Raw genomic sequence first — 57,266 nt, 5'->3', positions numbered from 1 at the left:
CCTCGACACGGTCGAGCTTGATGAGAAATTCGGCGCTGGCAAATTCCCGCAGCGAAAAGACGATGGCGGCAATGCCGAGGCCGATGACACCCATGCCCGTTTCGGCGGGGCCGAGGAAACGCGAGACAACCACGACCGTCAGGAAATTGAAGATCAGCCCGGCATATTGCTCCAATGCCGCCATGAGAATGCCCCTGCGACCGCCGCTCATGGCCTGCCCCCTGAACTGAGCCCGGATGTGGCCTGCAAATGTGATTTCACGATGCTTTACCCCCGGATCGTTCGGCCTGATCCAAGGATAGTCTTTTGCCGCGCGCGCGAAATGCCGCCCTTGGTGTTAGCACCTGACCTGAAAGGCGTATGCGGCACGCTCTAAAGCCAAGTCGTGGACGGCAGCGGCCATGGGTAAAAATTTCCGGAATTCGATCCTTTGCACGCGCCTTGGAGGAGACATGACCAGTCTTTCCTGGATTCCGCTTCTGGCCTTCGCCCTTGCCGTTGCCTTCTGCCTCGCTTTTCGCGGGCTGGCGCGCGAATGGTATCTCATCGATATTCCCGATGCGCGCAAGAGACATGACGGAAACGTTCCGCTCTGCGGCGGCATCGCCATTTTCCTCGCCTTTTCCGTGGCGGCACTTCCGGCATCCGGCCTTTCAGGCCATGCCAATGCGATTGCCCTGCTGCCGGGGCTGGTGCTGATCCTCGTCACCGGCGTTCTCGACGACCGTTTCAGCCTGGCCGTCGCGCCGCGTCTGGCGGCCCAGCTTGTTGCGGCTTTCCTCATCATCGCCATTGCCGGGCTGAACCGGCTTCATCTGGGACTTGCAGCCGACGGCATGGCGCCGGATATCCTGATCCCCGCCCTGACCGGGCCGCTTTTCCTGATGATCGCGCTTGCCTTCATTGTCGGCCTCGTCAACGCGGTCAATATGAGTGACGGCGTCGACGGGCTGGCGGGATCGGCAAGTGCCGCGGCCTTTTTCTGGCTTGCCGTGATCGGCTTCGGCCTTGGCGAACATCGCCTCGGGGTGCAGGCGCTTGCGCTCACCGCCGCCTGTCTCGGCTTTCTCGTCTTCAACATGCGCCATCGCTGGCGCGTAAAGGCCAGCCTTTTCCTGGGCGACGGCGGCAGCACCCTTCTGGGCGCGGCCCTTGCCGGATTTATCCTCATCCTCGCGGGCAATCATGCCGCCGCGGCCTTTCCCGTCCTGATCTGGATCGTCATCGTGCCCGTCATCGATACGCTGAGCCTGATCGTGCGCCGCATCTTTGCGCGCAGAAGCCCGTTCTCGCCGGACCGCCAGCATCTGCATCACCTGTTGATGGATGCGGGGCTTTCCTGCGGACAGACAGCCGTGGCGGTCATGGCGCTCAACTTCATGGCCGGAGCCATCGCCTGCCTTGCCGTCCGGCTCGGCATGGAAGCCTCAACCATGCTTCTCGCACTGGCGATCCCTGCCGCCGCACACACGCTTTTCGTGCTGCGCATGAGCCGGGGCGCTCGCCCGATCGTTGCCGCTTCCATGGGCGAGGCAAATCCCGCCACCAAACCCAACATCACCTATCCGGGGGCAACTTCATGAACGTTTCCGTACTCATCATGACCCTGAACGAAGAGGTCAACCTGCCTGCCTGTCTTGCCTCGCTGGACTGGTGCGACGACATCGTCATCCTCGATTCCTACAGCCACGACCGCACGGTCGAGATCGCGAAGGCGGCGGGCGCCCGTGTTTTCCAGCGCGCCTACGACACCGAAGACCGCCAGCGCATGTATGGCCTGACGGAAATCAAATTCCGGCATGACTGGGTCTACACGCCCGATGCGGACGAAATCACGCCGCCGGATCTGCGCGATGAAATGCTGGCGATCGCCGCCGATCCCACGCGGCCGGAAGTCTTCTTCAAGGCGCGCTACAAGAACATGTTCATGGGCCGCTGGATACGCCATGCGAGCCTTTATCCGACCTGGATCACGCGGCTCGTGCGGCCCGACCGGGTCCGGTTCGAACGCGCGGTGCATTCCCGCGCCAGCGGCGGGCCGGAGGGCGCCTTGCAGGCGCATTTCATCCATTACAGTTTCAACAAGGGCCTTGAAGCCTGGTACGACAAGCACAACCGCTACTCTTCCGCCGAGGCCGACCTGTCCGCCTTGCGCCTGCCGGAGCGCAGGATCGACTGGGGCGGCATTGTTTCAACCGTTCCGGAACGGCGGCGGCGGGCGTTGAAATCGCTCTCCTGTCACATGCCGTTCCGGCCCGCCCTGCGCTTCCTCTACATGTATCTCCTGCGCGGCGGTTTTCTCGACGGCAAGCCCGGCTATCTCTATTGCCGCCTGCTTGCCGCCTACGAGTTCATGATCGTCGTCAAGATGGAAGAGCAGCGCCAGCGCCAATCGGCGATGACGCCGCCGGTCAGACATGCACTTGAAACCGAAGCACCGGAACGGCGTATGGTATGATGCTGCTCATCATTGTGCCCTGCGCCGTCCTTTTCGGGCTTGCGGCGATGTTTTTCTCCGAGCCGGTCCTGACCCTGCCGGACGATGGCGGCAGGGCGGATGTGATTATCGTCCCCGGCGGCGACGGCCCGCCGCGCGCGGTACAGGCAGCCCGCCTCTGGAAGGAAGGCCGCTCGCCCGTGATCCTCGTCACCGGCGACGGCGACTGCCTCCATAACAAGCGGATCATGGTGCGCAATGGTGTGAAGCCCTCGGCGATCTTGGTGGAATGCCGGTCGGGCAGCACATGGCAGAATGCGCGCTTTTCCGCCCCCGTGATGCGTGAGATTCATGCCAGAAGCGCGCTGATCGTGACCAACTGGTATCATTCGCGCCGCGCCATTGCGAGCTTTCGCGCCGCCTGCCCGCAGATGCGTTTCATCTCGTCGCCCATCGGGGGCGATGGCGGACACCCCGGTTTTCCGGCCACCCCGGCCGACATGGAACTTGTCGCCAGGGAATATGTGAAACTCGGCTGGTATCTGCTTTCAGGCCGCATCGTCCCGCATGACCTTTCCGCGCGCGAACCGGCGCCTGATCCATCGGATATATGCGCCGCGGCGGGAGGCAACCGATGAACCTGCCGCTCACCTGGATTTTCGCCGGTTTCGTGCTCTGCCTTCTGGCAGGCGGTCTCCTCGCGCGGCCTGAGCGCATGTATCAGTTTCCGTTCCTTGCGGGCGTGATGACCTTCGGCTTTTTGCTGCCGCAGCTTCCTGCCCTCGTGCATGACCGGTTTCTGCCGTCGGGCGCCTATGCCAAGACGATGATCATGGGCATCCTGTCCCTTGCCATGCTGGTTCTCGGCTGGCGCATGGCCAGACGCCCGATCAAATTGCTCCGCATGAGCTTCAGCGAAACAAGGCTGTTATGGGCCGCAGCCGGCCTTTCGGTTTTCGGCGCAATATTCTACTTCCTCCTGAGCCGCCTTCCGGGCGATGTCTCCATCGGCATGCAGATGACCGGCATGCCGGTGGTCTATCTCTTCTTTGCCCAGCTCATGCCCTATGGCCTTGCCATTGCGCTTCTGTGTCTTGCACGACGGCCCTCATGGTTTGCGCTGGCGATCGTCCTGTTCGATCTGGTCTTCTATCTGGACCGTATTCTGGTGACGGGAAAACGCGCCGAGGCAATCCAGCTCCTCCTGATGATCCTGCTTGCCTTCTGGTTCTACCGCCGCATGGTCGTGCCGCGCATCATCATGTTCGCCGGCATTTTCGCAGGCACATTCCTGATGACGAGCATGGGCGATTACCGCCAGATCACGCGCGCGGCTTCCGGCTTCGTGCTCGACGACATCATCGAGATCGACTACGCCGCCAATTTCAATGAAACGCTGGAACGCGGCGGGCTGGAAATGCGCAATGCCGTGCTGCGCATCGACGAAATCGACCGGCGGCTGGAATTCGACTATGGCAAATTCCACTGGAACCGCATCGTGTTCACCTTCGTGCCTGCCCAGCTGGTCGGCGCCAGGATCAAGGACGCGCTGCGTCTTGCCACGCCGCAGCCGGGCCGCGACTACAATCCCCTCACCGGCACCACCGAGACGGGGCTTGTCGATGCCTTTGCGTCGTTCTGGTATTTCGGCGCGCTGAAATTCCTGCTGCTTGCCTGGGTCATGCGGCGGCTGTGGGAGACGGCCATGGCGGGCGAGATGCCGGGGCAGCTTGTCTATATGCTGTCGATCGTGCCCGCGATGCACGCCATCTCCCACCAGACCGACTGGGTCGTGACGGTGTGGCTGCACATGGCGATCTTCCTGATCCCGGTCCTCTCGGTCTGCCGTATCCGCAACCGCTCCGTCAACCTGCCCATGCCGCCGCAGCAAAGCGCCGTCATGCCCCGGTTTTCGTAAAGGAGAGCGCCATGCCCGTCGCCTCGCAGCACAATTCCCCGATCCCGATCAGCGGTCGCAAGGCCTCGTCATGCCCCATGGAAGGCGGCGCGACCTTCACATTCCGGCACCGCCTCCAGCGCCTGTGCTGGCAGGCAAGCTGGATGGTGCTGGCGGCATGGACGCCATCCTTCCTGTGGCGCTGGCGGGGCGCGGTGCTGCGCGCCTTCGGCGCGAAGCTGCACAGGACCGCCATCGTGCGCGGCAGCGCCCGCATCTGGTGGCCGGGCAACCTGACCATGGGGGAACATGCATCGCTGGGACCGGGCGCGCTTTGCTATAATGTAGCGCATGTGACGCTTGCGCCCTTCGCCATCGTTTCGCAGCGCGCGCATCTGTGCACGGCGGGGCACAATATCGATCAGGCGGAGTTTCCGCTCACGGCGGCGCCCATCCATATCGGGCCTTATGGCTGGGTTGCGGCAGAAGCCTTCGTGGGGCCGGGCGTCACCCTTGGCGAGGGCGCGGTTCTGGGCGCCCGCGGGGTTTCCTTCCGCGACATGGAGCCGTGGATGGTCTATGCGGGCAATCCGGCAAAGCCGGTGCGGCCACGACGAAAACCCTGATAGGCCGCAATCGTCTGGACCGCGATGCGCGGCCAGGTGTAATTGTCGCGCACCAGTCTGGCACCGGCTGCGCCCATGCGCGCCGCACGGTCCCGGTCTTCGAGAATCCGTTCAAGCGCCGAAGCCACGGCAATCGGATCGAGCGGACAGACCACACCCGCGCCCGCTTCCGCCACTTCCGGAAAATGGCAGGCATCGGTGATCGCCACCGGCACGCCGCAGGCAAGCGCCTCGGTTATGGCGACGCTGAACCCTTCCTGACGGCTTGGCAGGCAAAAGCAGGCGGAACGCTTCAGGGCGGCGATCTTGGCCGGACCGTAAAGCCCGCCTGTCATGTGAACACGCGCCTCCAGCCCATGGTTGCGAATGCGTTGAAGGAACGCTTGTTCCGCCCCGCCATCCGGGCCCGCGACCACCAGGTCCACATCGGGGAACAGGTGAGCGACGCGACGAAAGGCATCGGCCAGAATATCGAGCCCCTTCTTGTAATGAAGCCGCGACAGGAAAAGCACATAAGGCCGCCCCGGCAATCCGGGCACGGCAACCTCCCCCTCAAGCTCGGCCTCCCCCTCAACCTCATTAAGAAAAATGCCGTTCGGGATGATCATCGATGGCGGCTTCAGACCGAGAGGCCGCATGAGTTCGATTTCATCCGCATTGAGCGCCTGAATGAAGGCGGCGCCATCGAGCATCCGGCGAAAGCCCAGCATCATGGCGAACCTCTTCTTCCATGCGCTCTGCCGCATGCTCCAGACGTCGAGCATACCGCAACAGCAGATGCAGTAAGGCACGCAAAAGCGGCGGCAGAGCATGGAAGCCCGCAACAGGTTTGTCTCCCAGACGCCATGCAGATGCACAAAATCGGCGCAGCGCAACAGCGCCGCCATCGCTTTTGCGGCTTGCCCCCCGGACAGGGTTTCGCGCAGGCCGGGCATCGGCAGAAGCAAGGTGCGCACCTTGTCGAAACCGGGGATCGCCGCCGTCGCCCTGACGGCACGGCTCCTCACCTCATCGTCGCTGTAGCTCACAATCGTGACCTCATGGCCAAGCGAGGCCTGCGCCGCCGCAAGGCGCACAACGACGGCCTGCGGGCCGCCCTTGGCGGGGTCGTAGGAACCGATGACATGAACGATCTTCATCATGCGCCTGCCCTCGAATGCTGTGCCAGTGCCGCAACCAGCCGCTCGCCATAGCGTGAAACGGTGAAGTCGCTCGCCCGCTCGCGCGCGCTGTCGCTCATCCGGGCAAGTATTGCGGGATTTCCGGCGAACTGCCGCAAAATTTCGGCGGTTTCGCGCATATCGCGGATCGGGACGATGTAACCGTCAATGCCGTGCCGCACCACGCTGCCGGTGTTTTCCGTGCAGATAACCGGCAGGCCCGCAGCCAGTGCCTCATAAACCGCCGTGGCCGACCCTTCGCAAAGCGAAGGCAGCAGAAACACATCCGCCCATTCGAACTGCGCCCGCATTTCGCTGCGCGGTATCGGGCCGGTCAGCTCGACTGCGGCGGCGAGTTTCGCCTGCGCTTCCGGCTGCACATCGATCGGCCCCACCATGCGGAAATGCGCCTTGTCGCCCAGTTCCCGCGCCACCGCGCCGACATAGGGCGACCCCTTGCGCAGGCCGACCGCACCCACCGTCAAAACCCGCAGCCGGCCGGGCAGGCGCGGACAGGGATCGAGCGGAAAACGGGCATCCACGCCATAAGGCACCACGACGACTTTTTCAGGCGCGCAGCCCGCCTCGATCACATGGCGCGCCACGAAACCGGAGGGGCAGACCACGGCATCGGCGATCTGCCATTCCGCCTGCTCGCGCGCGGCAAAAACATCGGCGTGGACATCATTTGCAACCGGAAGCTGCCAGCCCGGATTAAGCACCTCTTCCTCGCAGGCCAGCTGATCGACAACGGTGCGCGGCGCGATCATCTGCTCCACCGCCGTCCACAATCCCTGTCGCTTTGCCGCCGTCAGCAATTCCAGCGCCTCACCGCTGAAGGCATAGACCCCGCTTGCGCCGTGAAAGCCGCTTGTCGCCACCAGCCTGCCGAATGTTTCACCCGCCCATAGGGCATTGGCGGTGGATTTCGGCCCGGTCTGGCTGGCAAGCCGGCGCACCGCCGAATGCAGGCCGAAGCCCGGAAAAGTGGTCATCCGCTCTTGCGGGATGCCCTGCGGCGCACGCCCCGCCAGCCGCCGCACCGAGGCGGGCAGCATCGACGGCGGCAGTCCGTTCAACAGGCGCGGCCACCCCTGAAGCGCGCATATGTCGGTATAAAAATGCGCAAGCCTTTCGCAGGCTTGGAAAATGCGCGGAACCGCATAATGCATCCGCGCGCCAAGCTGGCTGACGACAACCGGCCCATCCATCATAGTTCCCTCGGCTGGAACTGCCGGTCGAGAACCGGCATGGCAGAGGGCGCCACCTTTTCCTCAAGCCGCGCGACGGCGGATTGCCAGACGGCCGCGCCATATTCCCGGCAATAGGCCGTTTCCATCAGGTATCGCGCATTGTTGCCCATCGACATGCGGCCGACGGGCGAATGGCGCAGATGAAGGATCGCATCGACCAGCGCATCGACATCGCCTGGCCGGAGCGCCACGCCGCACTGGAAATCACGGACGATGGTGCCGATTTCACCATCCGGATCGCCGATGAAAATGGTCGGGCGGGCGGCGGCAAGCACGCCGTAGAACTTGCTGGGCACGATACAATGTTCAAGCTCCGGCTTCAGCGAGACCAGATGCACATTGGCGGCGCCAAGGCTTTCGGACAGCGCCTCCACCGGCTGGAATGGTTTCATCAGCACATTGGTCAGGCCGCGCCGTTTGACCTCGCTTTCGACAAAGCCGCGCTGCTGCCCCTCGCCTATCATCAAAAAGACGATGCTCTTCCTGTTCTTGAGCCGTTCGGCAGCGTCGAGAACCGTCCCGAACTCATGCGCGCGCCCGAAATTGCCCGAATAGCCGATGACGAATTTGCGCCCCAGCCCCCATGCCCGGCGCAAGGGATTTCGCGCCGGCTCCAGCGGAACGATCTCATTGCGGTCGGCCCAGTGGTGAACCACGCTCAGGCTTTCCGCCGGAATGTCCCTTGTCGAGAGATAATGCGCCATGCGCTCTATCGGGCAAATGGTCAGCGCCGACTGGCGCATCGACCAGTTGCGCAGGATCAGGGCGAGCTTGCCGGAAATGGTGTCGGACCGGATGAGACCGAGTTCCATCGCCGTTTCAGGAAAAAGGTCCATCACCCAGTTGACCAGCCTTGCCCGGCGCAGCCGCACCGGAAGTGCAGCCGAAACCGACAGAAGCGGCGGATCGGTGCAGACGACGCACACATCGTCCTTCTTGGCATGGGCCGCGAACCAGGCCGCAGCGGACAGATGGAAGGTCGCATAATCGACCGCGCGCCCGACAAGCCTGCCGCGACCGAAGCCCGAGGTCCACAGGCGATGCACATCGATACCGTCGATCGTTTCGCGCGCGGGGAGCGCGTCCTTTCGCCTGTCGTGGTAGCTGCGGCTTGCCAGCACCGTTGTTTCAATGCCTTCGCGCGCAAGCGTCTGGGCGAGGCTCGTCACCATGCGGCTCGTCGCCGACTGGTCCGGGTAGAAGTAACGATTGGCCAGCACCACACGCATGATCTTGCTTCCCATTGTTCGATCCCGTTCAAACCGAGCATCGCAACAGCACGGCAGATGCCGCAAGGAACACAAAGGCATGGCCTGCACCGACAGCGGGCGGACTGCCTACCTCTTTGGGTGCAGCCGGCCATGCCGGACGCGGTTTCCGGCTCATCCGAAGAGGGAGGCTGCGGCCCGCAATTGCCGTTTTGGAGCAGTTCTGCCCGCTGGGGAAATCGCTAACATGGTTCCATCGCATTTCGGATCGGAGGCAGGGTCTTGCAGGACAAAACAGCTCTCATCGTCGGCGTTACCGGACAGGACGGCGCTTATCTGAGCGAACTCCTGCTCAGGAAAGGCTATCGCGTCCATGGCCTGAAACGGCGCTCGTCGTCGTTCAACACGGCCCGCATCGATCATCTCTATCAGGACCCGCATGAGGAGGATATTCGCTTCCGCCTGCATTTCGGCGACCTGACGGATGCCACCAATCTGTGCCGCGTCATTCAGGAAGTGCGGCCCGACGAGATCTACAATCTCGGCGCGCAGAGCCACGTGCAGGTGAGTTTCGAAACGCCGGAATATACCGCCAATGCCGATGCGCTCGGCACGCTGCGGCTGCTTGAATCCATGCGCATTCTGGGGCTGGGCCAGACATGCCGCTTCTACCAGGCTTCCACATCGGAACTCTTCGGCAACAGCTCGCCCCATGCGCAGAACGAACAGACGCCGTTCGCCCCGCGCAGTCCCTATGCGACGGCGAAGCTCTATGCCTATTGGACGACGGTGAATTACCGCGACGCCTATGGCTTCCACGCCTCCAACGGCATCCTGTTCAACCACGAAAGCCCGCTTCGCGGCGAAACCTTCGTCACCCGCAAGATCACGCGCGCCGTCGCGGCCATCGAACGCGGTCTTCAGGACAGGCTCCGGCTCGGCAATCTCGATGCCCGCCGCGACTGGGGCCATGCCCGCGACTATGTCGAGGGCATGTGGCGCATCCTCCAGGAAGACGCCCCCGACGATTACGTTCTGGCGACCGGCGAAACGCACACCGTGCGCGAATTTGTCGAACGCGCCTTCAAGGCGGTCGACAGGGAGATCGAATGGCAGGGCGACGGCGTGGAAGAGATCGGCCGCGACCGCAAATCCGGCCATTGCCTGATCGAGATCGACCCGCGCTATTTCCGCCCGAACGAGGTGGACTTCCTGCTGGGCGACGCCTCCAAGGCGAAAGACCGCCTCGGCTGGCAGCACACGACCGGCTTCGACACTCTCGTCGCTGAAATGGTCGACTGGGATCTGCGCAACATCATGCGGGAGGTTGGACGCAATGACTTCTACGGCTGAAATCACACCCACCCCTCTCTATTCGCTTGAAGGCAAGAAGGTGTTCATTGCCGGGCATACAGGCATGGTCGGTTCGGCCATCCTGCGCCGCCTGCAAGGCACGGATTGCGACATCATCACCGCAGCGCACAGCGCCCTCGACCTGACCCGGCAGGGCCCGACGGAAAATTTCATCAGCGGACGCAGGCCCGATGTCATTATCGTCGCCGCCGCCCGCGTCGGCGGCATTCTGGCCAATTCGGAGTATCCGGCGGATTTTCTCTATGACAATCTCGCCATCGGCATGAACCTCATCCACGCCGCACGCCAAACCGGCGTCGAGCGCCTGCTATGGCTCGGCTCAAGCTGCATCTATCCGCGTGAGGCAGCACAGCCGCTCACCGAGGATGCGCTTCTGACCGGCCCGCTGGAGCCGACCAACGAAGCCTATGCCATCGCCAAGATCGCCGCGCTGAAATATGCGCAGGCCTGCGCGCGGCAATATGGCAACCATTTCATGACCGCGATGCCGACCAATCTTTACGGCCCGAACGACAATTTCGATCCCGCAAGCTCGCATGTGCTCCCCGCCATGATCCGGAAGATACACGATGCAAAGATGCGCGGGATCGACCATGTGACGCTCTGGGGCAGCGGCAAGCCGTTGCGGGAATTCCTGCATGTGGACGACCTTGCCGATGCCTGCCTGCACATGCTGCGCTTCCATGACGGCATCGAGCCGGTGAATATCGGGACGGGCGACGAGATTTCGATCCGGGATCTGGCGCAGATGGTTGCCCGCGTCGTGGGCTATGAAGGCCGCTTCGAACACGATCTCGGCAAACCGGACGGCACGCCGCGCAAGCTTCTCGACACGTCGAAGATGCGGGCGCTTGGCTGGAAGCCGCGCATCCGTCTGGAGGACGGCCTGCGTCAAGTCTATCGCGATTGGTTGCAGGAAGCCGCCGATCCCGTCGCCGCCAATCCCGTAGCCGCTTGAAAAGCTCGCTTTAAGAGCGGTTCCGGTTAAAACGGAGCCACTCTAACACTACAGTTGCAAATTCGTCAGGCCGTGGCGAAAAGAGTGATTTGCGAGTACCGGAGCGGAGCGTACTTCCAAGCATAGTCCCGAAAAGTTGCAGACTTTTCGGATAAGACTATGCGTCTGAGAAAGGTACGCGAGCACCGGAACGTGAGACAAATCGCTCTTTGCAGCCCGGCCTCGCGAAGAATGCAACTGTAGTGCTAAGAAGGCGAGCCGCCAATCCTGCTCATATCCAGCTCGACGCGCAGAATGTCGCCCGGTTTGATTTCCGTGCGCTCATTGGCAACGATATCCTGAAAATTGCCGTTGACGTTGCGGCTGATCGAGAAGACCAGCTTCTGGCGCAGGGTGGATGACGCGATATTGCCGGACGATCTGGCGATTTCGGCCATGGTCTGGAGCTGTGCATTGCTGCGGCGCTCCATGCGGGCGATGTTGAGGTCGATATCCTGCAGATTGGTCGCCGCCTCGCTTTTGCGGATTTCGTCCAGATTGGCGATGCGCTGCTGCACGGCAAGCTGGTTCTGCCGCGCCCGCGCCAGGAAGGACGCAAGCTCCAGCGCATCGCGCCGGGTGGCCGACAGGTCGCGCTCCATGTCGCGCAGGCTGGACTTCGCCGCAAGGCCGCGATCCACCAGTGACTTGCTGGAATCCACATTCTCCTGCAGGAGCTGGATTTCCGCGTCGTGCAGCTTGATGCTCTGCCGCAGGGTCTCGATTTCATCGCCATAACTCGCCATTTGCGCCTCAAGCGCCTGGCGCTCGGCGGCAAGATTGTTGCGGCGCACATTGAACACCGTCTTTTCGCCGTCCAGCATCTGCCGTGTCAGGGCGGCCGCGTCCTTGTTTGCGGGCGTCTGTTCCGGCAGGTCATAGGTGAATTCCGTGCCATTCAATTCCGCCTCGAACCGCACCCGCCGAATGGCCATGGCGGTGATCTGCATTTGCAGATCGGCATATTCCTGCTGTGCGGAAATAAGCTGCATCCCGGCGGTGAGCGCCGGGGATTCGGCTTTTCCGGCGCCGCCGCCGAGCGCCATCAGTTCCAGCACCACCATGCCGGGCCGAAACTGGTATTTTCCCGGTGCCTTCACATCGCCGACGACGAAGACCGGCGCATATTGATTGACCGTCGCCGTGACCGTCAGGCCGGGAATATGCTGGGACAAAGATCCCGCAATCTTCTCGCTGATTTCATGGGTGGTGAGGCCGTTCACCGGAATGTTGCCCACCACCGGATAGCCGATATTGCCGTCCACATCGACCGCGTAGAGCCCGGTGAGGGACGGCTGCCCGTAAACCGTGACCTGAAGCACATCATTGGCGCCGACACGATAGGCCTGGCCGTCTGCCAGCGCGCCGAAACTTCCGCCAAAAAGCAGAAGCCCCGTCAACATCGTGGCCCGAAGATGGGAACCGATGCGGTTCCGGATGATCCTGTGTGACATGGCTTTCCCCTCACGCCTGTTCCTGAACATTGTCCGCAACCGGCTTTCGCCGCGACAACACGGCCCCCACGCCGCGCCTTGCCCTTTGCCAAGCCAGGCCGCAGAGCATGGCGGCAAGCACGATCCAGCGGCGACAGGACGAAGCCTCCTGATGCACCACCGCAAGCGCGGGCTTGCGCCCGAAAGACGCCATCGTCTGGATCAGCGCATGGGTTGCGTGCTGGTCGTGGCGGTCGGACGGCACCACGAGCAGCGCCGTATCCGTTGCGCGTGAAAGCAGAACCGAGCGCTTGTCTTCCATCACCGCCGGGAGATCCACGAGGATGATCTTGTGGTCGGACCGCAGCTCTGCGATCAGTTCGGCCAGCCAGTCGCCCTCGCGCACGGGCCTGTCGGGTGTGACGATATCGATCCCCGAGCCGTGGTCGTGCACAAGCCGCGCGCCGGTGAGCGGACGCCCGGTGGACACGACAGCGTAATCGCTATGCGGAACACCGAAAGCTTCAGACAGGCCCGAGCGCTTGCCGGTCGCATCGATAGCGGCGACCGTAACGCCGGTCGCGGCGATCTGTTGTGCAAGCGCGGTGATCAGCAGGGTCTTGCCCGCGCCGTCGGACAGGGAAACGACGGAAAGCGCCAGCGAATCCCGCCCGCGCGTCAGCGCGCGCAGGCGCTCATGCACGGCCCTGATCGCCCGGCCAAAGGCGCTCGCCGGATCAAGACCGCGATTGACGAGCAGCGGCACGGTGAGCTGTGGCGAAACCGGCAGCAGCGTCGCCGCCGGAAGGCCGGGCAGCAGCAGGGAGGCCGTCTGCGCGGGCCTGATCTTGTCAAATGTTTCCTTCAGCATCGTGCCGGCAAGTGCAACCAGCCCGCCAAGCCCCAGCCCCAGCAGCAGCCAGTTGGCGAGATTGGGGCTTGCCTTGGCCATGGCCGGTTCGGCACTGGAAATCATCTGCGCTTCGGGGGCGGCGATGCCGTCCTGCTCGATCAGCTGCTTGTAGCGCGTCAGATAGCTTTCATAGACCGTGCGGCTGGCATTGGCCTCGCGGTCAAGCTGCACGGCCTTCACCTGCGCCTGATTGGCCTCGGCAAGATCGGCCTCGGCGTCTTTCAATGCGCTTTCCAGCCCGCTGCGCCGCTGGCGCGCGATCCGGATTTCATTGCCGAGGCTCTTGATGATCTCGTCGACCTGATTTGAAATCTGCTGCTTCAGCGCTTCCTGTTCGGCCTTCAGAACCGGAATTTCAGCGCTTTTCAGCGCGCCGTTCGAGCGCAATTCGTCAAGCTGGCGTTCAACGCGCGCGGCCTCATTGCGCAGCGTCTGGATCGCGGGCGACGCCAGAACTTCCGCCAGCGCAGGCGCTTCATTGTTGGTCTTCAGTTCTTCCGCCGTGCGCAGCCGCGCTTGCGCAAGCGAAACCGCTCCCGTCGCGGCGACAATCTCGTTGTTGAGCGCGGCCACGCGCTGGGCCTGAAAGCTGATCTGCCCCTGATCGCCCGCAAGCCGCGATTTCTGGCGGAAATCCTCCGCCGCGCGTTCCGCACTTTCAAGATCGCTGCGCAAGGTGACAAGCTTTTCGCCCAGCCATTCGCTGATGCGCCGCGTGGCCGATTGCTGCACATCGATCTGGTGGTCGAGATAGGCCGTAGCGAAGGCATTGGCGACCTCCGCCGCATAAACCCGGTCGGAAGCGCGATAGGAAATGAAGATCGTATAGGACCGGCCATCATTGCTGACCCTGAGCCGGGACAGAAGAAGATCTATCTGCTGGCGTTCCCGCATGGCGGGATCGACACCGCGTGCCTCCCTGGCCTGCGCGTTCGGATCGGCGGCGGACGACAGGACGGTGCGCGAGCGGAACGCCGTCGGCACGGCAATGTTCTTCGCTTGCAGGATGTCGATGACTTTTCGCGCCATCATGCGGGAATTGATGATGTCGAGTTCGGACCGCAGAACCGGGCTGTCCTGCGGCAGCGGGGTGATGGCGCTTTCGCTGGGAAGCGCCTGCAACCGCCGCATGTCCAGCACCAGCACGGACTCCGAAACATAGCTGACCGGTGCCGTGAGATAGCCCGCAAAGCCGACGCCGATGCCCGCGATCACCGGCACGATCAGCATCATTCTTCTGCGTTTTATGGTGTCGAGCAGGTCAGCCACCGGCTGCCGCCCGTTTCCTGATGAAACGTCGGAGATAATCACAAACATTCTCCTTCACGGGAAGAGTTCGGCCCATCCGTCGCGCAGGCTCCGGTTGAACGGAACGATCGGAACTGCGCCAACTATCTGTTTTTTCGCATTTGCCTCACGCAAAACCGCTTCGCACTTTTGCTGGAAATGCTCTAATGCAGATCGGAAAACGATGTTTCCGACGGGAACAGCTCGTTGATGATGCAGGCCACTTCCGTACGATTGGAGGCTTTCAGCTTCTTCATGATGTTGCGGATATGAACCTTCACCGTGCTTTCGCGCAGCTTCAGCTCATAGGCGATGATCTTGTTCGCCTTGCCCCGGCGCAGCGCATTGACCACCTCGGCCTGGCGCTGGGTAAACATGCCGCCAAGAGGTTGCAGCCGCTGCGTGTTCGGATCGGTGGCGTGGCGCAGGGCAAGCACGCTGCTGGCCGGAACGAAGGTTCCCCCCGCCATGGCAAGGCGCAAGGCTTCAACACAGACATTCACATTGACCGAGGTTGGGATATAGCCCTTCACGCCATGGTCGAGCGCCTTGAGAACCTGCGATATTTCTTCCTTGTCCGCCAGAAGAATGACGGGCGCCGGGGCGCAATCGGTGACGATGCGGTTGAGATAATTGCCGACAGCCGGGTCTGACACCTTCTGGCCGCCGATGTTGAAAAGCACGGCGCCTGCCGTGCGGCCGCGGCGCTGGTGCAGCCACTGTTCGAACGAGCTGAACGTGGCGATCGACATTTCGATGCTGTGGTTTGTCAATCCATGCGCCAGGCATTCGCGATCCAGCGCCCGGTTGTCGATGATGACCAGCAGAGGGAGTGTGCCGTCATCCGGCTGCTCAGGTCTGGAGCCTGCTCCAAAGTCGTTATTCTTTAATTCACCCGCCTTGCTGCTGAATTGTGGAGAAATGTTCATCTGTTCGCCCTCTCATCCGACTTATGCGCACGACCCAATTGCTTGCACGTCACAATCACGGAAGCGCATCGGTTGCTTTTTTATTTATCTTCATGAGATTTAGTAAAACCCCTGAAGGCAATTCTTGTTTTTGTTCTTGCCTTGACGAAAAGACTGCCCCAAAATTCTTTGAGTGTCATTAACCTGGATTAGGGGTTTTAGCAGAATATGGTTTAGGTAAAACGCATATATATACCCAATTAGTGGTATAAATTACTACCTTGCCAAAACAAATGCGCTCGCTGAAACTCTCCTGAGAGCCGCCCGCCTGGGGAAGAATGGGGAAATACGAATGCGGGGGGCGCCGGACTTGCAACTTATCCTTTCCCGTGCCGGGCGAAACGGCAGGTAGGCTCCATGGTGGTAAATGCCGACGAAGCAAAAACGCTGCGCCAGTTTCTGGAAAGCGCCCCTATTGGCGCGGTTTTCAACGAAAGCGACCTGAATGTGCTGGGCGCCCTGCCCATATCGTCGAAAACCTATCCTCCGCATACGGTGGTCAGCAGCCAGGGCGACTGGGCCAATTCGGTTCATATCATCAAGAGCGGCTGGGGCTGCATCTATCGCGATCTGCCCGATGGCGACCGCCAGATTCTCGACTTCCCCATGAAAGGCGATTTCCTCGGCTTCCGGACCGGGCTGGGCTTCAACTATTACACGCTGATTTCCGTCACCGAGCTTTCCGTCCTGGAAATCTCGCTGGATCATCTCACGGAAAGCCTGCTCAAATCGCCTCGCCTCGCCATGACCTTCATGGAATTGATGGCCCGGCAGCGGGCCATTCTGATCGAGCATCTCATCAGCATCGGCCGCCGCAGCGCGCTTGTGCGCATCGCGCATCTCCTGCTTGAACTGGGCCACAGGGCGCGGATCAACGGAACGGGAGATGAAAACAGTTTCTTCTGCCCCCTGACACAGAGCGAACTGGCGGATGCGCTCGGACTGACGCCCATTCACATCAATCGCATGCTGCGCGAATTGCGCGAGGACGATCTTCTGGTTTTCCGCAACAATGCGGTCGAATTTCTGAACCGGTCGGCGCTGGTTCATATTTCAAGCTTCGACGAACACTATCTGACCATGGAGATTTTCCCACGGGTCCGTATCAGCCGCTGATCCACAGTTCGTCATTTGCCGCGGACTGGAATAGTTGCGCCCATCGTCCTAGATTCAAGGCATATAGCAAGGGAGCGCATCTCATGACCTACAGAAAAGACCCGGAAGCGATTGCCAGGCTCACGCCCGAGCAATATCGCGTCACGCAGGAAAGCGGCACCGAGCGCCCCGGAACCGGCGAATATCTCCATAACAAGGAGCCCGGAATCTATGTGGATATCGTCTCCGGCGAACCGCTCTTCGCCTCCGCCGACAAGTATGAATCCCATTGCGGATGGCCAAGCTTCACCAAGCCGATCGAACCCGCCAATGTTGCCGAATTGAGCGATTTTTCGCATGGCATGGTGCGCACGGAAGTACGTTCCGCCCATGGCGACAGCCATCTGGGCCATGTCTTTCCCGACGGCCCGGCAGATCGCGGCGGCCTTCGCTATTGCATCAACTCGGCCTCGCTTCGCTTCGTCCCGAAGGACCAGATGGAAGCGGAAGGATATGGCCAATATCTCGATCAGGTCGAGGATATCGGCTGACTATACTCCGGCTGGATATTGCAAGTATTTGAAGTAAAATACTTGCAATATCAAAACAATCCGCGATCAAATTCATTGATCCACAGCCATTCTCACGGACAATGAAGTAAGACTTCTTTCTGTCGCAATGATCCGTAATCTGATGCCGCGCACCGCTTCGGCGGAATCAGGCAAATGCGCAGCCTCGGTATGATTATGCTATAACCACACATACCGGGGCTTTCAGGGGCCGGGACTTTCCGGGCCGGGGCTTTCAGGGGCTTTCTAGAGCTTGCCCGCCTTGATTTTGCCTTGTTTTTGTCCGGCGCTCGCCACAATATCCGATGCGAAAGGCGCAAGGTTCCGCGCCGAAAACAGCGTTTGCGCAGCAGAAAGGCGCAAATCCCGGTTTTGCCTTGATTTGAAACCGGCGCTCACGACAGGTCGAGATGAGCCTTGAGCGGCATGTCGTCATGCACCGGAACCGTCTGCCTTTCGATCATGCGATGCACGAGCGGCGGCTTGTCTCCCTTGTGCAGGGAAAGCAATCTTTCCGACACTTCAGCATCGGCCTGGGTCCGGCGCTGGTTATGGCGGACATATTCAACCCAGGTCGGCACGTGATAACTTTCCGTCCAGGTTTCCGGGTTTTCCAGATCGCGCAGCAGCACCCATTGCCTTGCACCATCGCGGATACGCATGCGCCGCCGCAAGGCCATGGCGGAAAGAAACGCCGGAACATCTTCCTGTGCGATTCTGTAATCGACCATGATCATGATCGGGCCGCTGCGCGAACGCAGATCGAGACGAAGCTGCGGTTCGCTGAAACGGTTGAGCGGATCGAGATTGAGGGCTTCAAAATCAGGCTGCGGCAGAAAAAGGCCGATCAGCGCGCCAAACATCAGCACCACGGCAGCAGCCAGAAGTGCACCCGGCACCCCATATTCGTCCGCGACCGCACCCCAGAGCCAGCTTCCCGCCGCCATGCCGCCGAAAGTCGCCGTCTGGTAAAGCGCAAGCGCCCGCCCCACCACCCAGCGCGGCGTGGACAGCTGCACCGTGACATTGAACAGCGACAGCGCCAGAACCCACGAAACCCCGGCAGGCAGCAGGAAAAGACAGCTTAGCCACATGTTCCGGCTGATCGACAGCAAAGCGCAGCTGATGGCAAAGGCGACAAAAGCCCCCCGCACCAGCCATTCATTGCCGAGAAGCTCGCGCAGCCGGGCGCTGAGCAGAGCCCCGCCAATCGCGCCAAGCCCGAAAAAGCCCAGCATGATGCCATAGGTGAGCGCCGTTCCCTGGACGAGATCGCGGGCGACGAGCGGCAGAAGCGCCAGCACGACAATGGCCGACAGGCCGAACAGAAAGCCCCGGAACATCACTTTCAGCAAGTTCGGCGACATGGCGACATAACGCAGCCCCGCCACCATGGCCGGTCCCAGCGTTTCGCGCGGCAGGGTGGACTTGACGGTTTCCGGCTTCCACCGCCACAGCGCCAGAATGAGCGCACAATAGCTGAACGCATTGAAAATGAACGCAAAAGCAGCGCCCGCCGCCGCCACGATGATACCGCCGATGGCCGGACCAATGCTGCGCATGAGATTGAAGCTCATGCTGTTGAGCGCCACGGCCGCAGGCAGATCGGTGCGGGGCACGATGTCGCCCATCGATGCCTGCCATGAAGGATTGTGCAAGGCCCCGCCACAGCCGATCAGGAAGGTGAAGCTGAGCAGCATCCAGGGCGTGAGGATACCGAGATAGGCAAAAGCCGCCAGCGCAACCGAAATGAACAGCAGCAGAACCTGCGCTGTCAGCATGATGCGGCGGCGGTCGAAATTATCGGCCAGGGCACCGGCTGCGACGGAAAAGATCATCACGGGCAAGGTTGTCGAAGCCTGCACAAGTGCAACCATATCGTCCGAATGGGCGATGGTTGCCATCATCCAGCCCGCGCCGACCGTCTGCACCAGACCGCCGAGGTTGGAAACCAATGTCGCTGACCAGAGCGCCCGAAATGTCTTGTATTGGAAAGGCGCCAGGGGGGAAACTTTCTGCGGCACCGGACGACCTCCCGTTCCATCTGCCTAAGAATGCGGATACGTGAATCTCTCTCCTGCGACAAGGGGTTAAAACCGTGGGCGCACGAGAATGATGATTGACACCTTTTTTTGCGATAGGTAGACTGGTCTACCTAATCGATGGACCAAATGCGATGAACGATCCCGCCACGACAAGTTTAAGACCGGCACGCGAGCGGCTTTTAGCGGCGGCGGCGGAACTGTTTTACGACGAAGGCATTGCGGCGACCGGGATCGACGCGATCATCCAGCGCGCAGGCGTGGCGAAGCAGAGCCTCTACAACAATTTCGCATCCAAGGCGGAACTGGTGGCGACCTATCTGGAGCATCGCCATGCCGAATGGCTGGGCCTCTATGAAAAGCGCCTGGAAAAGGCGGCAACGCCGATGGACGGGATTCTGGCGGTGTTCGACGCCTATCGCGACCACGCGGAATTTGCCTATGAACACGGGTTTCGCGGCTGCGGCCTCCTGAATGCGGCAGCGGAGCTGCCCGCTGGCGATCCGGGGCGCGAAGCGGTGAGAAAACACAAGGAAGAGGTCGAGGGCCTGCTCGTGACCCATCTCACCGGCCTGATCCCCGATGATCCGCCTCGGGTGAGCCAACTGGCCGTGCAGCTCTCCTTCATTCTCGAGGGAGCGATCATGCGGGCTGGCCTTGAAGGCAAGAGTGCGCGTCTTGGCGAAGCCAGGGCAATGGCCGCGACGATTTTGAAGCAAATTTAAAATGCAATCATCGAGAGACTATTTTCTGGGCGTGGCCGCCATCATCGTCGCCTCCACCATCTGGGGCACGACAGGCACAGCGGCCACCTTTGCGCCCGACGTCGGCGCGGCGGCCATCGGCGCTGCGGCCATGGGGCTTGGCGGGCTGGCGCAAGCCGCAATCGCCTGGCGCGGGCTGATCGCCGCGCGACGGGCGCTTGCCGGTCAATGGCGCATCCTCATGCTGGGCGCGGTCTCGGTCGCGATCTATCCCCTCGCCTTTTACGGCTCCATGCGGATGGCCGGCGTGACCATCGGAACGGTCATCTCGCTCGGCTCCGCTCCGCTTCTCTCAGCAGGCATCGAATATCGGCAAAGCGGCTTTCGCCCGTCGCCGCGCTGGCTGGCAGGCGCTGCGATCGGCATTGTCGGCATGGCCCTGCTCAGCCTGTCGGAACAGGGCCGCGTTCATGCGGTCGCAGCCGAGGGTTCAACGCTGACCGGCTCACTGCTGGGCCTCGCGGCAGGCTTCACCTATGCGCTTTATTCTTCCTGCGCGCGCCAGCTTATGCAGGGCGGCATATCATCGACAACCGCCATGGGCGCAACCTTCGGCATAGGCGGCCTTTTGCTGATGCCGGTTCTGCTCGCAACCGGCGGGCCGTTTCTGGGTTCGTGGAACAATGCGGCCGTCGGGCTTTACATGGCTTTCGTGCCGATGTTCCTCGGCTATGTCTGTTTCGGCTACGGCCTGAACCGCGTTGAAACGAGCGTGGCGACCACAATCACCCTGTTCGAGCCGGTTGTCGCCGCGTTTTTCGCGGTGGTGATCGTCGGCGAGCGCCTTTCCGCCCTTGGCTGGTTTGGCGTGGTTCTTGTTACCATTTGCCTTGTCAGCATCACCGTGCCTGCCCGTTCCGCAAAGCCCCGGCCTGCGCCTTCAACCCCGCTTTCGCCGTAGAGCGCCGTGCGTCCATTCGGACGCACAAAGGTCGCTCTGACTTATTGTATAGAGGCATCGTGCATTCCCAAAATCGATTCCGATTTTTGGGCCGATGCCGTAGACGAATCCGTGTAGGTTCGGCCCACAGGGCAATTCCAACGATTCCATAAAAATAGAGCCTGCTCGATCAGGCAGCAAAGGAACGGACCATGGCAGCAGGAAAAGTAGCGATTGTAACGGCTGGCGGAAGCGGCATGGGGGCAGCTGCCGCGCGCAGGCTGGCGCAGGACGGTTTCAAGGTGGCGATCCTCTCATCCTCCGGCAAGGGCGAAGCACTGGCTGAGGAACTGGGCGGCATCGGCGTCACCGGCTCGAACCAGTCGAATGACGATCTGAAGCGGCTGGTGGACGAAGTTCTGGAAAACTGGGGCCGCATCGATGTGCTGGTGAACAGCGCAGGCCATGGCCCCCGCGCGCCGATCCTCGAAATCACCGATGAAGACTGGCACAAGGGAATGGACACCTATTTTCTCAATGCGGTTCGCCCCTCGCGCCTGGTGGTGCCGACGATGCAGCAGCAGAAGTCCGGCGTCATCATCAATATCTCGACCGCATGGGCGTTCGAGCCGAGCGCCATGTTCCCGACCTCGGCGGTGTTCCGCGCCGGGCTTGCCTCTTTTACCAAGATTTTCGCCGACACTTATGCAGCCGACAATATCCGCATGAACAATGTTCTTCCCGGTTGGATCGACAGCCTGCCGAAGGTGGAAGAACGCCGGGCAAGCGTTCCGTTGCAGCGCTATGGCACGAGCGAGGAAATCGCCGCGACGATCTCCTTCCTCGCATCCGACGGCGCCGCCTATATCACCGGCCAGAACCTGCGCGTGGATGGCGGGCTGACCCGGGCGGTATAGAGCGCATCCCGAAAAGCGTGAAAAGCCTGCACGGGGAAAATGCGCGTCAAAACAGACAGCTCCGGGCTGAGAGCCCCACGGCAGAGAACGCGGCGGCAGGGCAAAGCCTGCCGCCGCGCCGCCTTCATTCATCTCGCGGGTAACAGTGCCCTCGACATAACGAAGCGGATCGATCGGCGATACATTCCAGTCGGAATGGAGAGAAATCTTGAGGCCCGCATCCCCACAACTCGTCGCTGCACCACCGCAGGAAACCGTTCTGCATAGTCGGGACGACCGGTCAGCCCTGGCACTACAGTTGCATTCTTCGTGATGCCGGGCTGCAAAGAGCAATTTGTCTGCGTTCCGGTGCTCACGTACCTTTAAGTACGCTGCGCTCCGGTGCTCGAAAATTACTCTTTTCACCACGGCCTGACGAATTTGCAACTGTAGTGCTAGCTGGGCTTTTTCCGCGTCTTCCTGGCTATATTATGTGCGATGGCGGTCTGGACGAGCGCACAAAAAGCAGCCGCATCGATCTCCTCGCCTTCGCCTATGTCGATCGCGCGGCGGGTATTGCCTTCAAGGCTGGAGTTGAAGAGATGAGCCGGATCGTCCAGTGCGGCGCCATGCGCAAAAGTCAGCTTCACCACCTTCTTGTAGGTCTCGCCGGTGCAGATGATGCCGTCATGCGACCATACCGGAACGCCGCGCCATTTCCATTCCTCGATCACCCCCGGATCGGCCTTCCTGATGAGCGCGCGCATTCTGGCAAGCGTCTCACCGCGCCAGTCGCCAAGCTCGGCGATACGCCCGTCTATGAGAGTTGAAGCATCGTTGCCATCTGTCATGAAATCCCTCCCCTGATCTACATTTTCTCGCCCGGCAAGCAGGCTCGCCTGCCTGAAGCAACAGACCATAACACCCCGTCCGGCTTGCGACCAAATTGGGGGCGACGGTTCGTGTAGATTTGAGGCAAGCCTATGATCGCGCCGCGCGGTCGGCCCCGGCATATGTCCTGGCAAGCGCATCCAGAGCCATGTTCATCGGCAGGGCGGGCGAAAACAGAAAACCCTGCCCGCTGCCGCAACCAAGACGACAAAGCGTGTCGCGGTCTTCTTCCGTCTCGATCCCCTCGGACGTCACCTTGATGCCGAGCGCTTCCCCCAGCGCGACCATGGCGCGCACGATATGCTGGTCGCCGTCGGATTCGGCAATGCCGCGCACGAACACCTTGTCGATCTTGATCTTGGTGATGAGCCCCTTCTTCAGGGAAGCAAAAGTCGCAAAGCCGGTGCCGAAATCATCGAGCGCGATGGAAACGCCGGCATTCGACAAGGCACCGAGACTGTCGTTCATCCAGCGCTGGTCGAAGGGCGCCTCCTCCGTGATCTCTATCTCGAGCATCGAAGCCGGCAGGGCGCGCTTTTCCATCTGGGACAGGATTTCATGCGGGATACGCCCGCCCGCCAGCTCGCGGGGGGAAAGGTTCATGGCGACCGTCAGATCGCCGCGCCCCATCCCGGAAAGCTTGTCGATCATCTCGCAGCAATTGAAAAACACATTGTGGGTCAGCTGCCGCACCACCCCCACCTCGCAGGCGACGTCGATGATTTCGGGCGGGGGGATCGTGCCATGCTGCGGATGATCCCAGCGCAACAGCGCCTCGAAGCCCACCATGCGCCCGCTGGAAAGCTCGACCACCGGCTGGAAGTAAGTTTGTACCTGCCCGGTTTCGATGGCGATCCGCAGATCGCGCTCGATGCTCTGCTTGCGCTCCCACTCATGGTGAAGGCGCTTCTCGAAGAAATAATATTCGTTGCGGCCGCGCTTTTTGGCGGCATAAAGGGCAAAATCGGCCCGCAACAGCATTTCCACCGGGTCCAGGCGCTCCAACCGGCAGATGCCGACACAGGCGCCGATCTCCACCGACAGGATGCCCTGATGATGCGCCGCCAGACTGCCGATGATGCGCGCGGCCACCAGTCCGGCCTCGATGTTCGCCGCCGGCTCGGGATAGACAAGCACAAACTCGTCGCCGCCGATGCGCGCCAGAACGGATCGCTCCGGCGATATCTGCCGGATGCGCTCGGCAATCGCGACCAGAAGATCGTCGCCCGCCTTGTGGCCGTAGGTATCGTTGACGGATTTGAACCCGTCGAGATCGATCAGCATGACGATGAACGGGCCGTCCTTGACCGGAAACAGGCGGATGGAGGTTTCAAGGCCGCGCCGGTTGAAGAGGCCCGTCAGCGGATCCTGCCGGGATTTGAGCGCCATTTCATCGGCGGTCTGCTTGGCTTCATGCTTGAGCCTGCTTGTCTGGATGAAACGGTTCTGGCCCAACAGCGCACCGCGCGCCATCCCGCACCAGAACAGCACGACGGCAAAAGCAAGCATGCCATGTTGCAGATCGGCCTGCCATGCGAGGCAAACCATGGTCACGGCCAGCGGCGGCGTGATGAAATTGATCGCAACCGCCGCATAGGACGAACCATAGGTCACGGCACCGGCGCAGACACCGGCCAGAATGACCAGATAGAACGACGATTGGGCGAGCGTGAATCCCTCGGAAAGAATGGCGACCCCTGACCATACTAGGCCGGACACCGCCGCCAGCAACCGGAACCGGGTGAGCTGGCGTTGCAGCACCTTGACATTTTCAGTGGGTACGGCAGGGCTTCGATAATAGGCAATCGCGTCGATGAAGCGCGCCATATTGATGATGTTGACCAGCGCGAACCAGACCAGCGGAACCCACACATGCCCTTCCGCCATCTGGGCCAGCAGGACAAGCACCGACAGGATCGTGCCGATCGGCATCGAAAAGCGCAGCCCCTCGCAAATCTCCCTCAGCTGGTCTGCGAGAATCTTGTCGGTTATCGGGCCGTTCTGGCTGCCATATGCCGCCCGTGCCAGTTGCAGCCAGTATGCAATTCTTGACCCCATTGAAACGCCACCACCGGCCAGAGCACGTTGAGCTTCTTTCGATCAGGAGCGCCCCTCCTGCCCCTCACCGAAAAGGAATGACAGCAGAACTGTCCCCTGATTTGCAAGTATAACATGTATGCAATCTAAAATGCCAATGGCACGATGGCTCAATCAAGACGATTACCTTGGCGGATGACAGCCTGTCACCGGCAATATGCCGCCCGCCCGCAAACTATTCGGTCGGCTGTTCTTCCGCCGTCAGCAGCAATTTGTCGATGCGGCGTCCATCGAGGTCGACGATTTCGAAGATCCATCCGTTCTTGACGAAGGTTTCGCCCACATCGGGCAGATGTTTCAGCTCCTCAAGCGCCAGCCCGGCAACGGTGTTGTATTCCGCATCGTCATCGATCTGAAACCGCAGAAACTCCGAAAATTCGTCGATCGGCATCCAGCCCGAGACGAGATAGGACCCATCCGCCCGGCGCACGATGGCTTTCTCCTCGACATGGTCTTCCTGCATGGCGCCGATGATGGCTTCCATCACGTCGCCCGCGGTAATCACCCCTTCGAAATGGCCGTATTCGTCATAGACAAGCACCATATGGGTGGGCGTGCCGCGAATGGCTTCCACCACGTCCAGCGCATCGGAAAAATCCGACACGACGGGGACGTCCCGCACGATCTCGCGCAGATTGACGCTCCCTTTGGACGAAAGCTGGTTGAAGAAGTCGCGCACCTGCAAGACGCCGATCACCTCGTCGGAATCCTCGCCGCGCACCGGAAGCCGCGAGCGGCCGGTGTTCTGCAACTGCTCGCGGATTTCGTCGAAACTGTCGTCGACATCGACCATTTCGACATCCATGCGCGGCGTCATCAGCCCGCGCGCCGTGCGGTCGGCAAGGCGCATCACGCCCGCAATCATGCGGGATTCCTCCGTTTCGATCACACCCGCGCTATGCGCTTCGGCCAGAACGGACTTGATCTCTTCATCCGTCACGCCGTCGCTCGTCCTGCCCGACTGGCCGAGCAGTTTCAGCACCAGACGGCCCGAAGTGTCCAGAAGCCAGACCAGAGGCGCGGCCATCTTCGACAACAGCGTCATCGTCGGGGCGACGCGGCTTGCAACCGTTTCCGGTTCGCGCAGCGCGATCTGCTTGGGCACGAGTTCGCCGACGATCAGCGACAGATAGGTGATGACCACGACGACCGAACCGACGCCCAGCGCATCGGCAAGGGCTGGCGACAAACCCTGCGCCAGAAGCCAGCCCGACAGGCGCGCGCCGAGCGTCGCGCCGGAAAACGCACCCGACAGAATGCCGACAAGGGTAATGCCGATCTGGACGGTGGAGAGGAAACGGCCGGGATCATCGGCAAGCTCGATGGCCATGCGGGCGCCGCGGCTGCCCTTGTCGGCCATTACCCTCAGTCGTGCCGGGCGGGAGGAAACCACTGCGAGTTCCGACATGGCAAGAACGCCATTGAGGATCGTCAACAGCACGACCGTAATTATTTCAAAGTACAAAACTGCCCCTCGGGATCAGATAATCGGAATATAGAGCGGTTCCAGTTAAAACGGATTCGTAGCACCGCTCTATCTCTTTTTTTACGCATTATCCCACGCAAAACCGCTTCGCACTTTTGCTGGAAATGCTCTAATGATAGAAAGGAACCGCCCCGCTTTCCAGAGGCGGGCGGCATAAAATACTGCGATACTGTCAGAATTGCAGTCGCGCCCTGCTTTCGTCCGGCCCGCGACGACGCGGCCTTTCTCTTCGTCCCAATCCATGCAGTCACAATGCAGGCAATATCGCAAAAGCGCCCGTTGGTCAGGCCAATTGCGTAGAATGTGGGGGTTTGAACCGCAACCCTTCACGCAAGCGCGGCGTTTTGGTTGCGCACGCAAAATTGGCTTGACCAGAAACCGGCAGGCTTCTACTTCTTTCATTCACAGGTGATGAAACTTTGCGCGAGGGAGGAAGCGCGATGGGAGGATTGCCGTCAGCGACAGCGCGCGCGCAGACCGCGCCTGTATTGCTGAAGCTGGATTCCGTTTCCAAGGAGTTTCCGGGCGTCAAGGCCCTGTCGAATGTCAGCTTTGAATTGCGGGCGGGCGAGGTTCATGCCGTCTGCGGCGAAAATGGCGCTGGCAAATCGACCCTGATGAAGATCGTCAGCGGCGTCTATCAGCCCGATGGCGGCACAATCCATTATCGCAACCAGCCCGTGCGCTTTGCCTCGACGCTTGAATCGGAAGCGGCGGGCATCGCCATCATCCATCAGGAGCTGAACCTCGTTCCGCATTTGAGCGTTGCGGAAAACATCTATCTTGCGCGTGAGCCGAAACGCGGTTTCTTCGTCGACCGTCGCAAGCTGAAGGACGATGCACAGCGCTGCCTCGACCGGCTGGGCGTCAGGATCGACCCGTCCACGCAGGTCCTGAACCTTTCGGTCGCCCAATGCCAGATGGTCGAGATCGCCAAGGCGCTGTCGCTCAATGCCTCCGTGCTCATCATGGACGAGCCCACCTCCTCGCTGACCGAGCAGGAGGCGCAGCTTCTGTTCAGGGTCATCCGCGAGTTGAAGGCGCAGGGCACCGGCATCGTCTATATTTCGCATCGCCTCGATGAAATGGCGGAGATTGTCGACCGTGTCACCATCCTGCGCGACGGGCGCTATGTCTGGACCAGGGATTTCAACGATGTCACCGTCGATGAGATCGTGGCCGGCATGGTCGGGCGCGCGCTCGATGAAAAATTTCCCGAGCCGACGCGCAAGCCGACGGATGAAGTCATCTTTTCCGTTGCCGGGCTGACGCGAAGCGGCGTCTTCGACAATATCGGCTTTGAACTGAAGCGCGGCGAAATCCTGGGCTTTGCCGGGCTGATGGGCGCGGGGCGGACCGAAGTGGCGCGCGCGATCTTCGGCGCCGATCCGCATGACGCCGGAACCATCGTGCTTGAGGGCGACACACTTTCGATCGCCAGCCCGCGCGATGCCATCGAGGCGGGCATCGCCTATCTGTCGGAAGACCGCAAGGCGCAGGGGCTCGCCGTCAAGATGCCGGTCGACGCCAATCTGACGCTTGCCAATATGGAAGCCGTCAGCAGCGCCCATGGCGTGATCGATTTCGAGCGCCACCGGCAGGCAAGCCAGCGCTATGTCGATCTGCTCAACATCAAGACGCCGGGGCTGGGCCAGCCGGTTCGCCTGCTGTCGGGCGGCAACCAGCAGAAGATCATCATCGGCAAATGGCTGTTCCGCGAGCCGCGCATCATGTTCTTCGACGAGCCGACGCGCGGCATCGATGTGGGCGCGAAATTCGCCATCTACCAGATCATGGACGATCTGGCGGCAAGGGGCATCGGCATTGTGCTCATCAGCTCCGAACTGCCGGAAATACTGGGGCTTTCGGACCGCGTGGCGGTCTTTCACGAGGGGCGCATCACCGCCGTCCTGAACACGGCTGCGACAACGCAGGAAGAAATCATGACCTATGCCTCCGGGCGGGGGCGGCAGGACAAATGAGGACGCAGTAAAAATGGCCGAAATCACCACGGACAAGCCCCGGAAGACGGCAAAATCCAGGGGGCTCAGCGACCGCCAGAAGGATATCATCCAGAAATTCGCCGCCGTCGGCAGCCTGATCCTTCTGGCGGCGATCTTTTCCGTCACCAGCAGCGCCTTCATGACCGTCAACAATGCCATGACCATCGCCTTGCAGGTGACGTCGATCGCCTTTCTCGGCATCGGTGCAACCTATGTCATCATTACCGGCGGCATCGATCTTTCGGTCGGCTCGGTTCTGGCGCTTGCCGGCGTGGTGGCGGCCCTTGCCGTCAAGGACCTTTCGCTGCCCATCCCGCTTGCCATGCTGCTCGGCATATTGACGGGATCGCTCTGCGGCCTCATCAACGGCTTCGTCATCACAAAGCTCAAGCTGCCGCCCTTCATCGCCACGCTCGGCATGATGCTGATCGCGCGCGGCGTCGCGCTCCAGATCACCGGCGCGCGCGCCGTCTCCGGCCTTGGCGAAGCCTTCGGCGTGCTGGGCAACGGCTCGCTGTTGCGCATCGAGAGCATCGACGAACAGGGCTTTCCGGTTGTCACCTTTCCCGGCATCCCCTATCCGGTGGTGCTGATGATCGTGATCGCGATTGCGGCCGCACTCGTGTTGAACCGCACCGTGCTTGGCCGCCATATCTATGCCATCGGATCGAATGCGGAAGCCGCGCGGCTTTCCGGCGTCAATGTCGCCCGCGTGACGGCCTTCACCTATATCGTTTCGGGCACGCTTGCCGGGCTTACGGGCTGCGTGCTCATGTCCCGCCTTGTCACCGCACAGCCCAATGAAGGCGTCGCCTATGAGCTTGACGCCATTGCAAGTGCTGTCATCGGCGGCACGTCGCTCATCGGCGGCGTCGGCACGATTTCGGGCACGTTCATCGGCTCGTTCGTCATCGGCATCCTGCGCAACGGCCTCAACATGAACGGCATTTCCGCCTTTACGCAGCAGATCATCATCGGCCTCGTCATTCTGGTCACGGTTTGGATCGACCAGATGCGCAACCGCCGGTGAGAGGGGAGACGGAATGCCTGCGGCATTCCGAAAAAAGGGTAGAGCCAGAGGCTCGATAACAGGAGGAAAACATGCGTAAACTGGTGTCTGCATTGATGGCTTCGGCCTTTGTGCTCGCAGGAGCGGCAGGCGCTTCGGCGGGCGAAATCGCCGTGATCGTGAAGACCGTGAACTCGACCTTCTGGCAGAATGTCCAGAAAGGCGCGGAAGCTGCGATCAAGGATTCCAAGGATCACACCATGACCTTCCAGGGCCCGGCGGCTGAATCGGCCATCGCCGACCAGGTGAACATGGTGGAAAATGCCGTCAACCGCAAAGTGGATGCGATCCTGCTTGCGCCATCCGACCCGGACGCGCTGACGCCTGCCGTGAAGAAGGCGTGGGAAGCGCGCATTCCGGTGGTCATCATCGACTCGCAGCTGGCCGACGGCGCCGACAAATATTACCAATCCTTCCTCGCCACCGATAACCGCAAGGCCGGTGAAGCCGCGGCCAAGGCCCTGATCGACAAGGCAGGCACCACCGGCAAGATCGCCGTCATGTCCTATGTCGCGGGCGCAGGTTCCGAAATCGGGCGCGTCGGCGGCTTCGTGGATTACATCAAGGCCAATTCCAAGCTGGAAGTCGTCGGCCCCTATTATTCGCAGTCGCAAATGGCAACCGCGCTCAACCAGACCACCGACGTTCTGGCGGCCAATGGTGATCTCGTCGGCATTTTCGGCGCCAACGAACCGACCGCCATCGGCATGGGCCGCGCGATCAAGCAGGCGGGCAAATCCGGCAAGCTGGCCGCCATCGGCTTCGACGGCAATCAGGATTTGCAGGAATTCGTCAAGGACGGCACGCTCAACGCCATCGTCGTTCAGGGTTCCTACCAGATGGGCGAAAAGGGCATCGAAACCCTGTTGAAGGTGCTGAACAAGGAAAAGGTCGAGAAGTTCGTCGATACGGGCGCCGTTGTCGTGACCAAGGACAATATCGACAAGCCGGAAGCCAAGAACGTGCTGTACTGAACATGGCGGCAAAGGGAGGCATTACGCCTCCCTTTGCTATCGTGATACGCTACGAAGACCTCACCATGAGGCGGTCGTGGAAAATCATTCCCAGAACCATCATCGCCACGAAAAGCCAGACCTGCGGCAGGCCCATCGACAGCGCGGAGATGACCGGGCCGGGGCAGAAGCCCGCAAGCCCCCAGCCCGCACCGAAGATGGCGGAGCCGATAATCAGCCGCCGGTCGATTTCCGTCTTTTCCGGCAGATGGAAGGACTGGTCCAGCACGGGCCGCGCCATGCGCCGCTTTATCATCACGCCGGGGATGGCCACCAGCAGGGCGCCGCCCAGAACGAAGGCAAGGCTCGGGTCCCAACGGCCGCTGGTGACATTCAGGAAGCCCGTCACGCGCGACGGATCGATCATGCCCGACAGCGACAGGCCGAAACCGAAGATCGCGCCTGCAAGCAATGTCATGGCGAGACGTGCATTGGCCGACTGTTTCATAGCAATGCTCCCGAAATGCTGGCGACCACGATGCCGCTTATGAGGAAGGTGAGCGTCGCGGCTATCGAACGCCTGGAAAACCGCGCCATGCCGAGAATGCCGTGGCCGGACGTGCAGCCCGATCCCATGCGGGTGCCGATGCCGACCAGAAGCCCCGCCACGACAATGACGGGCCAGGACATGGCCAGCGTCACCGGCGGAAAGGCACCATAGATCGCCGCATAGATAATGGGTCCGAGAACGAGGCCGACGACAAAGACCGCATTGGCCGGTATCTGTTTGCCACCAAGAAGCCGCCCGACAATGCCGCTGATGCCGGCAATGCGTCCGTTGAAGATGAGAAGCAGGACCGCGGAAAGGCCGAGCAGCATGCCGCCCGCCAGCGATTGCAGATAGGTTGCGATCATGACCGGGCCTCCGGTGTGCAGAAAATGCCGTAAAGCGCCTCGATCAACTGCCCGGCCTTCACTTCCGCCAGGCGATAGAAAATCTGCTTGGCGTCGCGGCGGGTTTCGACGATGCCCGCTTCACGCAGCACGCCCAGCTGCTGCGACAGCGTCGGCTGGTGAATGCCAAGCGCCTCTTCCAGTTCTCCGACCGAATATTCGCGTTCTGCAAGCGTGCAGGCCAGCATCAGCCGCGCCGGATGCGACAGCGTTTTCAGGAGTTCGGCAACCTCGGCTGCCCGCCCCTCCATTTGCGTGCGCGTCATTGTGTTTTCATGGGCGCGCGCACCGCCCGACATCGCTACCATCATGGCACCTCATTATCAATATACAATTAAGTATAATATATAATGAAAATTGCAAGAGGGTTTCGCAACAAAAATGCCGCCGCTCAAAACGGAGCGGCGGCTTTGTTTTATCGAACGCATTTCCAGACGCAAAACCGCTTCGCACTTTTGCTGGAAATGGTTTGTTTTCACGCATTATCCTACGCAAAACCGCTTCGCACTTTTGCTGGAAATGCTTTTTCTCCAACGCATTTCCGGACGCAAAACCGCTTCGCACTTTTGCTGGAAATGCTTTAACTTCCAAGAAACGATTGAACGGCAGTCAGTTCCGTCTGGCGCAGATCGTGCCCGCCCGGATGCCAGACAAGCGAAAGATCGGCTTTCTGGCGCTCGAAATAATCCGCGAGCGCTTCCGTCTGATCCGGCGGGCAGATCGGGTCCATACGGCCAGCGGTCATCAGAATTTTCGCGCCCTCAAGCGCCGGATTGTCCTTCGGCCTGAACGGCACCAGCGGATGCAGAAGCATCGCCCTGTCGAACACCCTGCCTTTCTCGATCAACAGGTTCGCCATGATGTTGGCGCCGTTGGAATAGCCAAGCCCGATCACTTCGGACGGCTTGTGTTCCGCCACGAGCCCGGCGATGAAACCGGCCATCTTATCGGTGGCGCGGGCAAGGTCTTCCATGTCGTAGACGCCCTCGCCCGTGCGGCGGAAGAAGCGTGCCGCCCCATATTCCGACACGTCACCGCGCGGCGACACGATGGTCGCTTCCGGCAGAAGCTGTTCCGCAAGGCCGAAAAACTGGTTCTCGTCGCCGCCCGTGCCGTGAAACACGATGAAAAGCGGCGCGCCGTTCGCACCGGCTTTGAGCCGGTGCACATAGGTTTGCATGGTCATGTCTTATCTCCTCTCCCGGCAAGGTCAGATCTTGTCGAGATGGTCTTCGAGATAGCCGCGCAGATGCTGGTGCTGCGTCGGCAGTTTCAGCGCTTCGCCCAGATGGGCCGTATCCTCGTCGCGATCGAAGCCCGGTTCGTTGGTTGCCACCTCGAACAGGACGCCGCCCGGCGTGCGGAAATAGATCGCCCAGAAGTAATCGCGGTCGATGACGGGCGTGACGTGATAGCCCGTATCCATCAGCGCCTTGCGCACTTCCAGCTGCTTTTCGCGGTTTTCGACGGCGAATGCCACGTGATGCACGGAACCGGCGCCCTGCCGGTTGCGGCCGACCGCAGGCAGGGTTTCCAGGTCGATGACGCCCGCACCATTGCCCTCCGGCATGACGAGGCGGGTGATGCCGTCTTTCGCGTCGAGCTTCTGATATCCCATATAGTTCAAAAGTTCGGCTGTAGCGCCTTCGTCGCGAAGCCGCATGGAGACGGAATGAAAACCACGAATGGCGTGGTCGGCATCGATGCCGTCATGCGCCCACGGCGCGCGCGGATCGTCCTTCACTTCCACCAGCGCAAAGCTGTCGCCATCCGGGCCGAGGAAATGGATGCGCTTTTCGCCGAAAGCCTCGTCTTCGGACTGAACCTTGACCGCGGATTGGGCAAAACGATCCTTCCAGAAACCGAGCGAGCCCTGCGGCACGGCAAAAACGGTCGTGCCCACTTCGCCGGTGCCGCCCTGGCCGCGCGCAATGCCGGGAAATGGAAAATAGGTCATGACGGTGCCGGGCGTGCCCACTTCATCGCCGTAATAGAGGTGATAGACGCTCGGATCATCGAAATTGACGGTCTTCTTGACCCGGCGCAGCCCCAGAACATCGGTGAAGAACCGGTTGTTGGAACGGGCATCGGCGGCAAGCGAGGTAACGTGATGGAGGCCCTTGATCTGATTAAGCATGGCGATCTCTCCTGTTGTGTTGCCGCCAATATAGCCATCCCCACCTGCATTGAAACATTGACGATCATGCACAGATTGTATCTGTTTTCGAAACAATAGCCGCCGCCTGATTTTCATCTGGACGCAGCCCCCCGACAAAGTTTAGCTACCGGCAACACCAATGCAGAAAGGTTTCCCATGGCGTCCGGCTTGTTCGCACTTCTCGATGATGTCGCAGCCATTGCGAAAATGGCGGCAGCCTCGCTCGATGATGTTGCAGGCCAGACGGCAAAGGCCAGTGCCAAGGCCGCTGGCATCGTGATCGACGACACCGCCGTCACGCCCAAATATGTCGTGGGGCTGACGCCGGAACGCGAATTGCCGGTCATCTGGAAAATCACCAAGGGGTCGCTGCGCAACAAGCTTGTCTTTCTGCTGCCGCTGGCGCTCATTCTAGGCTATTTCGCGCCGTCCCTCATCATGCCGCTTCTGATGATCGGCGGCATCTACCTGGCCTTCGAAGGCACGGAAAAGCTGGTGGAATTCTTCATTCCCCACACGGAGGAACATGCGGAAGCCAAGGGCGCGACCGCAAGGGAAATCGAGGAAACGACCGTCAACGGCGCCATCCGCACGGACTTCATCCTGTCGGCGGAAATCATGGCGCTGACGCTGGCGGGGCTTGCGCCCTCAAGCATCTATACGCAGGCGGCCATCCTCGCCGCCGTCGGCATATTGATCACCTTTGCCGTCTATGGCGTGGTCGGCATCATCGTGAAGCTCGACGATATGGGCGTCTCTCTCCTGCGCAACAGCCACACGGGCTTTGGCAGGCAGCTCGGCAAGGGGCTGGTTGCGGGCATGCCCGTCATATTGAAGGTTCTGAGCACTGTCGGCACCGCCGCCATGCTGTGGGTTGGCGGCAGCATCATCGTGCACGGGCTGGATTCGATCGGCATCCACGGTGTGGAAGCCTTCATCCATTCCATCGTCTCGCACCTGCCGACCGAAGGCACCCGGTTTTCAGCCGCCTTCGAATGGATCGCAACCTCGCTCCTGCAAGCGCTCCTTGCGATCCTGATCGGCATCGTCATCGTGATCGCCGTCACGATCTTCAACGCCCTAAAGGCGAAGAGGTGACGTCACGCCGATCATGCCTCCGAGCGTCAGATATTCGGCTCGACCTTACCCTTTGCCTTCGCCCCGCTCTTGCCCTTGGCGGTCAGCCTGTCGATATAGGCGAGGAACAGCGCCGAGAACACGAAGGCCAGATGGATGATGGTGAACCACATCAACTGGTTGGACGTATAGGTGGTGGCGTTGAGGAATATCTGGAGCAGATGGATCGACGAGATTGCCACGATGGTGGAGGCGACCTTGATCTTGAGCGAGCCCGCATCGATGGTGCCAAGCCAGTGCACCTCGTCGCCCGCCTGATCGAAGCGGCTGACGAAATTCTCATAGCCGGAAATGATGACCATCACCACGAGGCTTGCGATCAGCGCCGCATCGATGAGACCGAGGACCTTCAGGATCGTGTCGGTATCGTTCAGCGCGGTCACTTTCGTTGCGAAATCGAAGAGTTTGCCCATGAAGGAGACGGCATAGATCGCCAGCGCAATGGCAAGGCCGAGATAGAAGACCACCAGCAGCCAGCGCGACGCCAGAATGATGTTTTCGATCAGAAGTTCAATTCGTTTCATCGATCCGTTTCCGGGTAATCATGCGGACACCTGTTGAAGATCAGCGCTTATGGCAAGCGCGTGCACAGGAATGATGTGCAAAAATAGGAACGCGACCGCTTTCTTGCAATATCAGTTTTCACCCGCCGCCCCGAGCAGTTCGAGCGCGAGCCTGCGCGCGGCTGTGGAAATATCCGGGTTGAAAACCAGCCAGTATCCCTTGTCGCTTGCAAGCGCCACGTCGCAGGCATGGACAAGCTGCCCGCGCTGCACGGCCCCGTCGATCAGCCCCGCCCAGCCGAGCGCCACGCCCTGATCGGCAATGGCGGCCTCGATCACCAGATTATAGGTGTTGAAGACCAGCCCGTAATTGCCGTCTTCTATGTCTTCGCCGATCCTGTCGAGCCATGACTGCCAGGTGAACCAGCGGTCGCCCTGCAATGTATCGAGATGCAGGAGCGAGGCCGCGCCAAGCCGTTTGCCGCCCGCAAAAGGGCCATGCGCGGCGAGATAGGCCGGGGAACAGACGGGCACGACCTTTTCGCCGATGAAGGCGATGGCATCCTTGGGAAAATCCTCGCGCCCGCCGAACAGGACCGAAATATCCGCCTCGCGCCGGTCGAGCGGCTGGAGCATGGACGATGCCGTGATGCGCACATCGACCTCGGGATGGTTGGGGCGAAACTGCGCGACACGCGGCATCAGCCAGAATGTCGCGAAGCCATAGTCGGTCGCGATCCGCAATCCCGGCGCGCGCTGGCGGCGCTCGATCTGCTGCACCGCCTCGTCGATTCCATCCAGGCCGGAACGCACGGCCTCATAAAGAATGCGCCCTTCAGGCAATATTTCGACGCCGCGTGCGCGCCGGGCAAACAATGCAACGCCCAGACGCTCCTCGATGCGCTTTATCTGATAGCTGACGGCGGGTTGCGTCATGCCGAGTTCACGCGCGGCGAGGGTCAGATTTTCCAATCGTCCCACCGCTTCGAAAACGCCAAGGCTGCCAAGATCCCAGGATGGAGAAACCATAAAGACCTTCTATAGCTTCGATAAAAAATGAATGGGTTTTTCCCTAGCCTAAATGATGTTCTCCTGAAAGCAGCAATATGAGACATAACCGGCTTTAATCAATCAGAGGGGTCATCAATGCGCTGTTTGAAGATTGCGGCACTGGCGTTCACGGCACTGGCGGGGCTTTCGGGGACGGCTTTTGCCGCCGATCCCGCGGCTTGCGAAACCATCCGCCTGTCCGATCCGGGCTGGACCGACATCACCTCCACCAACGCCGTCGCAAGCGTGCTGCTGGAGGGCCTCGGCTACAAGCCAGACGTGAAGACCATGTCCGTGCCGATCGGCTATGAGGCGCTGAAAACCGGCAATCTCGATGTCTTCCTCGGCAACTGGATGCCCGCACAGCAGACATTCCGCGACGATCTCGACAAGGCGAAGGCCGCCGAAGTCCTCGTGAAAAACCTCGAAGGCGCGAAGTTCACGCTGGCCGTGCCGGATTATGTGGCAAGCCAAGGCGTGAAGGACTTTGCCGACCTTGCCGCCCATGCCGACAAGTTCGGCAAGGCGATCTATGGCATCGAGCCCGGCGCGCCCGCCAACCAGAACATCCAGAAGATCATCGCGCACCCGAAATTCAGGCTCGACGGCTGGGAACTGGTGGAATCGAGCGAGCAGGCCATGCTCGCGCAGGTGGACCGCAAGAACAAGGACAAGGCATGGGTCGTTTTCCTGGCCTGGGCGCCGCACCCGATGAACACAAAGCTGAACATTGAATATCTGGCGGGCGGTGACGACTATTTCGGCCCGGATTTCGGCGGCGCGGAAGTCTATACGCTTGCCCGCACCGGCTGGGCCGCCCAGTGCCCGAATGCCGCGACCTTCTTCAGGAACCTCATCTTCACCGTCGATATCGAGAATGAGTTGATGGGCAAGATCCTGGATGAAGGCGCGGAAGGCCCCGCCGCCGCCAAGGAATGGCTGAAGGCGCATCCGGACCAGATCGACCAATGGCTTGCGGGCGTCACCACCTTCAAGGGCGAACCGGGCGCAGAAGCCGTCAAGGCAAGCCTCGGCCTTTGACCGGGTACCAGATGCACGTTTCAGGCGGGCGTTTCGGCGCCCGCCGTTTCACGTTTCCACATTTGCCGACGGTCCCGCACAATGAAAAAGCCGAATATCCTCATTCTCATGGTCGACCAGCTGAACGGCACCTTCTTTCCGGACGGCCCGGCCAAATTCCTTCACGTCCCGAATTTGAGAAGACTTGCCGACCGCTCCACCCGTTTTGCCACGTGCTACACGGCAAGCCCGCTTTGCGCGCCCGCACGCGCGTCGTTCATGTCGGGCCAGCTGCCGTTTCGGACCGGCGTTTACGACAATGCGGCGGAGTTTTCGTCTGAAATCCCCACCTATGCGCATCACCTTCGCAATGCGGGCTATCAGACCGCACTTTCCGGCAAGATGCATTTCGTCGGGCCGGACCAGCTGCATGGTTTCGAACAGCGGCTCACCACCGATATCTACCCGGCGGATTTCGGCTGGACGCCGGACTATCGCAAGCCCGGCGAACGCATCGACTGGTGGTATCACAATCTCGGTTCCATCACCGGCGCGGGTTCCGCCGAAATCACCAACCAGCTCGAATATGACGATGAGGTCGCCCATCAGGCCGAAGCAAAGCTCTATGATCTGGCGCGCGGCCACGATGGGCGGCCATGGTGCCTGACGGTCAGCTTCACCCATCCGCACGATCCCTACGTGGCGCGCAAGCGCTTCTTCGATCTTTATGCGGACATTCCCGAACTCGATCCGAAAATCGGGCCGCTGGCTGAAAGCGCGATCGATCCGCACTCCGAACGCCTGCTGCGGGCCTGCAAGGCCGAGGATTACGACCTGACCCGCGAGCAGGTTCGCACCGCGCGGCAGGCCTATTTCGCCAATATCTCCTATGTGGATGAAAAGATCGGCGCCCTGCTCGATGTGATCGAGCGCTGCGGCATGGCGGAGGACACGATTGTCGTCTTCACATCCGATCACGGCGATATGCTGGGCGAACGCGGCCTGTGGTTCAAGATGAGTTTCTTCGATGGCTCCGCCCGCGTGCCGCTGATGATCGCGGCCCCGCAACTGAAACCGGGCCGTGTGGATGCCCCCGTCTCGACGCTCGACGTCCTGCCGACACTGGCCGACCTGGCGGGCATCGACCTCAAGGACATCATGCCGTGGACCGACGGTGTTTCACTCACCGCTATCGCCTCAGGCACGGCCGAACGCGGCGCCGTGCCGGTCGAATATGCCGCCGAAGGCACCGTCGCGCCGATGGTCTCGCTGCGCGACGGCGACTGGAAGCTCAACCTTTGCCGCGCCGACCCGCCGCAACTGTTCAACCTTGCCGCCGACCCGGACGAATTGCGCAATCTGGCCGGACAGCCGGAGTTCAGGGCCGTTCTGGACGGCCTGCTGGCCAAGGCGGAAACGCGCTGGAACCTGGACCGCTACGATACCGATGTCCGCGCCAGCCAGGCGCGCCGTCACGTCGTTTATCCGGCGCTGCGCAACGGGGCCTATTATCCGTGGGATTACCAGCCGCTGCAAAAGGCATCCGAGCGCTACATGCGCAACCATATGGACCTGAACGTGCTGGAGGAAAACCAGCGCTTCCCGCGCTGAACATGCGGCTTTGACTTCTGCCCTGAAACCAACCGGGCGAGGCTTGAGTCTTCGCCGGCGCAATCCTCATGACGGCCTTGTTTGCCCGGATTCGCGTCCTGTTCGGGAGAAAACCGGCTCGTCGACCAACGCCGACGTGGAAAATCGACATTTATTAACGCAGGCTGGTCGAGAAATTTTACCAATTTTGCCCGGCATATTGGTTTGCCTTGACATTATCGCCATGGATTCTAGCATATCGATGCTTGCATGCGATAAAGGCGCCCGGAAACAGCATTTCTCTGCAATTTCAGGGGCTTGAACAATATTGGGACCTGCGGGAAAAGAGGCTTGAAAGCCCTCCCTCAACGTCCTTCAGGGGAACAGAGAATGCATATCAGAAAAACTGGCCTTGGCCTGTTTGTCGCCGCGTTTTCGCTTGCGGCGGCGTCTTCGCACGCCGAAGAGGTGAAGCGCGGCGGCACGGTCATCGTCCATATGAACACCGAGCAGGGTGTACTCAACCCTGCGCTGCGCGCCTCCACCGGCGTCTACCAGATCACCGGCCGCATCATGGAGCCGCTGATCGACCGCACCTATGAGGGCTATGTGCCGGTTCTGGCCACAAGCTGGTCATCCTCGGAAGACGGCAAGGCCATCACCTTCAAGCTGCGCGAGAATGTGCGCTGGCATGACGGCGAGCCTTTCACCTGCGATGACGTTTCCTACAGCGCGATGAACCTGTGGAAGAAGCTGCTCAACTATTCGACGACGCTTCAGGCCAATCTCGAAGCCGTCGACTGCACCGATCCGCATACGGCCGTGTTCCGCTATTCCAGGCCGATGCCGCTCGACCTTCTGGTCGCCGCCATGCCCGATCTCGGCCATCCGGTGCCGAAGCATCTTTATGAAGGCACGGATATTCTGAAGAACAAATACAACGCCGCGCCGGTTGGCACGGGGCCGTTCAAGTTCGTCGAATATGAGCGCGGCCAGCACATCATTGCCGAGCGCAACGATGATTACTGGCGCGGCAAGGAATATCCCTATCTCGACCGCGTGATCTGGCGTTTCATGCCGGACAAGGCCGCCGCAGCCGCGGCGCTTGAAGCCGGCGAAATGCTGGAAACCGCCTTCAACGGCATTTCCATGTCGGATACCGAGCGTCTTCAGAAGGATGGCCGCTTCGACACCGGCACCAAGGGTTTTGAGAACAATGTCGCCCACTCGACCATCGAGTTCAACCTGCGCAATCCGATCCTTGCCAATCTGAAGGTCCGCCAGGCGATCTATCACGCGCTCGATATCGACTTCGCCATCAAGACGATCATGCGCGGCTATGCCAAGCCGGGCCGCGGCCCGATCCCGAGCGCTGGCGGCGCCAACTATACGGATCAGGTCCAGACCTATCCCTATGATGTTGAAAAGGCGAAGAAACTGCTCGACGAAGCCGGTTATCCCGCTGGCCCAGACGGTATCCGCTTCAAGCTGCGTCATCGCCCGGCCCCATGGGGTGAATATACGCAGCTTTGGGCTGAATATTACGCTCAGGCCATGAAAGAAGTCGGCATCGACGTCGAAATCCTGACCAATGACGCACCGGGCTTCCTGAACGGCGTCTATCGCGACCATGATTTCGACACGGCAAGCGGCTGGCACCAGTTCCGCTCCGATCCGGCGGTCTCCACCACTGTCTGGCTGCGCTCCGGCGCTCCGGTCGGCACGGCATGGTCCAACCAGTTCGGCTACAAGTCCGACGAAATGGACAGCCTGATCGACAAGGCCGCATCCGAGCTTGATCCGGCCAAGCGCGCCGATCTCTACCACCAGATCCAGCAGCTTGAGATGAAGGACCTGCCGGTTATCTTCGCCATCGAGCATCCGTTCGTCGGCGTGACCAACAAGGTGTTGAAGAACCATCACAACACGCCGCGCTGGGATTCCTCCAGCTGGTACGATCTGTGGATCGACCGATAAGCCAGACCAAGCCGCTGCCAACCGATCGGCAGCGGCTGCCTTCTCCATGAATGCTGAAATGCATATCTTGCAGGATAATCCGCAATGCCCCTGCCCCCGATCCTGACTTTTGCGCTGCGGCGCATCTTGCAGGCAATCCCCGTCATTCTTCTCATCATGATCGGGTCATTCCTGCTGATCAAGCTTGCCCCCGGCGATACGGTGGACGCGCTTGTCGGCGACATGGGCGGCGCAGACCCGCAATTCGTCGCCAATCTGCGCGCCGAATATGGTCTCGACCAGCCGGTCTGGGTGCAGTTGTGGATTTACATGACCAAGCTGGCGCAGTTCGATTTCGGCTGGTCCTATGTCTACGAACAGCCGGTGCTGGACGTGCTGAAGGCCCGCCTCGTGCCGACGCTCCTGCTGATGGTTTGCTCGCTTTCGGTAGCCTTCATTTTCGGCATCGCGCTCGGCGCCTTCGCCGCGCGGCGCGCCTATTCGCTAACCGACAATGCGATTTCCACGCTTGGCCTCGTCTTCTATGCCATGCCGAGCTTCTTCCTCAGCCTCATCCTGATGTTCGTCTTTTCGGTCAAGCTCGGCTGGCTGCCGGTCGGCGGCTACAAGACGCTTGGCGGTTTTTACACCGGCTGGAAGAATGTGTGGGATATTGCCGTGCACCTCGTCATGCCGACGACGGCGCTGTCGCTCATCTATCTCGCCTTCTATATGCGCCTGATGCGCACCAGCGTGCTGGAAGTGGCCGACCTCGATTATGTGCGCACGGCCCGCGCCAAGGGCGCCAGCGGCGCAAGGCTGATGTTCCACCACATCATGCGCAACGCCTTCCTGCCGGTCGTCACGCTGCTCGGCCTGCAATTTTCCACCGTGCTTGGCGGCTCGGTTGTCATCGAGACGATCTTTTCGCTGCCCGGCCTCGGCCAGCTTGCCTATACCTCCGTCATCAAGCGTGATCTCAACACGCTGATGGGCATCATCTTCCTGTGCTCGGTGCTGGTGGTGATCGTGAATTTCATCACCGATCTCATCTATGCGCGGCTTGATTCCAGGATCGAACTGTCATGACGTCCCAGGACCTTTCCCTCACCCGCCCGCAAGTCTCGCGTACAAGAATTCTGTGGCAGCGTTTCAGCCGCAACCGCGCCGCCGTGCTGGGCCTCATCCTCTTCATCGCCGTGGTGCTGATCGCGCTTTTGGCCGATGTCATCGCGCCCGGCGACCCGCTGCGCCGCGCGGGCGATCCGCTCGTCTGGCCATTCGTCAATGCCGCAACGCCGCTCGGCACCGACCAGCTTGGGCGCGATATCATGGCTGGCATTTTCCACGGCGCGCGCATCTCGCTTCTGATCGGCGTGGTGGCCACCCTGATTTCGATCGTGATCGGCATCATTATCGGCGCGCTTGCCGGCTATTATGGCGGCTGGGTGGATGATGTGCTGATGCGCATCACCGAAGCCTTCCAGACCGTGCCAAGCTTTGTGCTGCTTCTGACATTGGTGGCGATCTTCGGCTCTTCCATCGAAAACATCATCATCTGCATCGGCATTGTGTCCTGGACCGCGCCTGCCCGCATGGTGCGGGCCGAGTTTCTGGCGCTGCGCAAGCGCGAATTCATCGATGCCGCGCGCAATCTGGGCGTCGGCAATGCCGCGATAATCTTCCGCGAAATCCTGCCGAATGCCCTGCCGCCGGTGATCGTCTTCGCATCTGTCGTTATGGCCACGTCCATCCTGATGGAAAGCGCGCTCGCCTTTCTCGGTCTTGGCGACCCGAACTATGCAAGCTGGGGCAACATGATCGGCCAGGGCCGCGCCGTGCTGCGCAGCGACTGGTTTTGCTCCGTCATTCCCGGCATCGCCATTCTGCTCACCGTTTTGTCCTTCAGCCTGCTTGGCGAGGGCCTGAACGACGCGCTCAATCCGAGGCAGAAGAAATAATGACCGCCGCACCCGTTCTTGAAATCAAAAACCTGCAAATCGCGCTGCCGAAGGGCGCCGACCGGCCTAATGCCCTGCAAGACCTTTCGCTTACCATCAATCCCGGCGAGATCGTCTGCCTCGTCGGCGAAAGCGGCTCCGGCAAGTCGCTTTCGGCAGGGGCGATCATGCGCCTTCTGCCGGAACCGCATGTGCGCGTGACCCATGGCACGATCAGGCTCGAAGGCATCGATCTTTATTCGCTCAGCGAAGCCGACATGCAGAAGCTGCGCGGCGACCGCATCGGCATGATCTTTCAGGAGCCGATGACCGCGCTCAACCCGCAAAAGACGGTCGGCTGGCAGATCGATGAGGTGCTGCGCCTGCACACCAGGCTCGGACGCAAGGCGCGCCGGGCCGCCGTGCTGGACATCCTGGCGGAGGTGAAGATTCCGGACCCGGAATCCGCCTATAACGCCTATCCGCACCAGATTTCCGGCGGGCAGCGCCAGCGCGTCATGATCGCCATGGCGCTGATCCTGAAACCGCGTCTCATCATCGCCGACGAACCGACCACCGCGCTCGACGTGACCACGCAGGCGCAAATCCTGAAACTGATCCGCGACCTGCAACGCGAACACGATACCGGCATCCTGTTCATCACCCATGATTTTGGCGTGGTGGCGGAAATCGCCGACCGCGTGGCCGTGCTGCGGCTTGGAGAACTGGTGGAGGAAGGTCCGGCCAACGAAGTGCTGAACCACCCGCAGCACGCCTATACCAAGGCGCTGATCGCATCGGTTCCAGCCCTCACCCCGCCGCCGGCCAAACCGTCGCTTGAACAGCCGGTCATTCTCAAGGCGAGCGCCTTGCGCAAGACCTTCAAGGCACGCGGCGGCTTGCTGACCGGCAAACGCAGCGCCGTGCCTGCCGTGAAAGACCTTTCGTTCGAACTGCGCGAGGGCGAGACGCTGGGCGTCGTCGGCGAAAGCGGCTCCGGCAAGACCACTGTTTCGCGCATCGTCACGCGCCTGCTGGAAGCCGATGGCGGCAGCGTCGATGTGCATGGCAGGGATTTCCTGAGCGCCAGCCCGCGGGACGTGCGCGCCATGCGCAAGGACATCCAGATGGTGTTTCAGGACCCGATGGCCTCGCTCAACCCGCGCCGCCGCGTCGTGGACCTGATTGCGCAAGGACCAATCGTCCATGGCGTGCCGAAGGATGAGGCGCACGCAAAAGCCCGCGCATTGCTGGAGCTGGTGGAGCTTTCGCCCGCTGCCGCCGACCGTTTTCCGCATGAATTTTCGGGCGGGCAGCGCCAGCGCATCGGCATTGCCCGCGCGCTTGCTCTGGAGCCGCGCATCATCGTCGCCGACGAGCCTGTCTCCGCGCTCGACGTCTCGGTACAGGCGCAGGTTCTGCGGCTTCTGGCCGATTTGCGCGAGCGGCTCAACCTGTCGCTGCTTTTCGTCACCCACGATCTGCGCGTCGCGGCCCAGCTATGCGACCGCATCATCGTCATGTCGAAGGGCGAGATCGCCGAAGCCGGGCCGACCGCGCAAGTCTTCGCCAATCCGCAACATGACTATACACAGCGCCTGCTTGCCTCCATTCCCGGCAGGGGCTGGACACCGCCTCGTTTTGAAACCACGTGAAGCCATGCAGAAGATAGAATTCCCACCCTCCATCTGGGCCGCAACCGCCCCCGAACGCATACCGGCGAAGCCGCTGACCAGTGACGCGGAAGCCGATATCGTCATTGTCGGCGGCGGCTTTACCGGGCTTTCGGCTGCCCTTCATCTGGCAAAACGCGGCAAGCGTGTCATCCTGCTGGAAGCCAATGCCGTCGGCTGGGGCGCATCCGGGCGCAACAATGGCCAAGTCATCCCCACCATGACCGCCGCCGAGCCCGATGCAATCGCCAAACGCTATGGCGCCGCGGGCGAACGTTTTGCCAGACTGATCGGCAACAGCGCCGACATTCTTTTCTCCATCCTGCGCGATGAGAATATTGATGCAGAAGCCGAGCAGAACGGCTGGTTCCAGCCTGCCCATTCGCCGGGCCGGGTAAAGCTGTCGCAAAACCGCGTGGATGCGTGGAAGCGGTTCGGATTTCCGGCAGAGTTTCTCGACCGGTCCGCGACATCGCGCCTTTTGGGCAGCGATTTCTGGCATGGCGGCATGTTCAACCCGACCGGCGGCCACATCAATCCGCTGGCTTTCGCGCGCGGTCTTGCCGCGGCTGCCGAACGCCACGGCGCAATCATTCACGAGCAAAGCCCGGTCGTCACCTATGCTCAAATGAGCGACCATTGGGAGGCCAAGACCGCAAGCGGCACGGTGCGCGCCAAGGGCTTTCTGCTTGCCACCAACGCCTATACGGGCGAGCTGCGCGAGGGGCTTGCCCCGCGCCTTGCCCGGACCATCGTGCCGGTGCTCTCATGGCAGATGGCGACCGCGCCCGTCAGCGACAATCTGCGCGCAACCATCTTGCCCGGCAGGCAGGCCGTTTCCGACACGCGCGGCGATCTGCGTTTCTTCCGCTACGATGCCCGCAACCGGCTGATTACCGGCGGCGTGGTGATGGGCGATTTCAACGTGGCTGAGCGCGTCAGGCGCAAGACGGCGCGCAACATGGCAGAAGCCTTTCCAGCGCTGGGCGAGCCGGAAATCACCCATGTATGGAGCGGCTATATCGGCATGACATGGGATCGCTTTCCGCGTGTCCATCAACTCGGCCCCAATGGCTGGGCCTGGATCGGCTGCAACGGGCGCGGCGTTGCGCTTGGCACGTCGCTTGGCCGCGAATTCGCATGCGCGCTTGCCGGTGAGCCGGTTCAGGAACTAGCGCTCCCCATCTCGGAACCCGCGCCATTGCCTTTTCATAAGGTCGCGCGGAAGATTGCCCCCTTCTATCTCGCATGGCTTCGGCGCAAGGATCTCACCGAGCCAAATCTCTAACCCATTTCATTCAACGTTCATGTGAAAGGTCAGGTCCATGAATCAAATGTCAATTCTCGAACGTCGCCGCATCGAGGCGCTGGTTCTCAAGAATGTTTACGAGGTTATTCGCGAACGTTCCGGTGAGGAAGAAGCACAGGCCGCAATCGGCGAAGCCGTCAGCCGTTCGGCCATCGAACAGGGCAAGAGCTTTGCCGAAGAACTCGGCCGCACACCCACCATACAGGATTTTGCCGATATCCAGCCGCTCTGGACGAAGGAAAACGCGCTGGAAATCGACGTTATTTCGCAGGGCGAGGATCATTTCGATTTCAACGTGACGCGCTGCCGCTATTCGGAAATGTATCGCGAGATGGGTCTTGGCCATATCGGCCATCTGCTGTCCTGCAACCGCGATGGCGATTTCTGCATCGGCTACAATCCCGACATGAAGCTGGAACGCACCCAGACCATCATGAAGGGCGCAAGCCATTGCGATTTCCGCTACCGCCTCGAACCAAAAGACAAGGAAGCCTGACATGCCGGTTGAAAACTGGACGTCGAACCAGCTGGACGAACTCGTCGCATTCCGTCGCGACCTGCACGAAAATCCGGAACTGCTTTACGATGTGAACCGGACGGCGGACAAGGTTGCCGAAGCGCTGCGCGCCGCAGGCGTCGATGAGGTCGTGACCGGCATCGGGCGCACCGGCGTCGTCGGCGTCATTCGCGGCCAGTCGAACCGTTCGGGCCGGGCCATCGGCCTGCGTGCCGACATGGATGCCCTGCCTATTCTGGAAGAAACCGGCGCGGCGTGGGCTTCAAAAGCGCCGGGCAAGATGCATGCCTGCGGCCATGACGGCCACACGACCATGCTTATGGGCGCGGCCCGCGAACTGGCGCAAAGCCGCGCCTTCGACGGCACGGTGATCGTGATCTTCCAGCCTGCCGAAGAAGGCGGCGCAGGCGCCAAGGCGATGATCGATGACGGTCTGTTCAAGCGCTGGCCGGTCGATGAGGTCTACGGTATGCATAACCGCCCCAACCTCGCGGTGGGGCATTTCACCATCAATTCCGGCCCGATCATGGGATCGGTCGACGTGCTCGACATCACCATTGACGGTGTTGGCGGACATGCCGCCTCCCCGCACCAGACCATTGATCCCATTCCGGTGACGGCCGCACTCATCCAGGCAATCCAGACGCTGACGGCGCGCACCATCGATCCGCTCGATTCCGCCGTGATCTCGATCACCACCATACAGGGCGGCGATGCCTTCAACGTGATCCCGCAGAAAATCCGGCTGACCGGCACGGTGCGCACGCTGCGCGAGGACGTGCGCGATCATATCGAGGAAAAACTGACCCGCGCCGTGCAGGGCATTGCCGATGCCTTCGGGGCCAAGGCCACGCTCGATTATCAGCGCAGCTATCCCGTCACCGTCAATCACGCGCGCGAAACGGAACTGGCGGCCATCGCCGCGGAAGCCGTTGCCGGTGCCGACCGCGTGACGCGCGACATGCCCGCGACGCTTGGCGGCGAGGATTTCGCCTTCATGCTAAACGAGGTGCCGGGCGCCATGATCAATATCGGCAATGGCCCGAGCGCCAATCTCCATCACCCGAAATATGACTTCAACGATGATGTCATCACCTGGGGATGCTCCTACTGGACCACGCTTGTCCGCCACCGGCTGCCGATCGGGAACTGACCACCGCAGACCATTGGACAGGGCAGCTCCCCCCAAGAAGAGCTGCCCTTCGTAGAGCCTGAATCCAAAAGCGGCAGACCGAGGCGAAAATGGTGATTTTCGAGTACCGGAGCGCAGTGTACTGAACCTACATGAGCGCCCGAGCGCAGAAAAGCGCCATTTGCAGACCGGTATGGCGACTTTTGGAACAAGCTCTTTTTCTACATAAAAGCGTAGTTGCGAGACAATAAAAGCTCTAGTTTATCTAAGGCGCCCGTAATATAAACCGCTCCCAATAATCCATCGTGACTTTCTCCGATGGGAAAAGAGAAGCCGGCCCGGAAGCCTGTTTTGAACGGTTTTGCGTTTGGAAATGCGGAAAAGCCAACGATAATGCGGGGGAATCCATGAATATCGAGTCTGCCCTGAGCGACAGCGCCAATATTTTCGACCTTGCGCCCATCTCGCTGTGGCTTGAGGATTATAGCGGCCTGCGCCGGCAGTTCGATGAATGGCGGGCGCTGGGCGTCACCGATCTTGGGGCTTTCCTGCGGGAGGATACGACCCGGCTGCGCCAGTGCACCAGCCATATCCGGGTGCTCAAGGTCAACCGCAAGACGCTTTCGCTTTTCGAGGCGGACAATGTCGGCCATCTGGTCGCCAATCTCGAACGCGTTTTCCGCGACGACATGCAGGAACCGCATATCGAGGAGATGGTGCAACTGTGGAATGGCGGCAATGCCTTTTCAAGCGATACGGTCAATTATACGCTCGGCGGCAAGCGTCTCGATATCCAGCTCAAGGGCGTGGTGCTGCCGGGATACGAACATTCCTGGGAGCGGGTTCTCCTGTCCATCGAGGATGTGACGGCGCGCGAGGACGCCCGCCGCGAACAGGACCGGCACAAGCAGCACGCGCAAGGGCTTTTCGAACATTCACCGGTTTCGCTCTGGGTGGAGGATTTCAGCCGCATCAAGCAATTGATGGACGATGTGCGCCAGCGCGGCATTGTCGATTTTCGCGTGTTCACCGACGTGCATCCCGAATTCGTGCGCCAGTGCATGAGCGAAATCCGCGTTCTGGACATAAACAATGAAACGCTGGCGCTGTTTCTCGCGCCCGACAAGAAGACGCTTCTGCAAAGCCTGCCGCTTGTGTTCAAGGACGAGATGGAAACCCATTTCCGCGAACAGCTCATCGATCTGTGGAACGGTGTGCTGTTCCAGCGCCGCGAAGTGGTGAACTATGCGCTCGACGGCACAGAGCGGCATCTTCTGCTGCAATTGTCCGTTCTTCCGGGGCATGAAGCGGACTGGTCGCTGGTGCAGGTGGCGCTGACCGACATCACGGCGCGCAAGAAGGCGGAAGCCTATCTCGAATATCTGGGCAAGCATGACGTGCTGACCAAGCTTCACAACCGCGCTTTCTATGTCGACGAACTGAACCGTCTGGAACGCAAGAACCATGCGCCGGTTTCCATCATCATCATCGATCTCAATGGCCTCAAGGTGGCGAACGACCATTGGGGCCATGCGGCCGGAGACGGGCTTCTGCGCCGCATCGGCGAGGTGCTGAACGAGGCGGTCAGGCAGCCCGGCCATGCCGCCCGCATCGGCGGCGACGAATTCGCGGTCGTGCTGCCCTATGTGGATGAACGCGGCGCGGAAGCGATGGTGGAAGACATCACGCGGCTGGTCGATCTCAACAACCAGTATTATTCGCAGTTGAAGCTCAATCTCTCCATCGGCATGGCCACGAGCATGCCGGGCGAAAAGCTGGAAACGGTCGCCAAGCGCGCCGACCTGCTGATGTATGAGAACAAGCGCCAGCAATATACGACGGCTATAAACTAATCGTCGAACTTGATGATCGTCTTGCCGCGCGTGATGTCGGTGACGAGGCGCGACAGATCATCCTGCGCGGCGATGGGCATGGCGCCTGTCATTTCCACGCCGGTGCCGGTGAAGTTTTCCTGTGCGATTGTCACATTCTCCACTGCCGTCAGGCGGGCTTTCAGGAGCGCGTGATCGGAAAAATCGCAGGCAAGCGAAAAGCCCGCCAGCGGAATAACCTCCGTCTTTTCCGCCTGTCGCAAACAGCTTGCCGCCGTGCCGCCATAGGCGCGCATCAGGCCGCCGCTTCCCAGCAGAATGCCCCCGAACCAGCGCGTGACCACGACCACGATATTATCCAGCTGCTGGCCGTCGATTGCCTGCAGGATCGGCTTGCCCGCCGTTCCGCTCGGCTCGCCATCGTCGCTGAAACGATAGTTCTGCCCCATCCGCCAGGCCCAGCAATTGTGCGTCGCGGAAAGATCGGAATATTCGCCCAGAAAATCCTTTGCCGCCTGTTCGCTCGCAGCCGGCGCGGCAATCGCCAGAAAGCGGCTTTTCCTGATCTCCTGACTGAAGGTTTCAACGCGGCTGATCGTGAACATGGCAATCCCGAAATAATGTCCTTTGCGCCCTAACACTTTCCATCGACGATGACGACCCCTTCCCGCCTCTTCCCCGCATCGCACCCAGCGGATATAGAGATTAAGCCAATGCACGAATGCGCTTTTACGGCTCGGTTCTCGCCAACCAGAACGAAAGGTCCGCCATGTTCGATTTGATCGTGAGAAATGCCAATCTTCCTGACGGTCGCCAGATGCAGGACATTCTGGTCAGGGACGGCAGGATTGCCGATATCGTGCCCTCCAGGGCCGAGCATCAGGCGGCGGAGGAAATCGACGCCACCGACCGGCTCGTAACCCCGCCTTTCGTCGATCCGCATTTCCACATGGACGCGACCCTGTCGCTCGGCCTGCCGCGGCTCAACCGCTCCGGCACGCTGCTGGAAGGCATCGCGCTCTGGGGCGAACTGAAGCCGATGCTCACCGTCGAAGCCATGGTGGAGCGCGCGCTGCGCTATTGCGATCTGGCGGTCGCCCAAGGTTTGCTCGCCATCCGCAGCCATGTCGATGTCAGCGATCCGCGCCTTCTCACCGCCGAAGCGATGATCGAAGTGCGCGAGAAGGTGAAACCCTATATCGACCTGCAACTCGTGGCCTTCCCGCAGGATGGCTATTACCGTTCACCGGGCGCGGTCGATCTCGTCAACCGTTCGCTCGACATGGGCCTCGACGTGGTTGGCGGCATTCCGCATTTCGAGCGCACCATGGCCGATGGCGGAGCTTCGCTGGAAGCGCTCTGCCGCATTGCCGCCGAACGCGGCCTGCCGGTCGACATCCATTGCGACGAAAGCGACGATCCGATGTCGCGCCATGTGGAAACGCTAGCCGCCGAAACCATGCGCTTCGGCCTTCAGGGCCGTGTCTCCGGCTCGCACCTCACCTCCATGCATTCCATGGACAATTATTACGTCTCGAAGCTCATTCCGCTGATTGCGGAAGCGAAGATGAATGCCATTCCCAACCCGCTCATCAACATCACGCTGCAAGGCCGCGCCGACACCTATCCGAAGCGCCGCGGCATGACCCGCGTGCCGGAACTGATGGCGGCGGGCATCAATGTCGCTTTCGGCCATGACTGCGTGATGGACCCCTGGTACTCGATGGGTTCCGGCGACATGCTGGAAGTCGGCCACATGGCGATCCATGTCGCGCAGATGACCTCCATCGAAGGCAAACGCCAGGTTTTCGATGCGCTGACCGTCAATTCCGCGAAGGCGCTGGGCCTTGAAGGCTACGGGCTTGAAAAAGGCTGCAATGCCGATTTCGTGGTGTTGCAGGCACGCGATCCGATCGAGGCGCTGCGGCTCAAGGCAAACCGCCTCAAGGTGGTCAAGCGCGGCAAGGTCATCGCCGAAACCCCGCAGCGTGTAAGCCGCATCAACCTTGCGGGCCGTCCATCTTCGGTCGACGGGGCCGACTACGCGCCAATCGGCCAGATTTAGGCTCAAACGCAATCAAGGCATGATGCAGTCCTAGAGCGATTCCCGTTTTAGCGGAAAAGTTGGAACCGCTCTATCTATTTGTTTTTGCCGCATTTCCAAACGCAAGACCGTTTCACACTTTTGGCTCGAAAATGCGCTATTGTCGCGGCGAACTCCAAGAACAACCCAAACAAAAACGGCGCCCGAAGACGCCGTTTTCTTTATTCTGTCGGGCTTATGCAGCGCTCGACGACTTGCTCTTTTCAAAGCGCTTGCGCTCATTCGGGTCGAGATAGAGCTTGCGAAGGCGGATCGACTTCGGCGTCACCTCGACCAGCTCGTCATCCTGAATCCACGACAGAGCGCGTTCCAGCGTCATCTTGATCGGCGGGGTGAGCTTCACGGCTTCATCCTTGCCGGCGGCGCGGATGTTGGTGAGCTTCTTGCCCTTCAAGACGTTCACTTCCAGGTCGTTGTCGCGGCTATGGATGCCGATCAGCATGCCCTGATAGACCTTGACGCCGGCGTCGATAATCATCGGGCCGCGATCTTCAAGGTTGAACAGTGCGTAAGCCACAGCCTCGCCCTGATCGTTGGAGATCAGAACGCCGTTGTTGCGGCCTGCGATCTCGCCCTTATATGGCTGGTAGTCATGGAACAGGCGGTTCATGATCGCCGTGCCGCGCGTATCGGTCAAAAGTTCCGACTGATAGCCGATGAGGCCACGGGTCGGCGCATAGAACACCAGACGCACGCGATTGCCGCCCGAAGGACGCAGCTCGACCATTTCAGCCTTGCGCTCGGACATCTTCTGCACGACGGTACCGGAATATTCCTCATCGACGTCGATGACGACTTCTTCCACCGGCTCCAGCTTTTCGCCGTTCTCGCCGTCCTTCATGACGACGCGCGGACGCGAAACGCCAAGCTCGAAGCCCTCGCGGCGCATGTTTTCGATCAGAACCGCTAGCTGCAATTCACCGCGGCCGGACACGAAGAACGAATCCTTCTCGGTCGATTCCTCGATCTTCAGCGCGACATTGCCTTCGGCTTCTTTCAGCAGACGGTCGCGGATGACGCGGCTCGTCACCTTGTCGCCCTCGGTGCCCGCATAAGGGCTGTCATTGACGATGAAGGACATGGTCACGGTCGGCGGATCGATCGGCTGGGCGGCAAGCGGTTCGCTGACCGAAGGATCGCAGAACGTGTCGGCGACGGTGCCCTTGGAAAGACCGGCAATGGCGACGATGTCGCCTGCCTGCGCCTCGTCAATGGCCTGGCGCTCGATGCCGCGGAAAGCGAGGATCTTCGAGATACGGCCGTTTTCGAGCAGCGAACCGTCCTGACCCAGAACCTTGACGGCCTGGTTCGGCTTGATGGAGCCGGAATGGATGCGGCCGGTGATGATGCGGCCCAGGAACGGATCGGCTTCGAGGATCGTGCCGATCATGCGGAACGGACCTTCGGCAACCTTCGGAGCCGGAACATGCTTCAGCACGAGGTCGAACAGCGGCGCCAGACCTTCATCCTTCGGGCCTTCCGGGCTCAGCGCCATCCAGCCGTTACGGCCCGAACCGTAGAGGATCGGGAAATCGAGCTGTTCGTCGGTCGCGTCGAGATTGGCGAAGAGGTCGAACACTTCGTTGACGACTTCCTCATGACGGCCATCGGGACGGTCGATCTTGTTGATCGCCACGATGGGCTTGAGGCCGACCTTCAGCGCCTTGCCGACGACGAACTTCGTCTGCGGCATCGGGCCTTCGGCGGCGTCGACGAGAACGATGGCGCCGTCCACCATCGACAGGATACGCTCAACCTCGCCGCCGAAATCGGCGTGGCCCGGCGTGTCGACGATGTTGATGCGCGTATTTTTCCAGACAACCGAAGTGGCCTTGGCGAGAATGGTGATCCCGCGTTCCTTTTCGATGTCGTTGGAATCCATCATGCGTTCTGCAACGCGCTGGTTCTCGCGGAACGAGCCGGACTGCTTCAGGAGTTCATCGACCAGTGTGGTTTTGCCATGATCGACGTGTGCGATAATAGCGATATTACGCAATTCCATATGGAGATCACTTCTATATGAGTTGGGAGCCGCGCCAACAGACCCGCGCGGAAAAACAATGCGGCGCTCTTACAGGTTTTTTTGCGTTTTAGAAAGAGGCAGCGCGAAACTGCCTCTTATTTAGGCCGTAAAACCCGGATTTCAATCGGCTTTTACACCGCTAATCTGTCAGTTTTTTGTCAGCCGGGCCTACAACAGCGTGCCCGACAGGATGACCAGCGCGACGCTGAAATAAATCACGAGGCCCGTCACATCCACCAGCGTGGCAACGAAAGGCGCGGACGCGCTTGCCGGATCGAAGCCCAGCCTTTGCAGTATGAAGGGCAGCATCGAGCCCGTCAGCGAGCCGAATGTCACGATGCAGACCAGCGCCATGCCCACGGTGAATGCCACCAGAATCCAGTGTTCGCCATAGTCATAAATGCCGAGCGTCTGCCATGTGGCGATGCGGATGATGCCGATGCAGCCCAGGAAACTGCCGAGCGCAAGGCCGGACGGTATCTCGCGCAGGGCAACGCGCCACCAGTCCTTGAGCCTGATTTCCTGCAAGGCAAGCGCGCGGATAATGAGCGAGGTTGCCTGTGAGCCGGAATTGCCGCCCGACGACATGATGAGCGGGATGAACAGGGTGAGCACGAGCGCCTTTTCCAGTTCCGCCTCGAAATGCTGCATGGCGCTTGCGGTCAGCATTTCGCCGAGAAACAGAATGCCGAGCCAGCCGGCGCGCTTCCTCAGCATCTCGCCGAAGCCGATGCGCATATAGGGCTTGTCGAGCGCCTCCATGCCGCCGAAACGATAGGTGTCCTCGCTCGCCTCTTCCGTCATGGCGTCCAGCACGTCATCGACCGTCACGATGCCGATGATATGGCGCCCCTCATCCACCACCGGCACGGCCAGAAGGTCGTGCTTGCGGAAAAGCCGGGCGACTTCCTCGCGGCTTGCCAGCGGCGAAATGGTGATCGGCTCGTCTTCGCGGGCGATCGACAGGATGGGTTCGTCCGGCTGGCGGATGATGAGGCGGCGCAGGCTGACCACGCCCAGCAGGACGCGGCTGACCGGATCGATGACATAGATCGCATAAACCGTCTCGCGGGTACGCTCCACCTTGCGGATATGTTCCAGCGTCTGGCCGACATTCCAGTTGGAGGGGACGGCGATGAATTCGATGGTCATGAGCGAGCCTGCCGTATTCGGCGGATAGCCCATCAGCTTTTTCAGCGCCGCCTTTGTTTCAGGCGCGAGAATGGGAAAAAGCCGTGCGCGGTCGTCATCGTCCAATTCCTGGAAAACGTCGGTTGCACGGTCCGCCGACATGCCGTCGAGCAAAAGACTTGCGAGGCCGGGCGAAAGGGTCGCGATGATTTCGGCCGCGCGATGCAGCTCCGGCTGGTCGAGCAGACGGATGGCATCGTCGTGCGAAAGCTGCGCGATGACGGCGACGACATCATCGGCATCGAGTTCGTTGACGAGTTCCACCGCGTCGCCGGTGCGCATGTCCGCAATGCGGCTTGCAATGGCGGCAGCAGGGAGGTCGGCAACATTGAGGACTTCCGGGAAGAAGTCGTTGTCGGGCTTAAGGCCGGTCATGGGGCTTGCCTTTCTGTCGATCCGCCGTCGAAGGCAGACCGTGCAAGCCGACCGCGAGCGATCAGATCACGAACTGCCTTGACGGCTGAAACAATCGACTGTGACTGTCGCTGGGCATAAGAGAATAAAACTCCGGTTGAAATTGCCGCCACGAAAATTGGCAGCGGGCGTGATTTGCGCTTGGTCGCCCATAAAGTCAAGCCCTTGCGAGACGATGTCGAACGCTTTTTGGCCCGACCGTCGGACTGCACGCGGCAAAAGCCGCCAGGGCAGAAAGGATATGGGGCCGGAACGCCCATCCGGGCGGCGATGGCATCGCCATAGTGCTATTTCACTGTTCAGCCCTTGCTCCACCGACAGCCAGGTCCTAAGTCTGGTTCACCTCGAACAAACCCGAACCGGAGTTTCATCATGTCCGACAAGCCCGCTTATAATCACGCGCTGACCGAATGGAACGGACCGCTGGGCCTGCCGGATTTCACCGCTTTCGGGGATGAGGATTTCGCCCCCGCCTTCGATGTGGCGCTGGCGGAAGACCTCGCCGAAGTGGAAGCCATCGCCGGGGCGAAGGATGAGCCGACCATCGACAATACGCTGAAGGCGCTGCAACTGACGGGCAAGGCGCTCGACCGTGTTTCCTCCGTTTTCTGGCTGCGCGCGGGCGCGCATACCAACAACACGATCCAGGCGCTGGAGCGCGAAATCGCGCCGAAAATGTCGCGTCATTATTCGCGCATCATGATGGACCCCGCGCTTTTCGCCCGTATCGACGCGCTTTATGAAAATCGCGACATGCTGGACCTCGACACCGAGACCAAGCGTGTTCTGGAAAAGACGTGGAAGGGTTTCGTCCGTTCCGGCGCGAAGCTCGATGCGGCAGGCAAGACGGAGCTTGCGGGCATCAATGAGAAGCTGGCGGGGCTTGGCGCGCGTTTCGGGCAGAATGTGCTGAAAGACGAATCCGGCTGGGCGCTGTTTATCACCGACGAGGCCGATCTTGCCGGTCTGCCGGATTTCCTGAAAAACGCCATGCAGAGCGCTGCCGCCGAACGCGGCAAGCCCGACGCTTGGGCGGTTACGCTGTCGCGTTCCATCGTCGAGCCGTTCCTTTCTTTCTCCGAAAATCGTGGCCTGCGCGAGCAGGCATTCAACGCCTGGGCGAAGCGCGGTGAAAATGGCGGCGAAACCGATAATCGCGACATCGTGCGCGAGATGGTGGAACTGCGCGAGCGCAAAGCCCATCTGCTCGGTTACGCCAATTTTGCCGCGTACAAGCTCGACGACACCATGGCCAAGACCCCGAAGGCGGTGATGGACCTGCTGGAGCCGGTCTGGGACAAGGCGCGCGCCAAGGCGGCGGAAGAGGAAGCGGAACTGGAGCGTCTCATCGCAGCCGATGGCGGCAACCACAAGGTCGCGCCCTGGGACTGGCGCTTCTACGCCGAGAGGCTGCGCGCCGAGCGCTTCGCCTTCGATGAGGCGGAACTGAAGCCCTATCTTCAGCTTGAAAAGATCATCGAAGCGGCTTTCGATGTGGCAGGTCGACTGTTCGGCGTCCGCTTCGAGGAGAAGACGGGCATTACCGCATGGCACCCGGATGTGCGGGTGTTTCAGGTGTTCAACGCCGATGGCAGCGAGCGCGGCCTGTTCCTTGGCGATTATTTCGCCCGCACATCGAAGCGTTCGGGCGCGTGGATGAGTTCCCTGCAATCGAGCCACAAGCTTGGCGATGGGCAAAAGCCGATCATCTACAATGTCATGAATTTCGCCAAGCCCAAGGCAGGCGAACCGGCCCTGCTCTCGCTCGACGATGCGCGCACGCTGTTCCACGAATTCGGCCATGCGCTGCATGGGCTGTTGTCGGATGTGACGTGGCCTGCCGTTTCCGGCACCGCCGTCTCGCGCGATTTCGTGGAACTGCCCTCGCAGCTTTACGAACACTGGCTGACTGTCCCCGCCGTTCTGGAAAAATACGCCGTGCACTACCGCACCGGCGAAGCCATGCCGAAGGCGCTCCTCGACAAGGTGCTTGCGGCCCGCACCTTCAATGCGGGCTTCAACACGGTCGAGTTTACCTCATCCGCGCTGGTGGATATGGCCTTCCACACCGGCAAGGAGAAGATCGCCGATCCGCTGGCTTTTGAAACGCAAACGCTGGCAAAGCTTTCCATGCCGGATGCGATCATCATGCGCCACCGCACGCCGCATTTCACCCACGTCTTCTCCGGCGACGGCTACTCCGCCGGTTACTATTCCTACATGTGGTCGGAAGTGCTGGATGCGGACGCTTTCTCGGCCTTCGAGGAAACCGGCGACGCCTTCAATCCGGAACTGGCGGCAAAACTGAAGCAGCATATCTATGCCGCCGGCGGCAGCCGCGACCCGGAAGAGCTTTACAAGGCGTTTCGCGGCAAAATGCCGACACCGGACGCGATGATTGAAAAGCGCGGCTTGAATTAAACCCATAAGAAAAAGGCCGGGAAACCGGCCTTTTTCAACGCTTG

51 protein-coding genes and 1 pseudogene (2 of these 52 cut by a window edge) are annotated in these 57,266 nt (G+C 60.8%); 29 read left to right on the top strand and 23 right to left on the bottom strand.

The window, feature by feature from the left end; genetic code table 11:
• Positions 1-211: the 5' end (the start) of an oligosaccharide flippase family protein gene (locus AVM02_RS02255; RefSeq protein WP_411505394.1), read on the bottom strand. 1,295 nt of this gene lie to the left of the window's left edge; 211 of the gene's 1,506 nt are visible here — the first part of the coding sequence; it begins with the start codon at positions 209-211; the stop codon falls past the left edge of the window.
• Positions 212-452: 241 nt separating this feature from the next.
• Between AVM02_RS02255 and AVM02_RS02250 the strand changes: the two genes are divergently transcribed.
• From AVM02_RS02250 to AVM02_RS02230, 5 genes are read left to right on the top strand one after another with little or no spacing between them, the layout of a single operon-like run.
• Positions 453-1,583, top strand: a complete 1,131-nt coding sequence (locus tag AVM02_RS02250; RefSeq protein ID WP_411505393.1) for an MraY family glycosyltransferase — start codon at positions 453-455, stop codon at positions 1,581-1,583.
• Positions 1,580-2,458, top strand: coding sequence for a glycosyltransferase family 2 protein (locus AVM02_RS02245; RefSeq protein WP_411505392.1), 879 nt, complete (start codon positions 1,580-1,582; stop codon positions 2,456-2,458). Before AVM02_RS02250 ends, AVM02_RS02245 begins: the two co-directional genes overlap by 4 nt.
• Complete coding sequence (locus AVM02_RS02240; RefSeq protein ID WP_411505451.1) at positions 2,458-3,075, top strand: YdcF family protein; 618 nt, start codon at positions 2,458-2,460, stop codon at positions 3,073-3,075. Before AVM02_RS02245 ends, AVM02_RS02240 begins: the two co-directional genes overlap by 1 nt.
• A complete protein-coding gene (locus AVM02_RS02235) occupies positions 3,072-4,355 on the top strand; it encodes a hypothetical protein (RefSeq protein WP_411505391.1) in 1,284 nt (427 codons plus the stop codon). The genes AVM02_RS02240 and AVM02_RS02235 overlap by 4 nt, the downstream gene beginning before the upstream one ends.
• Positions 4,356-4,366: 11 nt before the next feature.
• Positions 4,367-4,960, top strand: coding sequence for a putative colanic acid biosynthesis acetyltransferase (locus AVM02_RS02230; RefSeq protein WP_411505390.1), 594 nt, complete (start codon positions 4,367-4,369; stop codon positions 4,958-4,960).
• Here the strand turns inward: AVM02_RS02230 and AVM02_RS02225 are convergent.
• Genes AVM02_RS02225 through AVM02_RS02215 form a run of 3 tightly spaced genes read right to left on the bottom strand, consistent with a single transcriptional unit; the run spans position 4,912 to position 8,602 of the window.
• The gene (locus AVM02_RS02225; RefSeq protein WP_411505450.1) at positions 4,912-6,099 is read right to left on the bottom strand and encodes a glycosyltransferase; all 1,188 of its coding nucleotides are present in this window, start codon (positions 6,097-6,099) and stop codon (positions 4,912-4,914) included. The genes AVM02_RS02230 and AVM02_RS02225 overlap by 49 nt on opposite strands.
• Positions 6,099-7,331, bottom strand: a complete 1,233-nt coding sequence (locus AVM02_RS02220; RefSeq protein WP_411505449.1) for a glycosyltransferase family 4 protein — start codon at positions 7,329-7,331, stop codon at positions 6,099-6,101. The genes AVM02_RS02225 and AVM02_RS02220 overlap by 1 nt, the downstream gene beginning before the upstream one ends.
• The gene (locus tag AVM02_RS02215; RefSeq protein WP_411505448.1) at positions 7,331-8,602 is read right to left on the bottom strand and encodes a glycosyltransferase family 4 protein; all 1,272 of its coding nucleotides are present in this window, start codon (positions 8,600-8,602) and stop codon (positions 7,331-7,333) included. Before AVM02_RS02215 ends, AVM02_RS02220 begins: the two co-directional genes overlap by 1 nt.
• A gap of 261 nt (positions 8,603-8,863) precedes the next feature.
• Between AVM02_RS02215 and gmd the strand changes: the two genes are divergently transcribed.
• Entirely contained in the window at positions 8,864-9,934 is a 1,071-nt protein-coding gene (gmd, locus tag AVM02_RS02210) for a GDP-mannose 4,6-dehydratase (protein ID WP_411505389.1), read from the top strand.
• Positions 9,918-10,913, top strand: a complete 996-nt coding sequence (locus AVM02_RS02205) for a GDP-L-fucose synthase family protein (protein WP_411505388.1) — start codon at positions 9,918-9,920, stop codon at positions 10,911-10,913. The genes gmd and AVM02_RS02205 overlap by 17 nt, the downstream gene beginning before the upstream one ends.
• A gap of 245 nt (positions 10,914-11,158) precedes the next feature.
• Here the strand turns inward: AVM02_RS02205 and AVM02_RS02200 are convergent, their stop codons facing one another.
• The 3 genes from AVM02_RS02200 to AVM02_RS02190 all read right to left on the bottom strand — a co-directional run bounded on the left by AVM02_RS02200 (position 11,159) and on the right by AVM02_RS02190 (position 15,514).
• Positions 11,159-12,406, bottom strand: a complete 1,248-nt coding sequence (locus AVM02_RS02200; RefSeq protein ID WP_411505387.1) for a polysaccharide biosynthesis/export family protein — start codon at positions 12,404-12,406, stop codon at positions 11,159-11,161.
• A gap of 10 nt (positions 12,407-12,416) precedes the next feature.
• On the bottom strand, positions 12,417-14,609 hold the full coding sequence (locus AVM02_RS02195) for a GumC family protein (RefSeq protein WP_411505447.1): 2,193 nt from the start codon (positions 14,607-14,609) through the stop codon (positions 12,417-12,419).
• A 140-nt stretch (positions 14,610-14,749) separates the two neighbouring features.
• Positions 14,750-15,514 (bottom strand): LuxR C-terminal-related transcriptional regulator, encoded by a 765-nt coding sequence (locus tag AVM02_RS02190; RefSeq protein ID WP_411505386.1) that lies wholly within the window; start codon positions 15,512-15,514, stop codon positions 14,750-14,752.
• 396 nt (positions 15,515-15,910) lie between these two features.
• On the opposite strand from AVM02_RS02190, the gene AVM02_RS02185 reads away from it, so the two are divergent.
• Both AVM02_RS02185 and msrB read left to right on the top strand, forming a co-directional pair.
• The gene (locus tag AVM02_RS02185) at positions 15,911-16,669 is read left to right on the top strand and encodes a Crp/Fnr family transcriptional regulator (protein ID WP_411505385.1); all 759 of its coding nucleotides are present in this window, start codon (positions 15,911-15,913) and stop codon (positions 16,667-16,669) included.
• An 83-nt stretch (positions 16,670-16,752) separates the two neighbouring features.
• A complete protein-coding gene (gene msrB, locus AVM02_RS02180; RefSeq protein WP_411505384.1) occupies positions 16,753-17,199 on the top strand; it encodes a peptide-methionine (R)-S-oxide reductase MsrB in 447 nt (148 codons plus the stop codon).
• Between the two features lie 413 nt (positions 17,200-17,612).
• Here the strand turns inward: msrB and AVM02_RS02175 are convergent, their stop codons facing one another.
• Complete coding sequence (locus AVM02_RS02175) at positions 17,613-19,241, bottom strand: MFS transporter (protein WP_411505383.1); 1,629 nt, start codon at positions 19,239-19,241, stop codon at positions 17,613-17,615.
• Between the two features lie 152 nt (positions 19,242-19,393).
• On the opposite strand from AVM02_RS02175, the gene AVM02_RS02170 reads away from it, so the two are divergent.
• From AVM02_RS02170 to AVM02_RS02160, 3 genes are all read left to right on the top strand, one after another.
• Entirely contained in the window at positions 19,394-19,984 is a 591-nt protein-coding gene (locus tag AVM02_RS02170; protein WP_411505382.1) for a TetR/AcrR family transcriptional regulator, read from the top strand.
• A gap of 1 nt (position 19,985) precedes the next feature.
• Entirely contained in the window at positions 19,986-20,924 is a 939-nt protein-coding gene (locus AVM02_RS02165; protein WP_411505381.1) for a DMT family transporter, read from the top strand.
• A 191-nt stretch (positions 20,925-21,115) separates the two neighbouring features.
• Complete coding sequence (locus AVM02_RS02160; protein WP_411505380.1) at positions 21,116-21,820, top strand: SDR family oxidoreductase; 705 nt, start codon at positions 21,116-21,118, stop codon at positions 21,818-21,820.
• A 434-nt stretch (positions 21,821-22,254) separates the two neighbouring features.
• Here the strand turns inward: AVM02_RS02160 and AVM02_RS02155 are convergent, their stop codons facing one another.
• The 3 genes from AVM02_RS02155 to AVM02_RS02145 form a co-directional block, all read right to left on the bottom strand.
• Positions 22,255-22,650 (bottom strand): DUF1801 domain-containing protein, encoded by a 396-nt coding sequence (locus AVM02_RS02155; protein ID WP_411505379.1) that lies wholly within the window; start codon positions 22,648-22,650, stop codon positions 22,255-22,257.
• Between the two features lie 130 nt (positions 22,651-22,780).
• Complete coding sequence (locus tag AVM02_RS02150) at positions 22,781-24,748, bottom strand: putative bifunctional diguanylate cyclase/phosphodiesterase (RefSeq protein ID WP_411505378.1); 1,968 nt, start codon at positions 24,746-24,748, stop codon at positions 22,781-22,783.
• A gap of 214 nt (positions 24,749-24,962) precedes the next feature.
• Positions 24,963-26,252 (bottom strand): hemolysin family protein, encoded by a 1,290-nt coding sequence (locus tag AVM02_RS02145; protein WP_411505377.1) that lies wholly within the window; start codon positions 26,250-26,252, stop codon positions 24,963-24,965.
• A 461-nt stretch (positions 26,253-26,713) separates the two neighbouring features.
• On the opposite strand from AVM02_RS02145, the gene AVM02_RS02140 reads away from it, so the two are divergent.
• The 3 genes from AVM02_RS02140 to AVM02_RS02130 all read left to right on the top strand — a co-directional run bounded on the left by AVM02_RS02140 (position 26,714) and on the right by AVM02_RS02130 (position 30,319).
• Complete coding sequence (locus AVM02_RS02140; RefSeq protein WP_411505376.1) at positions 26,714-28,255, top strand: sugar ABC transporter ATP-binding protein; 1,542 nt, start codon at positions 26,714-26,716, stop codon at positions 28,253-28,255.
• Positions 28,256-28,268: 13 nt separating this feature from the next.
• A complete protein-coding gene (locus tag AVM02_RS02135) occupies positions 28,269-29,306 on the top strand; it encodes an ABC transporter permease (protein WP_411505375.1) in 1,038 nt (345 codons plus the stop codon).
• A gap of 71 nt (positions 29,307-29,377) precedes the next feature.
• Complete coding sequence (locus AVM02_RS02130) at positions 29,378-30,319, top strand: ABC transporter substrate-binding protein (RefSeq protein WP_411505374.1); 942 nt, start codon at positions 29,378-29,380, stop codon at positions 30,317-30,319.
• A gap of 49 nt (positions 30,320-30,368) precedes the next feature.
• Here AVM02_RS02130 and AVM02_RS02125 read toward each other — a convergent pair whose 3' ends face one another.
• Genes AVM02_RS02125 through bigR form a run of 3 tightly spaced genes read right to left on the bottom strand, consistent with a single transcriptional unit; the run spans position 30,369 to position 31,560 of the window.
• The gene (locus AVM02_RS02125; protein ID WP_411505373.1) at positions 30,369-30,806 is read right to left on the bottom strand and encodes a DUF6691 family protein; all 438 of its coding nucleotides are present in this window, start codon (positions 30,804-30,806) and stop codon (positions 30,369-30,371) included.
• Positions 30,803-31,213: a YeeE/YedE family protein gene (locus tag AVM02_RS02120; protein WP_411505372.1), complete on the bottom strand. Its 411-nt coding sequence runs from the start codon at positions 31,211-31,213 to the stop codon at positions 30,803-30,805. Before AVM02_RS02120 ends, AVM02_RS02125 begins: the two co-directional genes overlap by 4 nt.
• Entirely contained in the window at positions 31,210-31,560 is a 351-nt protein-coding gene (gene bigR, locus AVM02_RS02115; RefSeq protein ID WP_411505446.1) for a sulfite-sensing transcriptional repressor BigR, read from the bottom strand. Before bigR ends, AVM02_RS02120 begins: the two co-directional genes overlap by 4 nt.
• A gap of 42 nt (positions 31,561-31,602) precedes the next feature.
• On the opposite strand from bigR, the gene AVM02_RS02110 reads away from it, so the two are divergent.
• Positions 31,603-31,836 carry a hypothetical protein gene (locus AVM02_RS02110; RefSeq protein WP_411505371.1) on the top strand — a complete coding sequence of 78 codons (234 nt, stop codon included), beginning with the start codon at positions 31,603-31,605 and terminating at the stop codon, positions 31,834-31,836.
• On the opposite strand, the gene AVM02_RS02105 is transcribed toward AVM02_RS02110, so the two are convergent.
• Both AVM02_RS02105 and AVM02_RS02100 read right to left on the bottom strand, forming a co-directional pair.
• Entirely contained in the window at positions 31,833-32,438 is a 606-nt protein-coding gene (locus AVM02_RS02105) for an alpha/beta hydrolase (RefSeq protein ID WP_411505370.1), read from the bottom strand. The two genes, AVM02_RS02110 and AVM02_RS02105, sit on opposite strands and share 4 nt — an antisense overlap.
• A 24-nt stretch (positions 32,439-32,462) precedes the next feature.
• On the bottom strand, positions 32,463-33,389 hold the full coding sequence (locus tag AVM02_RS02100; RefSeq protein WP_411505369.1) for a VOC family protein: 927 nt from the start codon (positions 33,387-33,389) through the stop codon (positions 32,463-32,465).
• A gap of 177 nt (positions 33,390-33,566) precedes the next feature.
• Here AVM02_RS02100 and AVM02_RS02095 point away from each other — a divergent pair, with 177 nt between their 5' ends.
• Complete coding sequence (locus AVM02_RS02095; protein WP_411505368.1) at positions 33,567-34,508, top strand: DUF808 domain-containing protein; 942 nt, start codon at positions 33,567-33,569, stop codon at positions 34,506-34,508.
• A 26-nt stretch (positions 34,509-34,534) separates the two neighbouring features.
• Here the strand turns inward: AVM02_RS02095 and AVM02_RS02090 are convergent, their stop codons facing one another.
• Positions 34,535-35,071, bottom strand: a complete 537-nt coding sequence (locus tag AVM02_RS02090) for a TIGR00645 family protein (RefSeq protein WP_411505367.1) — start codon at positions 35,069-35,071, stop codon at positions 34,535-34,537.
• A 111-nt stretch (positions 35,072-35,182) separates the two neighbouring features.
• Positions 35,183-36,079 (bottom strand): LysR substrate-binding domain-containing protein, encoded by an 897-nt coding sequence (locus AVM02_RS02085; protein ID WP_411505366.1) that lies wholly within the window; start codon positions 36,077-36,079, stop codon positions 35,183-35,185.
• A 117-nt stretch (positions 36,080-36,196) separates the two neighbouring features.
• Here AVM02_RS02085 and choX point away from each other — a divergent pair, with 117 nt between their 5' ends.
• The 9 genes from choX to AVM02_RS02040 all read left to right on the top strand — a co-directional run bounded on the left by choX (position 36,197) and on the right by AVM02_RS02040 (position 47,258).
• Positions 36,197-37,141: a choline ABC transporter substrate-binding protein gene (gene choX / locus AVM02_RS02080; protein ID WP_411505365.1), complete on the top strand. Its 945-nt coding sequence runs from the start codon at positions 36,197-36,199 to the stop codon at positions 37,139-37,141.
• Positions 37,142-37,222: 81 nt separating this feature from the next.
• A complete protein-coding gene (betC, locus tag AVM02_RS02075; protein WP_411505364.1) occupies positions 37,223-38,731 on the top strand; it encodes a choline-sulfatase in 1,509 nt (502 codons plus the stop codon).
• Positions 38,732-39,100: 369 nt separating this feature from the next.
• Positions 39,101-40,687, top strand: a complete 1,587-nt coding sequence (locus tag AVM02_RS02070) for an ABC transporter substrate-binding protein (RefSeq protein WP_411505363.1) — start codon at positions 39,101-39,103, stop codon at positions 40,685-40,687.
• Between the two features lie 84 nt (positions 40,688-40,771).
• Positions 40,772-41,755: an ABC transporter permease gene (locus AVM02_RS02065; protein ID WP_411505362.1), complete on the top strand. Its 984-nt coding sequence runs from the start codon at positions 40,772-40,774 to the stop codon at positions 41,753-41,755.
• Positions 41,752-42,627 (top strand): ABC transporter permease, encoded by an 876-nt coding sequence (locus tag AVM02_RS02060; protein ID WP_411505361.1) that lies wholly within the window; start codon positions 41,752-41,754, stop codon positions 42,625-42,627. Before AVM02_RS02065 ends, AVM02_RS02060 begins: the two co-directional genes overlap by 4 nt.
• Positions 42,627-44,261: an ABC transporter ATP-binding protein gene (locus AVM02_RS02055; RefSeq protein WP_411505360.1), complete on the top strand. Its 1,635-nt coding sequence runs from the start codon at positions 42,627-42,629 to the stop codon at positions 44,259-44,261. The genes AVM02_RS02060 and AVM02_RS02055 overlap by 1 nt, the downstream gene beginning before the upstream one ends.
• A gap of 4 nt (positions 44,262-44,265) precedes the next feature.
• On the top strand, positions 44,266-45,567 hold the full coding sequence (locus tag AVM02_RS02050) for an NAD(P)/FAD-dependent oxidoreductase (protein ID WP_411505359.1): 1,302 nt from the start codon (positions 44,266-44,268) through the stop codon (positions 45,565-45,567).
• Positions 45,568-45,604: 37 nt separating this feature from the next.
• Positions 45,605-46,084, top strand: coding sequence for an L-2-amino-thiazoline-4-carboxylic acid hydrolase (locus tag AVM02_RS02045; protein WP_411505358.1), 480 nt, complete (start codon positions 45,605-45,607; stop codon positions 46,082-46,084).
• Between the two features lies 1 nt (position 46,085).
• Positions 46,086-47,258, top strand: coding sequence for a M20 aminoacylase family protein (locus tag AVM02_RS02040; protein WP_411505357.1), 1,173 nt, complete (start codon positions 46,086-46,088; stop codon positions 47,256-47,258).
• Between the two features lie 46 nt (positions 47,259-47,304).
• Here the strand turns inward: AVM02_RS02040 and AVM02_RS02035 are convergent.
• Positions 47,305-47,418 (bottom strand): annotated as a pseudogene (locus AVM02_RS02035) (flagellar basal body P-ring protein FlgI); the annotation flags it as partial.
• A gap of 226 nt (positions 47,419-47,644) precedes the next feature.
• On the opposite strand from AVM02_RS02035, the gene AVM02_RS02030 reads away from it, so the two are divergent.
• A complete protein-coding gene (locus tag AVM02_RS02030; protein WP_411505356.1) occupies positions 47,645-49,090 on the top strand; it encodes a diguanylate cyclase domain-containing protein in 1,446 nt (481 codons plus the stop codon).
• On the opposite strand, the gene AVM02_RS02025 is transcribed toward AVM02_RS02030, so the two are convergent.
• The gene (locus AVM02_RS02025) at positions 49,087-49,674 is read right to left on the bottom strand and encodes an IMPACT family protein (RefSeq protein WP_411505355.1); all 588 of its coding nucleotides are present in this window, start codon (positions 49,672-49,674) and stop codon (positions 49,087-49,089) included. The genes AVM02_RS02030 and AVM02_RS02025 overlap by 4 nt on opposite strands.
• Positions 49,675-49,838: 164 nt before the next feature.
• Here AVM02_RS02025 and AVM02_RS02020 point away from each other — a divergent pair, with 164 nt between their 5' ends.
• Entirely contained in the window at positions 49,839-51,134 is a 1,296-nt protein-coding gene (locus AVM02_RS02020; protein ID WP_411505354.1) for an amidohydrolase family protein, read from the top strand.
• Positions 51,135-51,348: 214 nt separating this feature from the next.
• Here the strand turns inward: AVM02_RS02020 and typA are convergent, their stop codons facing one another.
• Both typA and mgtE read right to left on the bottom strand, forming a co-directional pair.
• Entirely contained in the window at positions 51,349-53,175 is a 1,827-nt protein-coding gene (typA, locus tag AVM02_RS02015) for a translational GTPase TypA (protein WP_411505353.1), read from the bottom strand.
• A 189-nt stretch (positions 53,176-53,364) separates the two neighbouring features.
• The gene (mgtE, locus tag AVM02_RS02010; protein WP_411505352.1) at positions 53,365-54,762 is read right to left on the bottom strand and encodes a magnesium transporter; all 1,398 of its coding nucleotides are present in this window, start codon (positions 54,760-54,762) and stop codon (positions 53,365-53,367) included.
• Positions 54,763-55,173: 411 nt separating this feature from the next.
• Between mgtE and AVM02_RS02005 the strand changes: the two genes are divergently transcribed.
• The gene (locus AVM02_RS02005) at positions 55,174-57,222 is read left to right on the top strand and encodes a M3 family metallopeptidase (RefSeq protein ID WP_411505351.1); all 2,049 of its coding nucleotides are present in this window, start codon (positions 55,174-55,176) and stop codon (positions 57,220-57,222) included.
• Positions 57,223-57,256: 34 nt separating this feature from the next.
• Here the strand turns inward: AVM02_RS02005 and AVM02_RS02000 are convergent, their stop codons facing one another.
• A protein-coding gene (locus tag AVM02_RS02000) for a VOC family protein (RefSeq protein ID WP_411505350.1) crosses the window boundary here: on the bottom strand, positions 57,257-57,266 show its 3' end. The gene runs 344 nt beyond the window's last position; the window shows 10 of its 354 coding nt (coding positions 345-354); its start codon lies beyond the right edge, outside the window; it ends in the stop codon at positions 57,257-57,259.

Source organism: Brucella anthropi (genome assembly GCF_046630315.1).
GTDB classification, from domain to species: domain Bacteria; phylum Pseudomonadota; class Alphaproteobacteria; order Rhizobiales; family Rhizobiaceae; genus Brucella; species Brucella anthropi_A.
The sequence above is the reverse complement of the archived record's forward strand: the minus strand, read 5'-3'. Positions and strand labels throughout refer to the sequence as shown.

Bases quoted from the DNA above. Each gene is read 5' to 3' on its own strand.
- msrB (WP_411505384.1), top strand. From the start codon at position 16,753: ATGACCTACAGAAAAGACCCGGAAGCGATTGCCAGGCTCACGCCCGAG.
- AVM02_RS02050 (WP_411505359.1), top strand. From the start codon at position 44,266: ATGCAGAAGATAGAATTCCCACCCTCCATCTGGGCCGCAACCGCCCCC.
- AVM02_RS02020 (WP_411505354.1), top strand. From the start codon at position 49,839: ATGTTCGATTTGATCGTGAGAAATGCCAATCTTCCTGACGGTCGCCAG.
- AVM02_RS02095 (WP_411505368.1), top strand. From the start codon at position 33,567: ATGGCGTCCGGCTTGTTCGCACTTCTCGATGATGTCGCAGCCATTGCG.
- typA (WP_411505353.1), bottom strand. From the start codon at position 53,175: ATGGAATTGCGTAATATCGCTATTATCGCACACGTCGATCATGGCAAA.
- AVM02_RS02190 (WP_411505386.1), bottom strand. From the start codon at position 15,514: ATGAACATTTCTCCACAATTCAGCAGCAAGGCGGGTGAATTAAAGAAT.
- AVM02_RS02200 (WP_411505387.1), bottom strand. From the start codon at position 12,406: ATGTCACACAGGATCATCCGGAACCGCATCGGTTCCCATCTTCGGGCC.
- AVM02_RS02070 (WP_411505363.1), top strand. From the start codon at position 39,101: ATGCATATCAGAAAAACTGGCCTTGGCCTGTTTGTCGCCGCGTTTTCG.
- AVM02_RS02085 (WP_411505366.1), bottom strand. From the start codon at position 36,079: ATGGTTTCTCCATCCTGGGATCTTGGCAGCCTTGGCGTTTTCGAAGCG.
- AVM02_RS02025 (WP_411505355.1), bottom strand. From the start codon at position 49,674: ATGTTCACGATCAGCCGCGTTGAAACCTTCAGTCAGGAGATCAGGAAA.
- AVM02_RS02135 (WP_411505375.1), top strand. From the start codon at position 28,269: ATGGCCGAAATCACCACGGACAAGCCCCGGAAGACGGCAAAATCCAGG.
- AVM02_RS02045 (WP_411505358.1), top strand. From the start codon at position 45,605: ATGAATCAAATGTCAATTCTCGAACGTCGCCGCATCGAGGCGCTGGTT.
- choX (WP_411505365.1), top strand. From the start codon at position 36,197: ATGCGCTGTTTGAAGATTGCGGCACTGGCGTTCACGGCACTGGCGGGG.
- AVM02_RS02130 (WP_411505374.1), top strand. From the start codon at position 29,378: ATGCGTAAACTGGTGTCTGCATTGATGGCTTCGGCCTTTGTGCTCGCA.
- AVM02_RS02235 (WP_411505391.1), top strand. From the start codon at position 3,072: ATGAACCTGCCGCTCACCTGGATTTTCGCCGGTTTCGTGCTCTGCCTT.
- AVM02_RS02230 (WP_411505390.1), top strand. From the start codon at position 4,367: ATGCCCGTCGCCTCGCAGCACAATTCCCCGATCCCGATCAGCGGTCGC.
- AVM02_RS02220 (WP_411505449.1), bottom strand. From the start codon at position 7,331: ATGGATGGGCCGGTTGTCGTCAGCCAGCTTGGCGCGCGGATGCATTAT.
- AVM02_RS02155 (WP_411505379.1), bottom strand. From the start codon at position 22,650: ATGACAGATGGCAACGATGCTTCAACTCTCATAGACGGGCGTATCGCC.
- AVM02_RS02150 (WP_411505378.1), bottom strand. From the start codon at position 24,748: ATGGGGTCAAGAATTGCATACTGGCTGCAACTGGCACGGGCGGCATAT.
- AVM02_RS02225 (WP_411505450.1), bottom strand. From the start codon at position 6,099: ATGAAGATCGTTCATGTCATCGGTTCCTACGACCCCGCCAAGGGCGGC.
- AVM02_RS02215 (WP_411505448.1), bottom strand. From the start codon at position 8,602: ATGCGTGTGGTGCTGGCCAATCGTTACTTCTACCCGGACCAGTCGGCG.
- AVM02_RS02240 (WP_411505451.1), top strand. From the start codon at position 2,458: ATGCTGCTCATCATTGTGCCCTGCGCCGTCCTTTTCGGGCTTGCGGCG.
- AVM02_RS02055 (WP_411505360.1), top strand. From the start codon at position 42,627: ATGACCGCCGCACCCGTTCTTGAAATCAAAAACCTGCAAATCGCGCTG.
- AVM02_RS02005 (WP_411505351.1), top strand. From the start codon at position 55,174: ATGTCCGACAAGCCCGCTTATAATCACGCGCTGACCGAATGGAACGGA.
- AVM02_RS02105 (WP_411505370.1), bottom strand. From the start codon at position 32,438: ATGACCATGCAAACCTATGTGCACCGGCTCAAAGCCGGTGCGAACGGC.
- AVM02_RS02090 (WP_411505367.1), bottom strand. From the start codon at position 35,071: ATGAAACGAATTGAACTTCTGATCGAAAACATCATTCTGGCGTCGCGC.
- AVM02_RS02120 (WP_411505372.1), bottom strand. From the start codon at position 31,213: ATGATCGCAACCTATCTGCAATCGCTGGCGGGCGGCATGCTGCTCGGC.
- AVM02_RS02030 (WP_411505356.1), top strand. From the start codon at position 47,645: ATGAATATCGAGTCTGCCCTGAGCGACAGCGCCAATATTTTCGACCTT.
- AVM02_RS02140 (WP_411505376.1), top strand. From the start codon at position 26,714: ATGGGAGGATTGCCGTCAGCGACAGCGCGCGCGCAGACCGCGCCTGTA.
- bigR (WP_411505446.1), bottom strand. From the start codon at position 31,560: ATGGTAGCGATGTCGGGCGGTGCGCGCGCCCATGAAAACACAATGACG.
- AVM02_RS02165 (WP_411505381.1), top strand. From the start codon at position 19,986: ATGCAATCATCGAGAGACTATTTTCTGGGCGTGGCCGCCATCATCGTC.
- AVM02_RS02160 (WP_411505380.1), top strand. From the start codon at position 21,116: ATGGCAGCAGGAAAAGTAGCGATTGTAACGGCTGGCGGAAGCGGCATG.
- AVM02_RS02100 (WP_411505369.1), bottom strand. From the start codon at position 33,389: ATGCTTAATCAGATCAAGGGCCTCCATCACGTTACCTCGCTTGCCGCC.
- AVM02_RS02125 (WP_411505373.1), bottom strand. From the start codon at position 30,806: ATGAAACAGTCGGCCAATGCACGTCTCGCCATGACATTGCTTGCAGGC.
- AVM02_RS02245 (WP_411505392.1), top strand. From the start codon at position 1,580: ATGAACGTTTCCGTACTCATCATGACCCTGAACGAAGAGGTCAACCTG.
- AVM02_RS02110 (WP_411505371.1), top strand. From the start codon at position 31,603: ATGAAAATTGCAAGAGGGTTTCGCAACAAAAATGCCGCCGCTCAAAAC.
- AVM02_RS02185 (WP_411505385.1), top strand. From the start codon at position 15,911: ATGGTGGTAAATGCCGACGAAGCAAAAACGCTGCGCCAGTTTCTGGAA.
- AVM02_RS02040 (WP_411505357.1), top strand. From the start codon at position 46,086: ATGCCGGTTGAAAACTGGACGTCGAACCAGCTGGACGAACTCGTCGCA.
- AVM02_RS02250 (WP_411505393.1), top strand. From the start codon at position 453: ATGACCAGTCTTTCCTGGATTCCGCTTCTGGCCTTCGCCCTTGCCGTT.
- AVM02_RS02060 (WP_411505361.1), top strand. From the start codon at position 41,752: ATGACGTCCCAGGACCTTTCCCTCACCCGCCCGCAAGTCTCGCGTACA.
- AVM02_RS02170 (WP_411505382.1), top strand. From the start codon at position 19,394: ATGAACGATCCCGCCACGACAAGTTTAAGACCGGCACGCGAGCGGCTT.
- AVM02_RS02205 (WP_411505388.1), top strand. From the start codon at position 9,918: ATGACTTCTACGGCTGAAATCACACCCACCCCTCTCTATTCGCTTGAA.
- mgtE (WP_411505352.1), bottom strand. From the start codon at position 54,762: ATGACCGGCCTTAAGCCCGACAACGACTTCTTCCCGGAAGTCCTCAAT.
- betC (WP_411505364.1), top strand. From the start codon at position 37,223: ATGAAAAAGCCGAATATCCTCATTCTCATGGTCGACCAGCTGAACGGC.
- AVM02_RS02065 (WP_411505362.1), top strand. From the start codon at position 40,772: ATGCCCCTGCCCCCGATCCTGACTTTTGCGCTGCGGCGCATCTTGCAG.